The following is a 54,951-nucleotide window of genomic DNA, read 5'->3' on the forward strand; positions in this document are numbered from 1 at the left end:
GATGGTGTTTAAATCAGCCCTGCCACAGAAAGCTGTCGAGATCGACCGCAACGTCCGATGGTACACCTTCGGACGCCAGCTTGCTCGCCTGCTGCGGCAGCGCCGCCAGCAACTGTCCGCGCCCGTTGACGATGCGGTGCAGCGGCAACCCTGCGTCCAGGTGGCGTTTGATGTAGCCGGGCAGGGCGCGTATAAAACTGTCATCGACGCCCATGGCCATGGTGATATCGCGGTAGCGCACCACGCGCCCGCGTGGCACGGTGGCGACAAAGTTGCAGAATTTTTGCTGCACCGAGTCCGGCAGCGGCGCATAGCGCCCCGGGACGAGGGTGACCGTATCCCCGGTGCGCAGCGTGCCGCCATGGGCCACCACGCCGAGGATGCCGCGCCGCTCCACCACGGCCGCCAGGTTACCTACCAGCGGCGCGATGCGCTGGCACGGTTCGCAGTACATGGTGAGGCGGATTTCAGCATCGCCAATGACGATGGCGCTGCCGGGGCGGAAGTCTGCGGGCGCGGCGCCCGTGATCACCAGGTTTTCGTACAGCGCGCCCGGCGCCACCGCCAGCGCGTCGAGTTGCGCCGCCAGCGTGACCAGCACCTGGCGCGGGCTCAGTTTGTGGGCGTGGATGTCGCCGGCGATGCCCACGCCTGTGGTCAGCGTGATGGCGCTTTGCTCCACGACCGGCTGGTGGCGTGCGGGCTTGAGGAACAGGTGGGCGATGGTGATCGGCATGTGAAGTTTTCGCGGATACAAAAAAAGGTTACGCGCATGAAGCGGGTAACCTTGATCCGGTGTTGCTTGTCTTGCTGCTTGAATTCGGTGGTAGGCCGTGCGGGATTCGAACCTGCGACCAACGGATTAAAAGTCCGCTGCTCTACCAGCTGAGCTAACGACCCCCGAAAGAGGCCGTATTATATACAGCTCCCCAGCTGGTGCCAAGGGTTATTTTAAGGCGCTTGTTTTGCCGCGCCCCGGGACGTCAGCGCCGCCGTTGCCTTCAGCACCTCGTCCGCCGTCGTCGCCCCTTCGGCGATCTTGAGCGCGCCGGCGATGCGCAGCGGCTTCATGCCGTCGGCAACGGCCTGGCGCCTCAGTGCGTGGACGTCGGTTTCTTCGCGTATCTGTTCGCCGAATTGTTCGGTCACCGTCAGCAGTTCGTACAGGCCGGTGCGGCCACGGTAGCCGGTTTGCCGGCATTCGGCGCAGCCCACGGCGCGGTAGATGGCGGCCGGCTTGGGCATGTGCCAGGCGCCGCCCAGGCTGTGCCACAGGTCGTCGGCCAGTTCGCCGTCGGGCGCCTTGCAGTGGTCGCACAGCGTGCGCACCAGGCGCTGCGCCATGATGCCGATCAGCGTCGCTTCCAGCAGGTAGTAGGGCACGCCCAGTTCCAGCAGCCGCATCACGGCCGACGGCGCGTCGTTGGTGTGCAGCGTGGACAGCACCAGGTGGCCGGTCAGCGCGGCCTGGATCGCCATTTCGGCCGTGGCCAGGTCGCGGATCTCGCCGACCATGATGATGTCGGGGTCTTGCCGCATCAGCGCGCGCACGCCGTCGGCAAACGTCAGGTCGATGGCGGGATGCACCTGCATCTGGTTGAAGGCCGGTTCCACCATCTCGATCGGGTCTTCGACCGTGCACACGTTGACTTCGGACGTGGCCAGCGCCTTGAGCGTGGTGTACAGGGTGGTCGTCTTGCCCGAGCCGGTGGGGCCGGTCACCAGGATGATGCCGTGCGGACGGCGCGTGAGGCTGTCCCAGCGCGCGGCGTCGTCCACCGGGAAGCCCAGCTCCGGCAGGGTTTTCACCACCACGTCGGGATCGAAAATACGCATCACCAGTTTTTCGCCGAACGCGGTGGGCAACGTGGACAGGCGCAGCTCCACTTCCTGGCCGCCGGCGGTGCGGGTCTTGATGCGGCCGTCCTGCGGGCGGCGTTTTTCGATCACGTCCATGCGACCGAGCAGCTTGATGCGCGCGGTCATGGCGATCATCACCACCGCCGGCACCTGGTACACCTGGTGCAGCACGCCGTCGATGCGGAAACGGATCGACGCCATGTCGCGCTTGGGTTCGAGGTGAATGTCGGAGGCGCGCTGCTCGAACGCGTACTGCCACAGCCAGTCGACGATGTTGATCACGTGCTGGTCGTTGGCATCGACCTGTTTGCTGGCCTTGCCCAGTTCCACCAGTTGCTCGAAGTTGTTGCGCAGCGCCAGTTCGTTGCTGTTGCTCTTGTTGGCCTTCTTGATCGACTTGGCCAGGCTGAAGAACTGCGTGGTGTATTGGGCGATATCGAGCGGATTGGCGATCACGCGGCGGATCGCCCGGCGCGACAGCCGCGCGATTTCCGCTTCCCACTCGGTGGCGTTGGGGTCCGAGGTGGCCACCACCAGCATGTCCGGCGTCAGTTCGACGGGCAGGATGTGGAAGCGCGCTGCATAGCTGGCGGACATGACGTCGGCCACCTTGGTGAAATCGATCTTGAGCGGGTCGATGCGGATGAAGGGCAACTGGTGACGGTGCGCCATCCACTCGCACAGCGCGTCGAGCGTGAGCAGCTTGTGCGGCGGCTGGGCCGAGAGCAGCTTGCCATGCGCCACCGCGCACAGCGGGTGCATGGGACTGTTCTTCATGATGGCCTGGCTGTGGGCGTAGAGCGTATTGACCTCGCTCTTGCGCACCATGCCGTCGGCCAGCAGCCAGTTATAGATGTCTTGCAGATCGAGCGGTGCGGCCATGCGAAGCTCCCACTGTCTCGGCGCCGGACCGTTCCGGCGCCGCTGCTGCTTGTTGCTTGTTGCGCTACTTGGTCAGGCTGGCCGCAATGCCCTTGACCCACGACTTGGCCGGCAGCTTGGTGTCGGCCAGGATCTGCGCGGCGCGCGCGGTGAGCGCCTCGAGGTCGATGGCGCGCTGGCGCTTGAAGGCGATCGCCACGACGTTGCCATCATGGACCTCCGGCAGGCAAATCACTTGCGCGAACGCGAACTTGATGGCCTTGATGTTGCGCGCATAGCTCGGATGGTCGCCGAACAGGTTCACCGTCATGATGCCATCATCGGTCAGGCAGCGGTTGCACGCCTGGTAGAACTCGGCGCTGTCGAGCACCGGGCCGCGCGCGGTGGCGTCGTACAGGTCCACTTGCAGGGCGTCGATGGTGCCGGCGTTGGCCTCGTCGTTGACGAAATCGAGCGCATCCATTTCCAGCACGCGCAAGCGGGCGTCGTTCGGCGGCAGCTTGAACATCGACTCGCAAATGGCGATCACCGATGGATTGAGTTCCACCGCCGTAATCGTCGCATCCGGGAAAGTGGTATAGCTGAACTTGGTAAGGGTGGCCGTACCGAGGCCCAGTTGGGCCAGGTGGCGCGGCTGTTCCTGCCACAGCATGGCAGCCATCATCTGCTGCGCGTATTCGAGTTCGGGCCAGTTCGGCTTGCGGATACGCATCGCGCCTTGCACCCATTCCGTGCCGAAATGCAGATAACGCACGCCATCCTGCTCGGACAGCGTGACCGGCGCAAACTTGGGCTTGCGTGCCGGGCGGGAGGATTCTTCTTTTTCGATGGATTTACGTTTGATCAGCATTGGGCAGGTTGAAGGCGGGAATGAACCGGCATTATCCCGCGTGGGCAAGGCCAGCGGCAAGCCGTAAACGATAATGCCGGCCTCGCGGGCCGGCATTATCTCAGCATCGAACAACGCTTGGTGAACGATTAGCGCTGCATCGGCTCGATCGCCACGCGCAGGCGCAGGCGTTCGCCGGGATCGTACGACATGACGTCGGTATAGTTGCGGCCGCGATACTCGTAGGTGACCTGGTAGCCGGAAGTGCGCGATTCCCAATGATCGACCGTGCGGCACTGCTTGACTTGCTGTTCCTGGTAGCCACCGCTGTTGGGGACGTTCGAGTTCTCGGTACGGTCGCCGATCACGGCGCCAGCGATGGCGCCAGCAGCAGTGGCTGCCGAGCGGCCGCTGCCGCCGCCCACCTGGTTACCGGCCAGGCCGCCGATCAGGCCGCCAATGATGGCGCCGCCGACGCCGCGCTGTGGTGGCGGTTGCTGAACTTGCACATATTCGGTACGGCATTCCTGGCGCGGACGGTTGATTTGCTCGACCTGCGGCGTTACGCGCACCACGCGGCCGTAATCTTCGAAATCGGCAGCGCTGGCAACTTGTGCGAACGGCAGGGCGCTGACGCAAAGGGCTGCCGCGATCAATTTGGTGTGCAGGCTCATGTTTGATACCTCGTGTTGTTTGACTGTCGGGGGTGCGTGTCAGGTAGTCTGAGACGCGTGATTGTATGGTAGTCCGGTTGGCGCTTCAGGGCCAGTGGTCAACTGGTATCTGTGGCAACAAATTGTAACAGCGGGACAGAAACACCGCTGCAGGGGAATGGGCCGGGAATGTGCTCATTTCGTCTTAAAACCCCGTCAGAATGTTCCAGTTTTAACAAATATTGCGCAACGAATCAACTTCGTGTTGATCTGGGAGGAACAACACGTTACCCTAATAAGCGTATGGGATTCAAAAACATGCTGAATCGACCACGGTTGGCACCGACCTGCCGGCCGTGTTAAGTGGACAGGTGCTCAAATTATTTATTCATTAATTCACAAGATAGGCACTCTCGACAACAAAGTGGACACACCGTACATGCCTGGTCAGATCGAGGGAAACGAGACATTGTTGATGACCGTGCCGGCCAACCTGGTGCAGTCGATCCGCGCCTTCCGCGTGGTCGAATTGCAGGAGGAAGCGGCGCGCCTCGGCCATCACTTCCTGTATGCGCACCCGCTCGCCGGTGCCACCAAGCAGCAGGTGCTGGGCCTGATCGCCGAATCGTTCCAGTTTCCCAAGGGCATAGGCAAGAATTTCGACGGTCTGCGCGAAACGCTGACCACCACCATGGCCGCTGCCGGCCACCAGGAAGGTTTCCTGGTCGTGCTTGAACAATTGCCGAATGCCCAGAAATTTGACAAGGAAGCACGGGAAACCCTGCTTGACGTCTTCCGCGATGCTGCCGATTATTGGGCCGAAAAGCAGGTCCCGTTCCGCGTGTTCTACTCGTTCGAATAGGCCGCAAACCATCCCCAGCTGCCACTGATGCGCCGGGGCTGATCCCTGCTGCGCTGCAACATAATCGTCGTCAATCGCGGCATTTTCTGGTCCGCTTGGTGTGGACAAGGTACAATGTCGGCCTATGAAAAACATCGTCATCCTTATTTCAGGTCGCGGAAGCAACATGGAAGCGATCGTGCGTGCGGCCCAGGCCGAGCGTTGGCCGGCCCGCATTGCCGCCGTGATCAGCAACCGTGCCGACGCTGGCGGGCTCGAATTTGCCGCCGCGCATGGCATCGCTACTGCCGTGGTCTCGAACAAGGATTACGTCAGCCGCGAAGCGTTCGACGCCGCCCTGCAAACCGTCATCGATGGCTACGCGCCCGACCTGGTGGTGCTGGCCGGCTTCATGCGCATCCTGACGCCGGGCTTCGTGGACCATTACGCGGGCCGCATGCTCAATATCCACCCGTCGCTGCTGCCGCTGTTCCCGGGCCTGCACACCCATGCGCAGGCGCTGGCGGCTGGCGTGACCGAACACGGCGCGACCGTGCATTTTGTCACTGCCGAGCTCGATCATGGTCCGGCCGTCGCGCAAGCGCGGGTACCGGTATTGCCCGGCGATACGCCCGACACCCTGTCGGCGCGGGTGCTGGTACAGGAACACACGCTTTACCCGCAGGCCGTGCGCGATTTCGTGGATGGCAAGCTGACGATGGCGCAAGAACATACCCAGGTCCTCGAACACTGATCGCAGACCGCTGAAACACAGCAGAAATATTAACCAAGGATTTCCATGAGATTGCCTCCAGCGATACTCGCCAACGCCGAAGAAGTGTTGCGCGAGATTTTGCGCTTTGCCGCGCCAGCCGATACCACCCTGTCGCGCTATTTCAAAGACCACCCGCGCCTGGGCGGCCGCGAACGCGGCGCCGTTGCCGAGTGCGTGTACAACGTGCTGCGCAACAAATCGTTTTATACCGATTTCTCCGAAGCAGGCGGCGGCGCCACCATGCGTCGCCTGACCCTGCTGGGTATGGCCGATGCAGTCGGTGTCGAGTCGCTCGGTGGCCTGACCGACGATGAAGTGCAGTGGGTCGAGCGCATACTGCAAATCGACCGCAAGGTGATGCACAAGTCGAGCCGTTCGAACATGCCGAAGTGGCTGTTCGACAAGCTGGTCGCGCAAATGGGCGAAGAAGAAACTCTGTTGCTGGCTGATGGCATGAACCAGCCGGCGCCGCTGGACCTGCGCGTGAACGCCATCAAGGCCAATCGTGACGACGTCATCGCCACCCTGGCCGAGGCGCCGATCCGCGCCACGCCAACGCCGTTCGCGCCGCTGGGCCTGCGCGTGCTGCAAAAGCCGCAGCTGCAAAACCTGCCGCTGTTCAAGGACGGCCATATCGAAGTGCAAGATGAAGGCAGCCAGATCCTGTCGGCCGTGGTTGGCGCCAAGCGCGGCGAGATGGTGGTGGACTTTTGCGCCGGCGCCGGCGGCAAGACGCTGGCACTGGGCGCCACCATGCGCAATACCGGCCGCCTGTATGCGTTCGACGTCTCCGAAAAGCGCCTGGCCAAGCTCAAGCCGCGCCTGGCGCGCAGCGGCTTGTCCAATGTCCACCCGGTGCTGATCGCGCACGAGCGCGATGCCAAGATCAAGCGCCTGGCCGGCAAGATCGACCGCGTGCTGGTCGATGCCCCGTGCTCGGGTCTCGGTACCCTGCGACGCAATCCTGACGTCAAATGGCGCCAGCAGGAAAGCGCTGTCGCGGAAATGCAGACCAAGCAGGCAGCGATCCTGGACGGCGCCGCGCGCCTGCTCAAGGGCGGCGGTCGCCTGGTGTACGCCACCTGCAGCTTCCTCGACGAAGAGAACGACTTCATCGCCAACCAGTTCCTGGCAGCCCACCCGGACTTCGAACTGGTACCGATGAGCAAAGTGCTGGCCGAACAGAAGATCGACCTGGAAATGGGCGACTTCCTGAAACTGCTGCCGCACAAGCACCAGACCGATGGCTTCTTTGCTGCCGTGTTCGAGCGCAAGCCGATGGCCAAGAAAGCCGCACCGGTACAGGAAGAAGCAGAAGAAGAGTAACCGCAGTAACCAGCACGGCCGGGCAGGGCACAGTCCCTGTCCGGATCATTCCCGTACGACCTAAGAATTGACGATGACCCCACAACAGCCGCTCCTTAAACTGATCGACGATATCACTGGCGACTTCAAGAATATTTTGCTGGTGTGGCAACTGGGCGCCATCGTCGCTTCCATCGTGCTGGGCTGGACCTTGGCCACCATGCTGCGCACCCGTTTCGGTCGCAACGAAAGCCAGGGCAATATGGCACGCTTCGGTGTCGAAAGTTTTGGCAGGGTGATGGGGCCGCTGGCCATCATGTGCCTGTTGTGGCTGTCGCGCCTGGTGCTGCGCCAGTACATGCCCCATACCAACCTGGTCAACGTGGCGATGCCGATCTTCGGCGCGCTGGCGGCGATCCGGTTCACCTTCTACGTGCTGCGCCGCGTGTTCGCGCGCCACCGCGAGATCAGCCCCGGCATGGTCTCGTTCGAAAAGCTGTTCCAGTTGCTGGTGTGGGCCGCCTACGTGCTCTACATCACCGGCATGTGGGACGAGGTGTTCTATTTCCTCGACCACACGGTGCTGCCGCTCGGTAAGTACAAGGTCTCGATCGCCGATATCCTGCAAGCGGCCATCTCGGTGGTGGTGCTCCTGATGCTGGCGCTGTGGGCCGGCACCGCGCTCGAAGAATGGCTGATGAAAATGCAGGGCATGCACACCAACCTGCGGGTGGTGGTGTCGCGTACTGCGCGTGCCGTGCTGATCCTCGTTGCCGTGCTGCTGAGCTTGTCGCTGGTGGGGATCGATCTCACCGTGCTGTCGGTGTTTGGCGGCGCGCTCGGCGTCGGTCTCGGTCTCGGCCTGCAAAAGATTGCCAGCAACTACGTGTCCGGCTTCGTAATCCTGCTCGACCGCAGTCTTACCATCGGCGACATGATCACGGTGGACAAATACAGCGGCCGCGTTACGCAAATCAACACGCGCTACACGGTGTTGCAGGGCCTCGATGGCATGGAATCGATCGTGCCCAACGAGATGCTGGTGTCGGGCGCGGTGCAAAACTCGTCGCTGTCGAACAGCATGGTCAATATTTCCACCAAGGTGTCGGTGGCGTATGAGACCGATGTCGATATGGTGCTCAAGCTGCTTGAAGATGCGGCGCGTACCGTGCCGCGCGTGTTGCAGGACAAGGGGCCGTCGGCCACGCTGGTCGGCTTTGGCGTCGATGGACTCGACTTGCAACTGAGTTTCTGGATCAACGATCCGGAAAAAGGCCGCGGCGGCGTGACGTCCGACGTCAACCGCGCGATCTGGCGCGCGCTCAAGGATAACCACGTGCTGGTGCCGTTCCCGGCCCGCGAAATGCGCGTACCCGGCCAGCCACCCGAGCATGACACCCAGGGCTGAGCCAGCATTAAGCACGAGCGTGCTGAAAACTTAGGCATGGACCGCACGGGTCTATCGTCAAAAGGTCCTCAAATCATCGTACAATGGCGTGCTGTGCATAAGACAGATTGATTTTTTGCGCCTGTTGTAAAGAGCAATATTGGCGGATCCGCCTGGTTGCAACATGGGCCTTTTTTGGAGAATGAGCTTGAGTTTACATGCGGTACTGGATTTTCTTGCCAACGGCGTTACCCGCTTTAGTGCATGGGAAGTATTTTTTTACACGCTGATCGTGACCCATATCACGATTGCCGCCGTGACGATTTATCTGCACCGCCACCAGGCGCACCGTGCACTCGAGCTGCATGCGATCCCCAGCCATTTCTTCCGTTTCTGGCTGTGGCTCACCACGGGCCAGGTGACCAAGGAGTGGGCGTCGATCCACCGCAAGCACCACGCCAAGTGCGATACCGAAGAAGATCCGCACAGCCCGGTCACCCGTGGCATCAAAAAAGTATTCTGGGAAGGCGCCGAGCTGTATCGCGCCGAATCGAAAAACCTGGAAACCATGGAAAAGTACGGCCATGGCACGCCTGACGACTGGATCGAACGCAACCTGTATACGCGCTTTTCCGCCTCGGGCGTGATCGCGCTGTTCTTCATCAATTTCGCCCTGTTCGGCGTGATCGGTATCAGCGTGTGGGCTGTGCAGATGATGTGGATCCCTGTCACCGCCGCCGGCATCATCAACGGCATCGGCCACTACTGGGGCTACCGCAACTACGATTGCAGCGACGCTGCCACCAACATCATCCCGTTCGGCATCCTGATCGGTGGCGAAGAGTTGCACAACAATCACCACACGTTTGCCACGTCGGCCAAGCTGTCGTCGAAATGGTACGAGTTCGACATCGGCTGGGGCTATATCCGCGCGCTGGAAATCTTCGGCCTGGCCAAGGTCAAGCGCCGCGCGCCGGAACCCAAGTTTGCCAAGGGCAAAGTGGAAGCGGACTTCGATACCCTGGCATCCGTCATCGCCAACCGCTACGACGTGATGGCCAAGTACGCCAAGTCGGTCAAGTCGGCCTGGAACGAAGAGCGTGAGCACCTGAAGGAAAAAGCCAAGCTCGAATCGCGCTTCCTGAAATCGTCGCGCAAGCTGCTGCAACGCGAGCCGGGCAAGCTGGAAGCGCCACAGCAGGAGCAATTGATCGAGCTGTTCCAGCACAGCAAGGCGCTGGAAACCATGCACACCATGCGCGTGGAGCTGGGCGTGATCTGGGAACGTTCGCATTTTACCCGCGAGCAGCTGCTGCACAAGCTGCAAGACTGGTGCAACCGCGCCGAAGCGTCGGGCATCAAGTCGCTGCAAGAGTTCTCGCTGCGGTTACGCAGCTACGCTTAAGCTGTCGTTGTTGTCGCAAAGGCCCCGCACCATGCGGGGTTTTTTTTGTCCCGACACAATGCAGGGACGAAAAAAAACCACCCGGAGGTGGTTTTCAGGAAACGGCGATCGATTACTTGATCTTGGTTTCTTTGTAAGCGACGTGCTTGCGTGCTTTAGGATCGAACTTCATGATCTCCATTTTAGCAGGCATCGTGCGCTTGTTCTTGGTGGTGGTGTAGAAGTGACCAGTACCTGCGGTCGATTCCAGCTTGATTTTGTCGCGGCCAGTTTTTGCCATGGTAGCTCCCTAATTAGACTTTTTCGCCACGGGCACGCATGTCGGTCAGAACGGCATCGATGCCGACCTTGTCGATTACGCGCAGACCAGCGTTGGACAGACGCAGGGAGACCCAGCGGTTTTCAGATTCAACAAAAATACGACGGTTCTGCAGGTTAGGCAGGAAACGACGTTTGGTTTTGTTGTTTGCGTGGGAAACATTGTTGCCGACCATCGGCTTCTTCCCAGTAACTTGGCAAACACGTGCCATAACGCACTCCTTAAAAGACATTCCACAATTGGAAAAACAAGAGTATATCCAAAAAACTTAGGATATTCAATGACTTGTGAAAAACAATGGTGTCATGGATATCTCATTAAATTTAACAATTGCGCGTAAACCCTTGAGCCAGCAGGGGTAAACCTATAATTGTCCGTGCTCGGCGAACGAATGCACGTGCTGTCCCGCCACCACAAAATGATCGAGGATGCGGATATCGACCAGTGCCAGGGCTTGCACCAGCGACCTGGTCAGCCGCAAATCGGCCTCGCTGGGGTCTTCCGTGCCCGACGGATGGTTGTGGGCCAGCATGATGCTGGCGGCATTGCGCGCCAGCGCTTCCTTGACGACTTCGCGCGGATAGACGCTGGTATGGGTCAGCGTGCCCCGGAACAGTTCCTTCACATCGACCAGGCGGTTTTTAACATCGAGGAACAGCACGTAAAACGATTCGAAGGTGCGGCCGTTGAACAGCAGCCGCAGGTACTGTTTCACCGCCTGCGGTGAGCCGAGCGTGGTGGGGTGGCGCAGTTCCTCGAGCATGGCGCGCCGCGCCAGTTCCATCACCGCCTGCAACTGGGCGAACTTGGCCGGGCCCATGCCGTTGATTGCGGAAAACTCCAGCAGAGTGGCGCCAAACAACCGTTGCAGGGAACCGAAGTGCTGCATCGCGTGCTGGCCGAGCTGGACCGCATCGATGCCGCGCACGCCCACGCGCAGAAAGATCGCCAGCAATTCCGCATCGGACAGCGCACCGGCGCCATCGCGGATCAGGCGCTCGCGCGGGCGCTGGTGTTTGGGCCACTGGTTGATCGTCATCGGTTTCTCCACGCTGATGGTCTGGCCATTATGCGGAGCAGGTTCGGCCGCGAACGGGCGTACATCAAGCGTGTGGCGGTTATAACCGGTCCCGGTTAGGGGCAGACAGCGGATTGCCATGCACCGGTAGCGGGGCGTGACGCGAGGAAGCGTTCTTATCCCAATTTCGGGTACAGCAGCCGCTGGGCCGCATAAATACCGCGCCGGCCCGAGACTAGGTAGCTGATCGCGCAACCGCAGGCTGCGTACGCGGCAATATCAAAGCCGAACAGTTCGATGGCGAGGATGGTGGAGGCGAGTGGCGTGTTCGATGCGCCCGCGAACACGGCGGCCAGTCCCACCGCCGCCAGGAACGGCGGCGGCAGTTGCAGCAGCGGCGCCAGCACGTGGCCCAGCGTGGCGCCCACGAAGAACAGCGGCGTCACCTCGCCGCCCTTGAAGCCGCTGGCGATCGACCAGGCGGTCATGACCAGCTTGACCAGGAAATCCTGCGGCGCCACCTGGCCCGAGAAGGCTGCCTGCAGCACCGGCAAGCCCAGGCCCAGGTAGCGGTCGGCGCTGTTCACCGTCACGGCAAACAGTACGATGACCATGCCGCCGATGACCGGGCGCAGCAGGCTGTTGGCCACCCAGCGTTTGTACAAGGCCGAGAAACCATGGATGGCCATGCAAAAAGCCCGCGCCGCCAGTCCGAACGCCACGCCCGCCACGACAACCAGCAGCAGCGGCATCGCGCCCAGCGCCGGCATGGCGCCGGCCGCGTAATGCATGTGGTGCGCGCCCAGGCCCAGCGTGACAAAGTGCGCGATCACGGCCGACAGCAGGCAGGGCAGCAGGGCGCTGGCCGCCATGCCGGTCAGCGCCACCACTTCGATACCCCAGATGGCGCCAGCGATGGGCGTGCCGAACACGGACGCGAAGCCGGCCGCCATGCCTGCCGTGATGATCAGGGTGCGGGTGTGATTGCTGACCTTGAATAGTTTGCTCAACTGGTCGGATAAGGCGCCGCCCATCTGCACCGCCGTCCCCTCGCGTCCGACCGAGGCGCCGAACAGGTGCGAGGTCAGCGTGCCGAACAACACCAGCGGCGCCATGCGCAGCGGGATGGTGTTGGCGGGCGTGCGCGTTTCGTTGATCAGCAGGTTGATGCCGGCGTCGCTGCCGGCGTCATAACGCCGGTACATCCAGGCCACCAGCAGGCCGGCGACCGGCAGCAGCCAGATCAGCCAGCGGTATTGCCCACGCCAGTGCGTCACCGCATCGAGCGCCAGCAGAAAGGCGGCCGACGCCGCGCCAGCGAGCACGCCGATCAGGCACGACAGGGCGGCCCATTTGATGAGTTTGGGAAATATCGGATGTTTGAAGTGGTCCACCATGGGCTCGATTATAGTTTGCCGCTGAAATATCGAGCTCTGAGTCTGACGATCGGGCCGAATCAGGCAAGGTGGCTTACAATACAGCCTTTGTCAGCTTACCGAATTCACGTCATGTCTAACGAGCAACCTGTCGTCACCCCGTCGGCCTATCTCACCCTGCATTACCGCCTGGCCTCCGTGGATGGCAAAGATATCGTCACCACTTTCGGCGGCACGCCGGCCACGTTGATGCTCGGCCAGGGGCAACTGGCGCCGGTGCTCGAAGAACTGCTGCTCGGCATGCCCGAAGGCACCCACAAGACCTTCGAGCTGGAACCGGGCGTGGGCTTCGGTCCGCGCAACCCGGAGCTGATCCGTGAAGTGTCGCGCGCCACGCTCGACGCCAACTCGGCGCCCGATGCCGACTATAAAATCGGCGACCTGGTCGATTTCGCCGCGCCGGGCGGCGGCCGCTTTGCCGGCATCCTGCGCGAGCTCGGTGCAGAAACCTGTTTATTCGACTTCAACCATCCGCTGGCCGGCCAGCCGTTGAAATTTGAAGTCAACCTGATTTCAGTGTTGTGAGGACTAACCCATGAGCGATAAAGAACTCCTGTTGGCCCAGCCGCGCGGCTTTTGCGCCGGCGTTGACCGCGCCATTGAAATCGTCGAGCGCGCCCTGAACCAGTTCGGCGCGCCGATCTATGTGCGCCACGAAATCGTCCATAATGCCTATGTCGTGGCCGACCTGCGCGCCAAGGGGGCGATCTTTATCGAGGATCTCGACGATGTTCCGGCCGGCAATACGCTGGTATTCTCGGCGCACGGCGTTTCGCGCGCAGTGCGGGCCGAGGCCGAATCGCGCGGCCTGTCGATTTTCGACGCCACCTGCCCGCTGGTGACCAAGGTGCACGTGGAAGTGGCCAAGATGCGCAAGCAGGGCTGCGAGATCATCATGATCGGCCACCAGGGCCACCCGGAAGTGGAAGGCACCATGGGCCAGACCGACCAGGGCATGTACCTGGTGGAAACCGTGGACGATGTCGAACACCTGGTGGTGGCCAAGCCCGACCAACTGGCCTACGTGTCGCAGACCACGCTGTCGGTCGATGACACCATCGAAATCATCGCTGCCCTCAAGCGCAAGTTCCCGGCAATTATCGAGCCGAAGAAGGGCGATATCTGCTACGCCACCACCAACCGCCAGGAAGCCGTCAAGTTCATGGCGCCTCAGGTGGAACTGGTGATCGTGGTGGGCAGCCCCAACAGCTCGAACTCGAACCGCCTGCGCGAAGTGGCTGAAAAGATGGGCACGCCTGCCTACATGGTCGATAACGCCTCGCAAATCGATCCTGCCTGGCTCGACGGCAAAGTACGCGTGGGCGTGACCGCCGGCGCGTCGGCGCCCGAAGTGCTGGTCGAAGCCGTGATTTCGCGCCTCAAAGAGTGCGGCGTGCGCAGCGTGCGTCCGCTCGACGGCGTGGAAGAGTCGGTCACATTCCCTCTGCCCAAGGGCCTCGATGGTCCAAAACTTGCACCAATCGAGGGCGTCGCGTAAAGGCGATCGCGGCGGAATTTAATTCAGTTACTGCTCAGTTATTCCGCTGTTAGTTTTTCCAGAATCTCGCTATCATTGCCTCGCTCTTAAAAGCTTGTCGTTTCGTCTCCAGCGGTACTTGTGGTACGAAACTTGCATTATGAATGCGTAGCCAACTGCGGCACTACGGGAACTTGCTTTCCGGGTGCCGTTTTTGTTACGTGGTGCAGGCATAACATAGTAAAGGTTCTCAATGGATACCCTTATCCAACAAATTATCAACGGGCTGGTGCTCGGCAGCATGTACGCACTGGTCGCGCTCGGTTACACCATGGTGTACGGCGTGCTCAACCTCATTAACTTCGCCCACGGCGACGTCTTGATGATCGGCGCCATGACCGGGCTGACCATCCTCAACCTGCTCAACCAGTATGCGCCTGAAATGCCCGGCTATATCAAGCTGGCGATTGCCATCGGCGGCGCGATTCCGGTCTGCATGATCGTCAACGTGCTGATCGAGCGGGTCGCTTATCGCCGGCTGCGCAACGCGCCGCGCCTGGCGCCCTTGATCACCGCGATCGGCGTGTCGATCCTGCTGCAGACGATTGCCATGATGATCTGGACCCGCAACCCGCTGCCATTCCCGCAACTGCTGTCGCCCGAGCCGGTGCTGTTCGGCGGCGCCTTGATTTCGCAAACCCAGATCCTGCTGCTGGTGCTCGCTGCCGCATCGATGGTGGGCCTGGTGCTGCTGGTGGAAAAAACCAAGATGGGCCGCGCCATGCGCGCCACGGCCGAGAACCCGCGCGTGGCCGGCCTGATGGGTGTCGATTCCAATAAAGTGATCGTGCTGACGTTCGCGCTTGGTGCGGCGCTTGCTGCCGTGGCCGGCGTGATGTGGGGCGCCAACTATGCGTCGATCCAGTTTGCCATGGGCTTCCTGCCCGGCCTGAAAGCCTTCTGCGCGGCCGTGCTGGGCGGCATCGGCAACATCTACGGGGCCATGATCGGCGGCATCGTGCTGGGGCTGGTCGAAAGCCTGGGCGCAGGCTATATCGGCGACCTGACCGGCGGCTTCCTTGGCAGCCACTACCAGGACATCTTCGCCTTCGTGGTGCTGATCCTGGTGCTGACCGTGCGGCCGTCCGGCATCATGGGCGAGCGCGTGGCCGACCGCGCATAAGGAGACCGAGATGGCTATTTTTGACACGTCGCATAACCCGCGCAAGGCTTACGCCAGCATGGCCGTGCTGTTGATCGGCCTGCTGATCTTCCCGTTCTTTGCCGCCCAGTTCGGCAATTCGTGGGTGCGCATCATCGACATGGCGCTGTTGTACATCATGCTGGCGCTGGGCCTGAACATCGTGGTGGGCTTTGCCGGCTTGCTCGACCTCGGCTACATCGCGTTCTTCGCGGTGGGCGCGTACGTGACCGGCCTGCTGGCGTCGCCGCAGTTCGCCACCTTGCTCGAATCGATGATCTACGAGTATCCGGCCGTGGCCGATGCCCTGATTGCCGTGCTCGGGCCCGAGATCCAGCAGAACGGCATCCACCTGTCGGTGTGGGCCATCGTGCCGATCGCCGCCATCCTGGCCGGTTTCTTTGGCGCCTTGCTGGGCGCCCCCACGCTCAAGCTGCGCGGCGATTACCTGGCCATCGTGACCCTGGGTTTTGGCGAGATCATCCGTATCTTCATGATGAACTTGAACGAGCCGATCAATTTCACCAACGGTCCGCAGGGCATCAACATGATCGACCCGATCCGCGTGTTCGGCGTCAACCTGGCCGGCGAGGCCGGCTCGCGCGCCACCGTCATGCTGGGCGACTTCGCCATGCCGTCGGTCAATGCCTACTATTATTTGTTCCTGTTCCTGTGCGTGGTGATCGTGTTCGTCACGGCGCGCCTGCAGCACTCGCGCCTGGGCCGCGCCTGGGTGGCGATCCGCGAGGATGAAATTGCCGCCAAGGCGATGGGTATCAATACCCGCAACGTCAAGCTGCTGGCATTCTCGATGGGCGCGTCGTTCGGCGGCGTGGCGGGCGCCATGTTTGCCGCGTTCCAGGGTTTTGTGTCGCCCGAGTCGTTCTCGCTGACCGAATCGATCGCCGTGCTGGCGATGGTGGTGTTGGGCGGCATCGGCCATATCCCCGGCGTGATCCTCGGCGGCGCGCTGCTGGCCTCGCTGCCGGAAGTGCTGCGCCACGTGGTGGAGCCGCTGCAACAGAAACTGTTCGGCCATGTCGTGATCGAAGCGGAAGTGCTGCGCCAGCTGCTGTACGGCCTGGCGCTGGTGCTGATGATGTTGTACCGCCCGGCCGGCCTGTGGCCGTCGCCCAAGCACGAAGACCGCCCCGACCACGATTCGGACACCAAAGATAAATCGTCCGACACGGTCGCGGCTTGAGGAGCGCAACGATGAACGCCACCATGAATGAACAGCCAACCATTTTGAACATCGCCGGCGTCAATAAACGTTTCGGCGGCTTGCAGGCGCTCACCGACGTGGGCATCACCATCAAGCAGGGTCAGATCTACGGCCTGATCGGTCCCAACGGCGCCGGCAAGACCACGTTCTTCAACGTGATAACCGGCCTGTACCAGCCGGACACAGGCACTTTCGAGCTGGCCGGCAAGCCGTATTCGCCGTCCGCCCCGCACGAGGTGGCCAAGGCCGGCATCGCCCGCACCTTCCAGAACATTCGTTTATTTGGCGAGATGACCGCGCTGGAAAACGTCATGGTCGGGCGCCACGTGCGCTCGAAGCAGGGCGTGTTCGGCGCCATCTTCCGCCACAACGCCGCGCGCGAGGAAGAAGCGTCGATCCGCACCCGCGCCCAGGAGCTGCTCGACTTCGTCGGCATCGGCAAGTTTGCCAACCGCACGTCGAAGTTCCTGTCGTACGGCGACCAGCGCCGCCTGGAAATTGCCCGCGCGCTGGCCACCGATCCGCAACTGCTGGCGCTCGACGAACCGGCGGCCGGCATGAACGCCACCGAAAAACTGGCGCTGCGCGAGCTGCTCATCAAGATCAAGCAACAAGGCAAGACCGTGCTGCTGATCGAGCACGACGTCAAGATGATGATGGCGCTGTGCGACCGGCTGATGGTGCTGGAGTACGGCAAGCCGATTGCCGAAGGCCTGCCGGCTGAAATACAAAGCAACAAGGCGGTGATCGACGCCTACCTCGGAGGATCACATTAATGAGTAGCAACGTACTGAAAATCTCCGGGCTCAAGGTCGCCTATGGCGGCATCAAGGCGGTCAAGGGCATTGACCTCGAAGTGAACCAGGGCGAACTGGTCGCGCTGATCGGCGCCAACGGCGCCGGCAAGACCACCACCCTGAAAGCCATCACCGGCACCCTCCCCGAGTGCAAGGTCGAAGGCACGATCACGTACCAGGGCGAGTCGATGAAGGGCACCAAGTCCTTCCACCTGGTGGAAAAGAAGCTGGCCATGGTGCCGGAAGGGCGCGGTGTGTTCACCCGCATGACCATCGAGGAAAACCTGATGATGGGCGCGTTTACGCGCAACGACAAAGCTGGCATTGAGGCGGACGTCGCCAAGTGGTTCGACGTGTTCCCGCGCCTGAAGGAACGCGCCCAGCAGCTGGCTGGCACCCTGTCCGGTGGCGAGCAGCAAATGCTGGCCATGGCGCGCGCGCTGATGTCGCACCCGAAACTGCTGCTGCTCGACGAGCCGTCGATGGGCCTGTCGCCGATCATGGTGGACAAGATCTTCGAGGTGATCCGCAACGTTTCGGCCGAGGGCATTACCGTGCTGCTGGTGGAGCAGAACGCCAAGCTGGCGCTGCAAGCGGCCCACCGCGGCTACGTGATGGACTCCGGCGTGATCACCATGACCGGCCAGGCCAGCGCCATGCTGGACGATCCGCGCGTGAAGGCTGCCTACCTGGGCGAGTAGGCGCCAGGCACATTAGGCGAAGCCAGCAAAGCCGGCCCGGCCAACTGGTCGCGCTGGTTGCGTTCGATGTGCTGCGTTGACGGTCCATGTGGCCGGTCGCCGCCCAGCCTGAAGGTACCCACCAGGTCACTCATGTGTAAAGCCTGGTGCTTGAGCTGACCGGCGGCAGCGGCCGTTTCCTCCACCATCGCCGCATTCTCCTGGGTCATGCGGTCGAGCTGGCCTACTGCAATAGTCACCTGTTCGATGCCATGGCTTTGCTCGGTGGCAGACAGGCTGATGTCGTTGATGATGCCCACCACGTGATCGACGCTTTGCACGATCTCCTCCATGGTGGCGCCGGCCTGGCGCGCCAGTTTGCCGCCGGCGGCCACATTCGCCATCGAGGCGTCGATCAGGATCTTGATTTCCCTGGCCGCAGCAGCGCTGCGGTGGGCCAGGGTGCGCACCTCGCTGGCCACCACCGCGAAGCCCTTGCCTTGCTCGCCTGCGCGCGCCGCTTCGACGGCGGCGTTGAGCGCCAGGATATTGGTCTGGAAGGCGATGGCGTCGATGGTGCCAAGGATCTGCGCGATCTGCTGCGAGCTGGTGTCGATTGCGCCCATGGTATCGACCACGCTGGCCACCACGCCAGCGCCTTTGCGCGCCACGCTTGATGCCGCCATCGACAGGTCGGCCGCCGTCTGTGCGGCCTGTGCAGTGCTCTTGACGGCCACCGTCAACTCTTCCATGGAGGCGGCGGTTTGCTCTAGGCTGCCGGCCTGTTCCTCGGTGCGGGCGCTCAGGTTGGCGTTGGCCGAGGCGATCTCGGCCGAGCCGTCGGCAATCAGGTGCGCCGCTGCGCGCACCTCGCCCACCAGGCGCGCCAGCGCGCGCCGCATTTGCGCCAGCGAGGCCATCACACTGCCATCCGGCATGCCGGCGGCGCCGTCCTCGTGGCTCAAGTCGCCACCGGCCACCTGTTGCGCTGCCGCGCCCAGCAGCGCCGGTTCGCTGCCGAGCGCGCGGTGCAGCGTGCGCGAGATCCAGAGCCCGGCCAGCACCGCCGACGCCAGCGCCAGCAGGCAAACCGCGACCTGGCGGTTGCGCTGCCGGTCGAAATCCGCCGCACCGGCGCGTTGGCGTACGACGGCGCGGGTGTCGGCATACCGCGCATACTCGGCGCTGGCCCGGCCCAGTTGCGCCAGCAGCGGTTGGCACTCGCGATTGAGCTTGTCGATGGCCTCGATACGCTGGCCGGCCAGGCCCATTGCGACGATGGCTTGCGCCACCGGCCCGTACTGCGCTTCCACTTGCACCAAAGTCGCGATCAAGGCAGCGGCGGGGCCGGTGATCTCGCGCGACTGCTGCGCGCTGCGCTGCAATTGCTCGAGATAGCCGCTCACTTCCAGGTGCGCTTGCTGGACGCGCTCCGCCTCGGCAGCCACTTGCCCGGCGTCCTCGAGCAACAGCATATTGCGTGCACCGATGGCACGCTGGTTCACGGCCTGCTGCAGTTTTGCGACCAGCACCGCGCGGGCGTTGGTCTCGGCCAGGTAACTGTTGAAGCGCTCATCGGCCTGCAGCAGCGAGGTCAGCGCCATGCCTGACACCAGCAGCACCATGCCGGCCAGCGCGGTAAAGGCGAGCGCCAGTTTTCCTTTGATTGTGCGAATGTGCATCATGATGTCGTGCTTTCCAAATGAGGGTGAGGGTGGAGCCGGGACACGACGGCAACCGGCCCGGGATCGAATTCCACCCGGTCCTTGCCGCCGAGCTTGGCGCGGTAGAGCGCTTCGTCAGCCAGGCGCATGCAGCGTGAAATATTTTCGTCCTCGAGCACGCAGGCGCCGATGCTCACGGTTACGCGGCGGCCTGCGATGGGCGTGGCGCGCACTGCCTGTAGCAGGCGTGCGGCGATGGCTTCGGCATCGCCGCGCCGGCCGCGCACCACGATGGCAAATTCTTCGCCGCCCAGGCGCCCGTGCGGCAGGCCGCCAGCCACGTCCCCGATGATGGCGCCCACCTGCCTGAGCACGGCGTCGCCCGTGTCGTGGCCGGCCTCGTCGTTGACGCGCTTGAAATCGTCGATATCGAGCATCAGCAGGTAACCGTCCAGCTGGCGGCGCTGGAGCGCCAGGGTGACTGCTTCCATGAACCAGCGGCGGTTGGGAATCGCGGTCAGGTGGTCCTTGTAGGCCATGTCCACCAGGCGCAGGGTGCATACCTGGTTCAGGTGCCGCAACCGGTGCAGGAACATGCTGATCAACAAACCGATCAGCATTGCCGAACCGATCAGCAATTGCGGCCACAGGCCATGGCCGTGGGCAAACACCGACGTGTGCAAGTCGATCGGGAGCACTTTCCACATCACCGCCATCAGCAGCAGGTACATGAGCGGTCCGCTGATGATGACCGCGACCGAGACAGCCATCAGCGCGCCGAGCGGCAGCGTCCAGTAGGGTGCACGCTCGGTCGCGACCAGGATCAGGCGAAAGCCGGCGCCGGCAAACAGCATCGATGAAAATCCGCCGATGTTGAGATGCACATGGTTTCGGCTGAGATGGCTGATCAGGATGCCCAACAGCAGGCCCAGCACGCAGGCGCTGAAGCTTGTTCCGATATCGAGCACGAAGGGTGGCGCCGCAGCATATGCCGCCAGCAATCCTGTCAGCGCGATCCATTGCAGCGACAGGCTGGGCGTTTTCAATTCCTGGAGAAAATACTGCTTGCGCGATAGTTCGTTCAAATTCAAATCGAGAATGCCGGAAATCTCGTTAATTCTGCGTGCAATGATCATGTGTGTCGCCTTCTCAATTGGTGCACTCATGAGGCTGGCGTTCAACCAGTGGTGGTAGTTTCCTTGTGGAAAATTTGAGCCGAGCATAGCGCGTCCGCAACAGCGCGGCCACTACACCATGGTTCTATTGATCGCCCGCTGGTGCGCCGGTATATTGATGTGTCAGGAAATGCAGAAAGCCACCATGCAGCGCGCAGTAAAGGGAATAAACATAGCAGCAGCATGGTACTGGCTGGCCGCGCTGATGGTCATGGCCATCCCGGCCGCAGCCGCAGCCCCCCACCAGCAAGCGTTTTACGACGTGGCCGACGCTGGCCAACTGGGGGTGATCCTGCGCTACGACCTGTTCGAAGACCGCTCGGCCAGGCAGACGATTGCGGACGTGCACAACCAGGCCGGCTGGCGCCATGCCAGTGGAAAATCGCCGCGCTTTGGCTTTACCGGTTCGGCGTGGTGGGTGCGGCTGGAACTGGGCAACTCGTCCACGCAGGAACAAAGCGTGGTGCTCGACCTGAAGACGCCCTTGCAGGATTACGTGGACTGGTATGTGTTCGACGCCGAGCTCGACCAGTTGAAGACCAGCGTTGCCAGCGGCGACCGGCGGCCGTTCGACTTTCGTTATCAGCGCAATCACACGCTGTCGTTGCCGCTGACCGTGCGTCCGGGCGAGCACCTGCAGGTGTACCTGCACATGGCTTCGCATGACGGCTTTCTCGAGTCGCCGCCGCTGTCCCTGCTGGCAGCGCAAGACTTCATGGCGTATCGTTCGCTGGAAAAATTCTACCTGGGCGCGTATTTCGGCTGCCTGCTGGCGTTTTGCCTGTGCAGCCTGTTCCTGTACGGGCTGACGCGGGAAAATACCTACCTGCTGTTTTCAGCCTTTTTGTTTCTCACCGTGTGCACCAACCTGGTGTACTACGGCGTCAGCGCCGAGCTGCTGCTGCGCACCTATCCCGAGGCCAACAACCTGGTATTGCTGACCTGCTTTTCCATGGGCGGCGGCTTTTTCTTTCTGTTCGCCCGCCAGTTCCTGCGGCTGGCGGCACACACGCCGTCCTTGCTGATCTGCCTTTACGACATCGTGATCTGCCTGTTGTTCGCTGCCGTGACGTGGATATTCATGGCCGGCTATGCGGTGGCCTACGCGGTCATCGGCCACTTGATGCTGATCGATATCGTGTTGCTGGCGATGCTGGCAATCCGCCTGTGCTGGCAGAAAAATATCGACGCGCTGTTTTTCTTTGTTGCCTTTTTTCCGATGGGCGTGTCGCTCAGCATGAAGCTGCTCAGCCTGAACAATGTGTTCACCGTCCAGTATCTTTTGGAGAAGAATTTCTACCTGGCGCAGACGACGATCTTTGCCGTGGTGGCGCTCGGCTTTTCCATTGCCCACTCGATGAAAACCTTGCGCCTGGCCATGCATAACGCCCGCTCGCGCGAGCTGGAAGCGGCCATCGCCCTCAAGGACAGCGAAGTGAAAATGTTCCACCTGGCGCGGGTGACCATGGCCGGGGAAATGACGGGCGCGGTGGCGCACGAGTTGAGCCAGCCGCTGAGTTCGATCCTCACCAACAGCCAGGCGGCGGAAATGATGATCAAGAGCCACCGGCTCGACCCTGCCGCCCACCTGGCGATCGTGCTCGACATCATCCACCAGGCCCAGATGGCCACCGCCGTAATCGTCCGCGTCCGCCGTTTGTTGTTCCCTGGCACCCAGGCCGCAGACAAGGTGTATGTGTCCAGGGTGTATGCCACGGTGCAAACGCTGCTGCGCCACGACTTTACGCAAAAGCAGATCGTGGTGCACGAGCAATGCGAGCCCGGCCTGTATATCCGGGGTGACGCCATCCAGTTGCAGCAGGTGCTCGTCAACCTGCTGATGAACGCGGTCGATGCCGTCAAGGACTTGCCGCCGGCACGGCGCACCATCACCTTGTCGGCACGCCGCGCCGGCGCGCGGTTTGCCTTGTTGTCGGTGGCCGATACCGGCTGCGGTTTCCCCACCAGTTGCCAGGCCGAGATTTTTGCGGCGTTCTTCACCACCAAGGAGGGCGGACTGGGACTGGGCCTCAATATTTGCAAAAAAATCGTCAATGCCCACGGCGGCGAGATCACGGCCCAGCCGCTCGTTCCTGTCGGCTCTCTTGTAGAATTCACCATGCCCCTCGATGACCCCCGCTAAGCCCCCCTGCGTGTTCCTGATCGACGACGATCCCTTCATCCTGCGCTCGGTGGAGCGCCTGTTTTTCGCCACGTCGTATGTAATCGAACCTTATGGCTCGGCGCGACTGTTCCTCGAACATGCCGACCTCGGACGCCATGGCTGCATCATCCTCGACATCTCCATGCCGGACATGCCGGGACCGGCATTGCAGGAACACCTACTGCGCTGCCGCTCACTGCTGCCGATCATTTTCCTGACCGGCAACGGCGACGTCGCCAATAGCGTACGCGCCATGAAGCTGGGCGCCTGCGACTTTCTGACCAAGCCGGTAGAGGCGGATGTCTTGCTCGATTCGGTAGAGCTCGCCTTGGCATTGAACCGCAAGCGCCTCGATGAGCGCGACCTGGTTGAAGCGATCCAGGCGCGGTTGAGCCAGTTGACCCGGCGTGAACGCCAGGTGCTGGACCTGGTGGTAGCCGGCCGGCTCAACAAGCAGATCGCAGCGGAGCTGGGCACGGTCGAACACACGATCAAGCTGCATCGCGCCAGCGTGATGCGCAAGATGGCGGCCGACTCGATTTCCGACCTGGTGACTGCCGTCAATACCTTGCGGCTGCTGCGGCCCGAAGCGGAATAAAAAAAAGCCCCGGAGTCCGGGGCTTTCAAGGTCGTCCGCGAGCGGACGAGGAGGAGGTTGCTACTGATCAGGCACGTACCGGCGCGGCTTTGGCGGCAGCGGCGGTGAACTGGCTGACGGCCTGGTTCAGGTTGGTTTCGATCGACTCGGCGGCTTGCTTGGCGGTACGGGTCATTTGCTCGTAACCGGCATTGGCGTTGCCGATGGCCGATTTGAACAGGGCGATCGCGTTTTCGCTGCCGGCCGGGGCGTTCTTGCTCACTTCTTCCACCAGCGAAATGACTTTGCGGTTGGTTTCGGCGATTTGCGTTTCGGCAGCTTTGCTGAACTCGGCGCCGGTGCTCGAAGCGATGGTGGCCAGGTGACGGCTGTAAGCCAGGGTTTTTTCAGCATTCGGCTGGGCTTGAGCAGAAGCCAGCGCGAAGAATTCTTGCGGGTCTTTGGCCGACAGCAGTTGCTTGGCGGTGTTCGACGATTCTTCCAGCGAAGCTTTGGCGGCGGTCAGGTTCAGGTCAACCAGTTTTTCGACGCCTTCGAATGCTTTGTTGGTCAGTGCCGAGAAGATGGCGAACTGGGCTTCGAAGTTGGCTTTGGTCGCATTGGAAAATTGCTCAGGGATCGAAAACATTTAACTCTCCAGAAAATAGGGCTTGAATGAGGTTTCTTACTGTTTTTACTGTCGGTGCGAAACGACCAGAACAGACCAGAATGCAGTCATCCACGTTTCAGACCGAATCACAAATTGTGCAACGCAACAAGACCGATTTTACGGCCTTCAAAAATTAAGTCAAGCGATTTTTTGTGCGTTGCATCAAGGCATGAGTGTTAGTTTCAGGTAAGCAAAGCGACTGCCGGTTATTTGTTTCCTTGCAAGTAAATATCCATGCGGAACCGCGCCATGACTGGCCTCCGGCGGCTCTTCCCCATGAGGCTGCCTCTCCCGTGCTAGACTCGACGAGCACCTGTTCGGCATAGCCGATATCCTATTAGACTGATAGTAACTTGACATGCCTGACCCGTCCGCCGCCGTCACCGCTCCCCGCACCGCTTCTTTTCTGTCGCCAATTCCGTTGTTTTTCGTGTTTTTGTGGAGCAGCGGTTTCATCGTTGCCAAGTTCGGCCTGCCTTACGCGCCGCCGCTGACCTTTATCGTCCTGCGTTTTCTGGGCGTGCTGGCTATCCTGGCGCCACTGGTATTGCTGTTGCGTGCGCCCTGGCCGCACGGCAAGGTACTGCACATTGCGCTAGCCGGCGTGTTGCTGCACGCCGGCTACCTGGGCGGCGTGTGGTGCGCGATCAAGCTGGGCATGCCGGCCGGTCTGTCGGCCCTGATCGTGGGCATGCAGCCGATCCTGACCGCGTTTGCCGCGCCGCTGATCGGCGAAACCGTGCGGCCGCGCCAGTGGCTGGGACTATTGTTCGGCATTGGCGGGGTGGCGCTGGTGGTTGCAGCCAAGATCGAGCTGGTCGGCCTGTCGTTTGCGGCGATTGCCCTGTGCGTGCTGGCGCTGGTATCGATTACCGCCGGCACCTTGTACCAGAAACGTTATTGCCCACAATTCGACTTGCGCACCGGCACGGTGATCCAGTTTACGGCGTCCACCATGGTGATCTTGCCGCTGGCTATCATTTTTGAAGGGATGGGGCCGGACTTTGCTGCGGTGCAGTGGACGCCGCACTTTATCGGCGCGCTGGCCTGGGCGGTGCTGGCGGTGTCGATCGGCGCGATCTTCCTGCTGTTCGCGCTGATCCGCCGCAGCGACGCCACTCAAGTGACCAGCTTGCTTTATCTGACGCCGCCGACCACCGCGCTGATGGCGTGGCTGATGTTCGGCGAAGCGTTCAACGCCCTCGGCATGGCTGGCATGGCGCTGGCCGTCGCCGGGGTATTCTTTGTTGTCAGTAAATCGAAATAAGGAAAAACCAGTGATGACTCCCGAACAACAGGCGGTGGACGCCGCCATCACGTCGCGCCGCTCGATCCGCGCCTACCTGCCGCAAGCGGTCGCGCGCGAAGACATCGCCCACATCCTGCAGGTGGCGGGCAGGGCGCCGTCGGGCACCAATACCCAGCCGTGGAAAGTGTATGTGCTCGAAGGCGAGGCCAAGCGGTCACTGTCGGATGCCATCCTGGCCCTGCATAACGACCCGGCGCAGGCGCGCCAGCACACCGAGGAATACGCCTACTATCCAACTGAGTGGAAGTCGCCGTTCATCGACCGCCGCCGCAAGGTGGGCTGGGACCTGTACGCGCTGCTGGGCCTCACGCGCGACAACAAGGCCGGCATGGCCGCCCAACACGGCAAGAATTACGACTTTTTCGGCGCGCCGGTGGGACTGATCTTTACCATCGACCGGGTGATGGCGCAGGGTTCGTGGCTCGACTACGGCATGTTCCTGCAAAGCGTGATGGTCGCTGCGCGCGGCCGTGGGCTAGATACCTGTCCACAGGCCGCGTTTACCCAGTATCATCGGGTGATTGCCGCCCAGTTGGCGCTGCCCGACCATGAAATGGTGGTCTGCGGCATGGCCCTTGGCTATGCCGATGTGAGCAAGGTCGAGAACACCTTGGTCACCGAGCGCATGGCGCTCGACGAATTTGTTAAATTTATTTCGTGATATCTGTTTGAACACGCGTTGCGATTCGCATATGGCGGATCCGCAACCAATCTGGTCAGCAGGGAGAATTTTGCTTGCGCTGGCGCAGCATTTTGCTACACTGCAACGATCAATTTGTGACTTTTGTTTGTTCTTCCTGGGGAAATGAATGTATAAACTAGCGCTCAGTGCCGTCATTTCGCTGATGTTTGCCTCCGCCGGCCTGACCACGGCCAGCATCGCTCACGCAGAAACTGCCACGCCCAAGAAGGCACAAGTCAAAAAAACCAAGGCGCGCCAGACCGTGCGCCTGTCCGCGCCCCGGGTGGAAGGCCGCGTGGTCAAGCGTATTACACGCGTCAATGGCCGCAAGAAAGTCAGCTACCAGCGCCTGATCACGGCCGCCCCGGCGTTTGCCACCATGGGCGACCTGGCCGGCCTGTCCGCCACCCGCGATCCGCTCGACCTGAAATCGAACGTGGCGCTGGTGCTCGACCAGGCCAATTCGGAAGTGCTGTTTGAAAAGAATTCCAACATCGCTTTGCCGATCGCCTCGATCACCAAGATGATGACCGGTCTGGTCGTGGTGGAAGCGAACCAGGACATGGATGAAGTGCTGACCGTGACCGACGACGACGTCGATCGCGCCAAGTTCAGCAGCTCGCGCCTGCGCGTGGGCGCCCAGCTGACGCGCGCCAACATGCTGCATATCGCCTTGATGAGTTCGGAAAACCGCGCTGCGTCGGCACTGGGCCGCAACTATCCGGGTGGCAAGCCTGCGTTTGTCGAAGCCATGAACGCCAAGGCGCGCGAACTGGGCATGAGCGACACCCATTACGTCGATTCGAGCGGCCTGTCGAAAATGAATGTGGCCAGCGCGCGCGACCTGGCCAAGCTGGCGATTGCCGCTTATGAACACCCGATGCTGCGCCAGTTCTCCACCGACACCAACGCCATCGTCGAAGCGAATGGCCGTCCGATGCAATTCGGCACGACCAACCGCCTGGTGGCCAGCCCGGACTGGTCGATCGGTTTGCAGAAAACCGGTTTTATCAACGAAGCGGGCCGTTGCCTGCTGATGCAGGCGGTGATCGAAGGCCGTTCCGTGATCATGGTGTTCCTCGATTCCAAGGGCACGCAGTCGCGGGTGGCCGATGCCGGCCGTATCCGCAAGTGGATCGAAGCACTGAAGCCGGCCGCGCTGAACATCGGCGCCGGCGCCGCGCCGGTTTATTCCACCGGCATGTAACCGAGGGTGGCGGAGATCTGGTTGGCGGTAACGACCAGGTCTTCCAGCCAGTCTTCCTGCAAGCGATCGGCCGGCGCCGAGATCGACAGCCCGGCAATCAGTTTGCCGCTATCGTCGCGGATGCCGGCGGCCATGCAGCGCACGCCCAGTTCCAGTTCTTCATTGTCGCGCGCATAGCCGCGCGACTTCACCAGGCTCAGCTCGCGCTCGAGCTTGGACAAATCCGTGATCGAATTCTTGTTGTGGCCGGCCAGCCCGGTGCGCGTGGCATACGCGCGGATGGCCTTGGGCTCATCGACCGATAAAAACAGCTTGCCGGTGGAGGTGAGGTGCAGCGGCCCGCGGCCACCGATGGCGCGCACCACCTGCATGCCCGAGCGCTCCGAGAACGCGCGGTCGATATAGACGATCTCGTCGCCCTGGCGTACCGACAGGTTGATGGTTTGCTGGGTTTTCTTGTGCAGCGCGCGCATGAAGTCCAGCGCCGCTTCGCGTACCGACAGCCGGCTCTTGACGACGTTGCCCAGCTCCAGCAGGCGCATGCCGAGCCGGTAAGTGCCCGGTTCGATGCGGTCAACGAACCGCGTGACCACCATGTCGTTGAGGATGCGGTGCGCGGTGGAAGGGTGCAACCCCGAGACCTTGGACAATTCCTTGAGGCTGACCGGATCCGGGTAGCGCGCCAGCGCGTCGAGCAACGCCATCATGCGGTCGATGACCTGGATCGTGGTCTTTTGCTCTGTCGGTGTCTCTGCTTTCATCATATGGTTGGTGCAATGCAGTAAAGTGATATTACTTTATACCATAATGTGAAAAAACGCAGCACTTGATGCATAATCTTATCTTTTTACACAGACCCCCAACATGGAACCAGTGAGCGAGTTCAAGAGCAAAAGCGGCCTGAAACGGATATTTTCGGCATTTTTCTACTCGATGGATGGCCTCAAGTCCGCCTGGCGCCATGAACACGCGTTTCGCCAGGAGCTGGTGCTGTTCGTCGTCGCCGCCGCCATCGCGCTGGCGCTGCGCATTTCGGCGTTTGAAAAACTGGTGCTGATCGCGGTGATGGTGCTGATCCTGATCGTGGAACTGATCAATTCGGCGATCGAAGCGGTGGTGGACCGGATTTCGCTCGAGCGCCATCCGCTGTCGAAAAACGCCAAGGATTTCGGTAGCGCAGCCGTATTGCTGGCTTGCCTGCTGGCGGCAGCGACCTGGGGCGTGGTGCTGTTCAATAGATTTTACTGAGCAGGAATCTTGCTGAAAAGTTCTATATAAGATTGCGGTATATTGAACTGCTAAAAGCTTAGTTCTCATTTATAAAGGACAGCAGTAATCTGGGGCCTTCACAACCAGGGGATCACGATGCTGTCCAAAAAAATTATTGCCGCTGCCATCCTGGCCGCGACCACTGTTGTTACCGCCGCGCCATCGTTCGCTGCAGATATTTCTTTGCTGAACGTATCGTACGATCCCACGCGTGAGCTGTATGCCGACGTGAACGCCGCCTTTGCCAAGGACTGGAAAGCCAAGACTGGCGACAACGTCAAGATCAAGCAATCGCACGGCGGCTCGGGCAAGCAGGGCCGCGCCGTGATCGACGGCCTGGAAGCGGACGTGGTGTCGCTGGCGCTGGCCTACGACATCGACGCCATCGCCGAGAAAAAACTGCTGGCGCCGGACTGGCAGAAAAAGCTGCCCCACAACAGCACCCCGTACACCTCCACCATCGTGTTCCTGGTCCGCAAGGGCAATCCTAAAGGCATCAAGGACTGGAACGACCTGGTCAAACCAGGGGTGGCCGTCATCACCCCGAATCCGAAAACCTCGGGCGGCGCCCGCTGGAACCACCTGGCCGCCTACGGCTACGCGCTGCGCCAGCCCGGCGGCACCGAAGCGTCCGCTAAAGATTTCCTCGGCAAGCTGTATAAAAACGTGCCGGTGCTGGACTCGGGCGCCCGTGGCGCTACCACCACTTTCGTTGAACGCGGCATCGGCGACGTGCTGATCGCGTGGGAAAACGAAGCGCTACTGGCGATCAAGGAACTGGGTCCGACCAAGTTCGACATCATCGCCCCATCGGTCTCGATCCTGGCCGAGCCGCCAGTGGCCGTGGTTGACAAGGTCGTGGACAAGCGCGGTACCCGCAAGGTGGCCGAGGCTTACCTGAACTTCCTGTACACCGATGCAGCGCAGGAAATCATCGCCAAGAACTATTACCGCCCCGCAGTGGAGAAGGAAGCGAAGAAATACGCCAGCCAGTTCCCGGCCGTCAAGCTGTTCACCATCGCCGATGTCGCCGGCGACTGGACCCGTGCCCAGAAGGTACACTTCTCGGATGGCGGCGTGTTCGACCAGATTTATCAGCCTAAATAAGCAACCGAGGTAATCAATCATCATGGTCCACGCGCTTGCCGAATTCCGTGTCCTGATCGCGCCCGGTCTGCATAACAGCGGACCGGACCACTGGCAAAGCCGGTGGCAGCGTTTGTTCCCGGCCTTCGAGCGCGTGGAGCAGGATGACTGGGATGTGCCCGACCTGGCGCGGTGGTCGGCGCGCGTGGACCAGCTGCGCCAGCAGGGCAGCGATACCCGGCCCACGCTGATCGTGGCGCACAGCTTCGGCAGCCTGGCCACCGTGCACAGCCTGGCGCGCGATCCGTCCAACGTGGCGGGCGTGCTGCTGGTGGCGCCGGCCGATCCGGAAAAATTCGACGTGGTGGACCAGTTGCCGCTGGAACCACTGGCGCGACCTTCCGTCATGGTCGGCAGCACCAACGATCCCTGGATGGCGGCGCCGCGCGCGGCCTGCTGGGCAGAGCGCTGGCAGAGCCGGTTCGTCAACGGCGGACCGCTCGGCCATATCAACGCCGAGTCCGGCCTGGGCGACTGGCCCGAAGGACTGGAAATGTTGTATTTTTTGGCAGAACAAGCGCACAATACGCAATCCCGGACCCACTGATCCACCGATCGGGTCCTCTTTCAGGAGACCACTATGACTTTACGACTGGGCGACGTCGCCCCTGATTTTGAACAGGATTCCTCGATTGGCAAGCTCAAGTTCCACGAGTGGGCGGGCGATTCCTGGGTGGTGCTGTTCTCGCACCCGGCCGACTTCACCCCGGTGTGCACCACCGAGCTTGGCCTGACCGCCAAGCTGAAACCGGAATTCGACAAGCGCAACGTCAAGGCGATCGCATTGTCGGTCGATCCGGCTGAAAAACACGCGGCCTGGATCAGCGACATCGAGCAGACGCAAGACACCGTGGTCGGCTTCCCGATCATTGCCGACGAAGACCGCTCGGTGTCGTCGCTGTACGACATGATCCACCCGAATGCTTCGACCACCGCCACCGTGCGCACGCTGTTCGTGATCGACCCGGCCAAGAAAGTGCGCCTGTCGCTGACCTACCCGATGAGCACCGGCCGCAACTTCGACGAAGTGCTGCGCGTGATCGACGCCCTGCAACTGACCGACGGCTACACCGTGGCCACGCCCGGCAACTGGAAAGACGGCGACGACGTCATCATCCCGCTGACCGTGCAAGATCCGGAAGTGCTGAAGCAAAAGTATCCAAAAGGCTTTACGGCTGCGCGCCCTTATCTGCGCGTGACACCGCAGCCGAACAAGTAATGCATATCGGCGCGCACCAAGTACAGTAAGCGCATAAGCAAATAACGATGCTGTTGTTTGATAATTTCCCCGAAGTAGGTACTCTGCGGCCTACTTTGGGGATTTTTGCATGGATGTATCTTTCGTTGTATCGGGTTTTGCGGTTGGCCTGCTGGTCGGCATGACCGGCGTTGGTGGCGGTTCATTGATGACGCCGCTGTTGACCCTGCTGTTTGGCGTGTCGCCGGCCGTGGCCGTGGGCACCGACCTCGCTTTTGCCTCGATCACCAAGGGTGTGGGCACGTTCACCCACCGCCTGCGCGGCACCGTGCACTGGGATATCGTGCGCCGCCTGTGCATCGGCGCCTTGCCGGCCGCGCTGCTGGCCAGTCTCTCGCTCAAGTATTTCGGCACCCTCAACCAGGACATCGGCCAGCTGATCCGTTACATGATCGGCGGCTCGGTGCTGCTCACCGTGGTTGCCTTGCTGTTCAAGCGCAAGATGCTCGAGTGGATCACCGCGCATCCGGAACGCCAGCTGCAAGGCCGCTCGCTGGCGCTTGCGACCATCGTGTCCGGCGCCGTGCTGGGGGTGCTGGTCACCATTTCCTCGATCGGCGCCGGCGCCATTGGCGCAACCGTGCTGGTGCTGCTGTACCCGCGCCTGACCGCTGCCGAAGTGGCCGGGACCGACATTGCCTACGCGGTGCCGTTGACGGCGATTGCGGCCATCGGTCACTGGTGGCTCGGGTCCATCGACTGGAATCTGCTGCTGGCGCTGCTGGTCGGTTCGCTCCCGGGCATCACGCTTGGTTCCTACGTGGCGCGCGCGGTGCCCGAGAAGCTGCTGCGCGGCTTGCTGGCGGTGATCCTGGTAACGGTGGCCTTCAAACTGATTTTTAAAAGCTAGGAATGCTGGACTCGTTATAGCTGATTGATCTAACTAAATAAAAATTGCTTCGTTTGTAGAATGAAGCACAAGTGAGACTATGCAGCCCTTATAGAAGTTTATGTAATAAGGGAGCGTACATGTCAGCAGTCTTAGCAGCGCCCGCCACGGCACCCGTTGCCGCACGGGGCGCGCCTTTCCGCGTGATGCCCGGTTTCCGGCTCTCGCTCGGGTTCACCATCTTTTACCTGGCGTTGATCGTCCTGATCCCGCTGTCGGCGATTTTCCTCAAGACCTTTACCATGACCTGGGAAGGCTTTATTGCCGCTGTCACATCCGACCGCGTGATGGCCTCGTATCGCCTGACGTTTGGCGCCTCGCTGATCGGCGCCTTCATCAACGTCATCTTTGGCGGCATCGTGGCCTGGGTGCTGGTGCGCTACGAGTTTCCGGGCAAGCGCATCGTCGATGCGCTGGTGGACCTGCCGTTCGCGCTGCCCACCGCCGTGGCCGGTATCACGCTGACCGCGCTGTACTCGGCCAACGGCTGGTTCGGCCAGTTCATCGAAGGCGTGCTCGGCATCAAGGTGGCGTTTACGCCGCTGGGCGTGGTGGTGGCGCTGACCTTTATCGGCTTGCCGTTCGTGGTGCGCACCGTGCAACCGGTGCTCGAGGACGCCGAACGCGAGCTGGAAGAGGCCGCCGCCAGCCTGGGCGCCAATGCGTTCCAGACCTTCAGCCGCGTGGTGTTCCCGACGATTTTGCCATCGCTGATGACCGGTTTCGCGCTGGCGTTTGCGCGCGCCACCGGCGAGTTCGGTTCGGTGATTTTCATCGCCGGTAATATGCCGATGGTGTCGGAAATCACGCCGCTGTTCATCATCACCAAGCTCGAGCAGTACGACTACGCCGGCGCGACCGCAATCGCGGTGGTGATGCTGGTGGTGTCGTTCCTCATGCTGTTGGCGATCAATCTCTTGCAAGCCTGGGCTCGCGGAAAGTCGGGTAAATAATGAGCGGTGTTAATACTCCTGCGCGTCGCGGCGAACTGCCGTCGGCCCCGCAAATCCTCGAGCCGCGCTGGGTGCGCAATGCGCTGATCGCGGTCGCGCTGCTGTTCCTGACCGTGTTCCTGTTCGTGCCGCTGGTTGCCGTGTTTGCCGAAGCGTTGCGCAAGGGTTGGGAAGCGTACGTGGCCGCCATCGTCGAGGAAGACGCGATCTCGGCCATCAAACTGACCCTGATCACGGCCGCGATTGCCGTGCCGCTGAACCTGGTATTCGGTATTGCGGCGTCGTGGTGTATCGCCAAGTTCGAGTTCCGTGGCAAAAGCTTTTTGCTCACGCTGATCGACTTGCCGTTCTCGGTGTCGCCGGTAATTTCGGGCCTGATTTACGTGCTGCTGTTCGGCGCCCAGGGCTGGTTCGGCGAGTGGCTGTACAAGCACGACATCAAGATCCTGTTCGCGGTGCCGGGCATCGTGCTGGCGACCATTTTCGTGACGTTCCCGTTCGTGGCGCGCGAGCTGATCCCGCTGATGCAGGCGCAGGGTAGCGAGGAAGAAGAAGCGGCCATCGTCCTGGGCGCCTCGGGCTGGAATACCTTCCGCCGCGTGACGCTGCCCAACATCAAGTGGGGCCTGCTGTACGGCGTGATCTTGTGTAATGCCCGCGCGATGGGCGAGTTTGGCGCGGTGTCGGTGGTGTCCGGCCACATCCGTGGCGAGACCAACACCATGCCGCTGCAAGTGGAAATTCTCTACAACGAATACAACTTTGCCGCAGCCTTTGCCGTGGCGTCCCTGCTGGCCTTGCTGGCCCTGGTGACGCTGGCCCTGAAATCCTTTATCTCCTGGCGCCTGAACGAATCGCGCGTCGAAGATGCCCGTATCAAGGAGCAGTAACATGTCGATCGAAGTTAAAAACATCAACAAGCGTTTCGGCGATTTCGTCGCCCTCAACAATGTTTCGCTCGACTTCCCGCAAGGCGAACTGACCGCGCTGCTGGGACCGTCCGGCTGCGGCAAGACCACCTTGTTGCGCATCATCGCCGGCCTCGAACATCCCGATTCGGGCCAGGTGCTGCTGGATAACGACGACGCCTCGCACCGCCATGTGCGCGAGCGCCAGGTGGGCTTCGTGTTCCAGCACTATGCGCTGTTCAAGCACATGACCGTGTTCGAGAACGTCGCCTTCGGCCTGCGTGTCAAACCGCGCGCCGAGCGGCCGTCCGAAGACCAGATCCGCCGTAAAGTAAAAGACTTGCTGGAGCTGGTGCAACTGGACTGGCTGGCCGACCGCTATCCGCCGCAACTGTCGGGCGGCCAACGCCAGCGTATCGCCCTGGCGCGCGCGCTGGCGGTGGAACCGCGCGTGCTGCTGCTCGACGAGCCGTTCGGCGCCTTGGACGCCAAGGTGCGCAAGGAACTGCGCCGCTGGCTGCGCCGCCTTCACGACGACCTGCACGTGACCAGTATTTTCGTCACCCACGACCAGGAAGAAGCGCTGGAAGTGGCCGACCAGGTCGTGCTGATGAACAAGGGTAACGTTGAGCAGATCGGCGCGCCGGACCAGGTGTACAACCATCCCGCGTCGCCGTTCGTGTACGGCTTCCTTGGCAATGTGAACATGTTCCATGGCCGCGTGCAGGACGGCATCCTGGCCAGCGGCGACGCCAGCTTCCAGGTGCCGGGCCAGCAAAATGGCGAAGGCAAGAACGGCAAGGGCACGGCGTATGTGCGCCCGCACGACCTGGAAATCGACCGCTACACGCCGGGCGCCGAAGGCATCGTGGTCAAGCTGCGCCGCGCGCACGCGATCGGCCCGCTGGCCCAGCTCGACCTCGAACGCGGCGACACGTCCGAGCTGATCGAGGCGGTGATGTCGAACGAACGTTTCACCAATTTGCAGCTCAAAGAAGGCGAGACCCTGGTCGTGCGGCCGAAGCGGCTGCATGTGTTTGTCGATGCAGGAGCGCCGTTATGAACTTCCAGCAATTGCGCTCGATCCGCGAAGCGGCCCGGCGCGGCTATAACCTGACCGAAGTGGCCAACGCGCTGTTCACGTCGCAACCGGGCGTGAGCCGCCAGATCCGCGAGCTCGAGGACGAGTTGGGCGTGGTGATTTTCGAACGCAACGGCAAGCGCCTGACCGGCATGACGGAGCCGGGCAAGGGCATCCTGAAAATCATCGACCGCCTGCTGATCGAGGCCGAAAACCTGCAGCAGGCCAGCCTCGAATACACGGGCCAGCAAAGCGGCACCCTGAGCGTGGCAGCTACCCACACCCAGGCCCGCTATGCGTTGCCGAAGGTGGTGCAGGGCTTCCGCGCCGCGTACCCGGACGTGCGCATCGCCTTGCAGCAGAGCGCGCCCGAGCACATTGCCGAATGGATTTTGTCGGGCAAGACCGATATCGGCATCGCCACCGAGGGCCTGTCGCAGTTCCCTGACCTGGTATCGTTCCCGTGCTACCGCTGGAGCCACATCATCGTGGTGCCGGACGGCCACCCGCTGCTGTCGCGCAGTCCGATCCGGCTCGAAGACCTGGCGGAATTCCCGCTGATTACGTATGACGTGGGCTTTACCGGCCGCGGCCATATCGACGCGGCCTTCAACCAGGCCGGCCTCAAGCCCGACATCATGTTGACGGCGATGGATTCGGACGTGATCAAGCAGTACGTGTCGCTGGGGCTGGGCGTGGGCATCGTGGCGTCGATGGCGTTCGACCACGGCCGTGACAAGGGCATGCGCGCGGTGGAAGCGTCGCACCTGTTCGCGTCGAACACGACGCGCCTCGCGGTGCGCCGTGGCGCTTACCTGCGCTCGTATGCGTACGACTTCATCCTGCAATTTGCGCCGGATCTGAAGCGGTCCGATATCGAGACCGCGTTGAATGGTGGCGGCGACTAGCCACCACCGGTAGTGCTTATTGGGAGTGCTTACTGCGGTGATTACTGGCCGGGGTTGGTGATGCGGGCGTGAATCGCATTCACCGCCTCGACCACCTCCGGCGACAGTTTTACTTCAAACGCATCGATATTTTCCTTCAACTGCGCCAGCGTGGTGGCGCCAATGATGGTCGAAGCCACGAACCAGCGCGAGTAGCACCACGCCAGCGCCAGCTGCGTCGGCGTCATGCCATTCTCGCGGGCGAGTTTGGTGTACTGCGCCACGGCCTCCAGCACCGATGGCCGCAGGTAGCGCGGGCTCCAGCTTGGCGGGAAGATGGTCAGGCGGCCGTGCGCCTTCGGATCGTCGTGGTACTTGCCCGTCAACTGGCCGAACGCCAGCGGGCTGTATGCCAGCAATCCCACGTTTTCACGGAAGCAGGTCTCGTCCAGCAGGCTGGTCTCGTAGTGGCGCGCGGTGAGGTTGTACAGGTTCTGGATCGACGCGATGCGCGGCAGGCCTTTCTCGGAGTGCTTGATGAACTCGCTCACACCCCAGCTCGATTCGTTCGACACGCCGATCGCCCCGATCTTGCCTTCTTTAATCAAATCGCCCAATGCCGCCAGCGTGTCTTCGATGGCCACGCAGTCGCGCTCGTTGTCGGGATTGAACACGGTGCTGCCGAAGATCGGCGTGTTGCGGCTGGGCCAGTGCAATTGGTATAAATCGATATGGTCGGTTTGCAGCCGCTGCAAGCTGGTCTCGACCGCTGCGCGCAGGCTGGCCGCGTCCAGGTTCTGCTTGCCGTCGCGTACCCAGGTCAGGTTGGGATTGGGCCCGGCCGCCTTGGTGGCCAGCACGACCTGGTCGCGCAAGCCGCTTTTCTTGAGCCAGGTGCCGATGTAGCGCTCGGTGGAACCTTGCGTCTCGGCGCGCGGCATCACCGGGTACATCTCGGCGGTATCGATGAAATTAATGCCGCGCTCGAAGGCGTAGTCGAGCTGGCTGTGCGCCTCGGCTTCGGTATTCTGCTCCCCGAAGGTCATGGTGCCGAGGCAGATTTTCGAGACGTTCAGGCCGCTCGCGCCCAGTGCTGTTTTTTCCATGTCGTTTCCTTTATTTGCCACGCACAGCGTCGGCGCAGTCGCGCACCAGGGCCGGGCCGGCATAAATCAAGCCGCTGTACAGTTGCACCAGTTGCGCGCCGCAGTCCATTTTTACTTTCGCGTCCGCCCCGCGCATGATGCCGCCCACGCCGATGATCGGCAGCGCGTCGCCCAGTTCCGCCTTGAGCAGCTTGATGACAGTGTTCGACAGCGCGAACACGGGCGCGCCCGACAGGCCGCCGGCTTCGGCGCCGTGCCGCATGCCGGTCACCGCGTCGCGGCTCAGGGTGGTGTTGGTAGCGATCACGCCATCGATCCGGTGGCGCACCAGCGCGTCGGCAATGTTCTTGACCTGGTCGCCGTCCATGTCCGGTGCGATTTTCAGGGCCAGCGGCACGTAGCGCTTGTGCTGGTCAGCCAGGCGCAACTGGGCCTCTTTCAAGGTGCCCAGCAGGCCGTCGAGCTCGGAGCCGCCTTGCAGCTGACGCAGGTTCTTGGTGTTGGGCGACGAGATGTTGACGGTGACATAGCTGGCGTACGGATAAACTTTTTGCAGGCAGTGCAGATAGTCGTCGGTGGCGCGTTCGATCGGGGTGTCGGCGTTCTTGCCGATATTGAGGCCCAGCACGCCGGCCTTGTCCTGGTAAAAGCGCGACGACTGCACATTGGCCACGAAGGCATCGACACCGCCGTTATTAAACCCCATGCGGTTGATGATGCCGTGCGCCTCGGGCAGGCGGAACATGCGCGGCTTGGGATTGCCGGCCTGCGCACGCGGCGTGACGGTGCCCACTTCGATCGAACCGAAACCGAGGTCGGCCAGCGCGTCGATATAGGCGCCGTCCTTGTCGAGGCCAGCCGCCAGGCCCACCGGGTTCTTGAACGTGATGCCCATCACCGTGCGCGGATCGGCCGCCGGTTGTTTGACCAGCTTGGTCAGGCCAAGCGCGGCAGCGCGCTTGAGCGCGGGCAGGGTGGTGTGGTGGGCTTGCTCGGCGTCCATGGAGAACAGCAGCGGACGGGCCAGGGAGTACAGGAAGTTTTGGGACATGAGGGCGCTCTGGATGTTGTTCGCCCGTATTTTATCAGTCGCCCAGTACACTCCACACGCCTTTGATGCGCGCTTCCAGCGGTTTGAAGTTGGTTTTATAGGACATTTTCTGGCTTTCCTTGATCCAATAGCCAAGATATACGTAGGGCAGCTTCAATTCGCGCGCCTGCGAGATTTGCCAAAGGATGTTGAACGTGCCGTACGACGCGCCTTCGACGTCGGGATCGAAAAACGTGTACACCGACGACAGGCCATCGGACAGCACGTCGATGATGCTGACCATGCGCAGCACGCCGCCCGGTTCGCGAAACTCCACCAGCCGCGTGTTGACCCGGCTTTGCAGCAGGAACTGGGCATACTGGTCGCGGCTGTCCTGGTCCATGCCGCCACCGGCATGGCGCTTGCTCTGGTAGCGCAGGTACAAATCGTAATGTTCGTCGGAGAAGGACAGCGTGGCCACGCCCGCGATCAGGTCGCCATGGCGTGCCCACGCACGGCGCTGGCCTCGGCTGGGCAGGAATTGATCGACCACCACCCGCACCGGGATGCAGGCCTGGCAACCGTCGCAATACGGGCGGTAAGTAAAGATGCCGCTGCGCCGGAAGCCGTTCTTGACCAGTTCCGAATACACATCGGCATTGATCAGGTGCGACGGGGTGGCGACTTGCGAGCGTGCCTGGCGCCCGTCGAGATACGAGCACGGGTAGGGCGCGGTGGTATAAAACTGCAGCGTCGCAAAAGGCAGTTCGTTCAGGTGCGTCATGCCGGTCCTAGTTCGGTGCCCCATACTTGGTGTATGACCGGGCGGTTGTTCTTTTGACCAATAATAGCGTTAATCAAGGAACCGTGTCGCAGGATTTTGCTCCAGCTTAACGGCGCGGAGCCAGCGGCGCAATCGGTTCCCAGTCCTTGATTTGAGGTAAGCCAATATTGTTGCGCAAGTGTACTAAAAAGCGCTCACGCGGAATCGGTGCGGCGCCCAGCGAGGCCAGGTGGTTAGTTTCCTGTTGGCAATCAATCATCTGGACGCCATGGTCTTGCAAGAACCGCACCAGGTAAGCCAGGGCGATCTTGGAGCCGTCCGTCACGCGGGCAAACATCGATTCGCCATAGAACATGCGCCCGATCGAGACGCCGTACGCGCCCCCGACCAGTTCGCCATCAAGCCATACCTCGGCGCTGTGTGCGTAGCCCAGCCGGTGCAAGCCGGTGTAGCCGGCAATGATGTCTTCCGAAATCCAGGTGCCGGGGCCGTCGCGGCGCGGTGCGGCGCACGCGCGCATGACCTGCTCGAATGCACTATCGAAGCGCACCTGCCACCGTCCGCCGTCCGGGTTGGTGCGTTCACGCTCCACTTTGCGCAAGGTCTTGCGCAGGCTGTCGCTGACCCGGAACTGGTCGGTCATCAAGACCATGCGCGGATCGGTGCTCCACCACAGGATGGGCTGGCCTTCGGAAAACCACGGGAAGATGCCGTGCCGGTAAGCCGTCAACAGCCGCTGCGGCGACAGGTCGGCGCCGGCGGCCAGCAGCCCCGGCGCCTCGCGGGTGAGCGCGGTCGAGACATCGGGGAAGGGGGTATCGGTGTCGAGCCAAGGGATCACGTGGCATCGTCCGAACGCATGGCCCGGTGGATATCGTGTTCATGGAAACCGTAGTCGTCCCGGGTACCCGCTTCGCGCATGCGGGCACGGTCGGCAAAGAACAGTTCGAGCGTGGCGCGGATGGTGGGGAAGGCCAGGTCGTCCCACGGAATCTCCGCCTCGCTGAACAATTGCACGTCCAGGCTTTCGATGCCGGGCGCAAAATCGAGGTCGAGCAGGGTGGCCAGGTAAAACATGTGCACCTGCTGTACGCGCACCACGTTCAGCATCGAAAACAGCTTGCCGAGTGCGATGTGGGCGCCGGCTTCCTCCTCGGTTTCGCGGATCGCCGCCTGGGCCGTGGTTTCGCCGTTTTCCATGAAGCCGGCAGGCAGGGTCCAGTAGCCATGACGCGGTTCGATCGCGCGCTTGCACAACAGCACCTTGAGTTCGCCGTCGCGCTCCCAGACCGGGATCGAACCCAGCACCATTTTCGGATTTTGATAGTGGATCGTGCCGCAGTTGGTGCAGACAAAACGGGGGCGGTTATCGCCAGCGGGGATCGTCAGGGTGACGGCGGCGGCGCATTCGGAACAATATTTCATAGGCAGATGCTGACTGGTCGGGATGGTTTGTTCATTTGCCTACTTTACACCGATTGCGGCACGCGGACATGCCCGTTGAAAGGGGCTCTGCGGATTTATTCGGCCTATCGGCAATCATTTCGGGATTAATATTGCCTAATCCCCTGAACTGCCCTATAATACATCCATACAGACGCGGGGTGGAGCAGTCTGGCAGCTCGTCGGGCTCATAACCCGAAGGTCACAGGTTCAAATCCTGTCCCCGCAACCAAATACTAAAAACGCTGATTTCGAAAGAAGTCAGCGTTTTTTTCATTTGCGCCGTGATTTTTTACTCATCGCTGACGGGCGGATGCAAACTCGCCCACAAGTGCGCCGCCGCCATGGTCCGGTGCGGGGCATAGCGTGCCAACAGTTGTTCGGTGCGCGCCATGGCGGGCTTGGCGTCTTCGCCGAGCAGCGCCTGCAGAGCGGCGCGGATGGCGACGTCCCCGTGCAGCGAACAGTCGGCATGGCCGTAGCCGCGCAGCAGGCCGTAATTGACGGTCCACGGGCCGATACCCTTGATCGCCAGCAGCGCCGCCGAAATCTGTTCGATGCTGTTGGTGGGCGAAGGCTCGAGATCGAGCGCGCCGCTGTGCACCAGTTGCGCCAGCCGCAGCAAGGTCTCCGCTTTGGCACGCGAAAATTTGCGGGCCAGCAGTGCGTCGAGTTCCAGCACCGCCACGTCCCCTGGTCCCGGGTAACACCACAAGCCGCTGCTGTGGCGGCGCCCGGCCAGCTCGATCAGGGTGCGGCGCAGCGCGATGGCGAACGACAGGTTGATCTGCTGGCCGATCACGGCCCAGGTCAACGCCTCGAACACGGTGGCCGACTGCACGATCAGCAGGCCCGGTTGCGCGCGCACCAGCGCCCCCAGCAGCGGATCGTCGGCAGCAAATGCGCAAAACGGCGCCGGATCGATGCGCAGGCCGAGGATGTTGAGCGCGGCGTCATGCGCTTGCACTTCCAGGCGGCGGCGCGTGGCAGCGGACATCTTGCCGTCGGCGTGCACCGTGCAGGTCGCGCGTCCTGGCAGGCTGGCGCTGCCGTATCGATCAACGGCCAGGCCCTCGAAGGCCACGTCCAGCAGCACCGGCACGCCGCCCAGCATCACGCCCTTGCGCAGCCGGGTTTCACTGACCTGCTCGGCCACCGCCTCGGTATCGCGGCGGTGGAAGGCCAGCACGTCGTGCAGGCGATAGCCGGGCGCCAGCTCGAACGTGAAGGTGGGGCCGGCCATCAGGCGCGGGCCTTGCGCAGCGCGCCGAATTTCGGACGGAAGCCCGTCACCAGTGCAGTGCCCACGACCACGATGCCGGCGCCGGCGACCGTGTACCAATGGATCGTTTCGTCGGCGAACAGCACGCCCCACAGGATGCCGAACAGGGGACTGAGGAACGTCACGGTCAGCGCCGACGACGGCCCCACGTCCTGGATCAGGCGGAAGTAGATCAGGTAGGCCACGCCGCTGCACAGCACCCCCAGCGCGATCACCGCGCCCATCACGCCGATGGTGGGCGTGGCCGGCGCCGGGAAGAACGGCACCACCGGCAGCACCAGCAGCACCGAGGCCCACATCGAACCGTGGGCGTTGGCGAACGGTTCCACGCCTTGCGCACTGGCCGCGCTGCTCGTGTAGTTACTGGCCACGCCATACATGAACGAGGCGCACAGCACGGCCACGATGGCGATGCCGGCGCCGGGCTTGGACGTCACGTGGTCGAAGCCGACCAGCAGCGCCACCCCGCACGCCCCTAACAGCAGGCCGATCGCCACCTTGGGCGTGATCGGGTGACGCGACCACACCGCTGCGATCAAGGTGCCCCACAGCGGCGTGCTGGCGTTGAGCACCGCCATCAGCGACACCGACAGCGTGCGCGCGGCAAACGCGAACAGGAGAAACGGCAGCGCGGAATTGACCAGGCCCAGGATCAGGTAGTGTTTCCAGTGCTGGCGCAGGGCCAGCGGCTTTTTCAGCACCAGCGCCATCACGGCCAGGAACAGCGCGGCAAACAGCACGCGGTATTCGATCAGCACCGGCGCACCGAGCACGGGCGCGGCGATGCGCATGAAGAGGAAAGAGCCGCCCCAGATGGCGGCGAGGAAAATCAGGCGGAGGAGGTTGGCTGTGCTCATGGTGCCATTGTCCCGCAGCGCGCAGGGGAATACCAGCCGGTTCTTGCTTTTATCCTGCACGGCTTGGCGCGGTGGCCGAACCCGGAAGGGACCCGGCGTCCCCGCCCGGCCCCCTTTGGGCTTTCAGACTAAACAGCGCCGGTCTCCACCACGCACACATCGGCACCCGGCGCAGTGGGTGCCGCCGCGTGCGGCACCAGCATCCCTGTCGGCACGCCGTTCTTGGTCGCGGTCAGTTCGGCCAGGATCGAGATGGCGATTTCCGACGGCGTCTTGCTGCCGATGTAGAGGCCGATCGGCCCGTGCAGCCGTGCCAGTTGGGCCGGCGTCAGGTCGAATTGCAGCAGCCGCTCGCGGCGCTTGCTGTTGTTCAGGCGCGAGCCGATCGCGCCGACATAAAACGCGTCGGACTTCAGCGCTTCCATCAGCGCCAGGTCGTCGAGCTTGGGATCGTGGGTGAGCGCGACCACAGCGCTGCGATGGTCGAGCCGCATGGCGGTGACCGTATCGTCGGGCATGTCGTGCACCAGCTGCACGCCGTCCACGTGCCAGCCGGCGCGGTATTCCTCGCGCGGGTCGCACACGATCACGTGATAGTCCATGGCGGTGGCGATCTGCGCCAGGAAGCGCGACAACTGGCCGGCGCCGATGATCAGCAACCGCCAGCGCGGACCGTGCAGCGTGACCATGGCGCGGTCGCTGACCTGCATCTGCGCGCCGGGCGGCGCCACCGACAGTTCCACCGCACCGGTGTGCAGGTCGAGCCGGCGCTGCACCAGTTCGTGGCGTTCGAGCCGTTCGAGCAGCTCGGCGATGCGGCTGTGCTGTGCCAGCGGTTCGATTGCCAGTTCGATGGTGCCGCCGCAGGGCAGGCCGAAACGGTGCGCCTCGTCGGCGGTGATGCCGTAGCTGACGATTTCGGGCGCCGTGCGGCTGATGCCATGATCGCGCACGCGTGCGATCAGGTCGTCCTCGATACAGCCGCCCGAGACCGAGCCGATCACGGTGCCATCGTCGCAGATGGCCAGGGTGGCGCCGATCGGACGCGGGCTGCTGCCCCAGGTCTTGATGACGGTGATGAGTTCACAGCGGCGCCCGGAGGCGATCCACGCGGCGCTGGTTTTGAGTACTTCGAGATCGATGCTGTCCATGGTTGGAATATACTATGCCTCTCCGAACCGTGCAGGCACGCCATGACCGAACCGAATCATTACGAAGACAGGGAGGACGACTACGACGATGAAGACGCTCCGAAATTCGGCCGCCTGCTGCTGGTGCTGGTCGGCGTGGTGCTGCTGTGCGGCGCGCTCACGTGGCTGATGGCCACCGTGTTCCCGGACTTCCCGAATTTCACCTGACGATGTTAGATCGACTGGCAAAGCTTACAGAGCAAGGCGCAGCGACGAAGACGGTACGAGCGTACGGCGAGGAGCTGCAACGCAGCTCTGGAGGCTTTGCCAGGCGATCTACGGCTTGCAGACGATGGCCAGTGCATTGTCATACGGGCTGTCAGGGACGATATCTTCCGCCGTGAATTTCTCGTACTTGTAGGTTTCCAGCGCCTCGCCTTTGCCCATGGCTTCCGGGTAAAACACCTGCGAGAGCAGGACAGTGGTGCGGTCTTCGCAAGAATACAGGTGCAGCGCCTTCACCGATTTGTACGGCTTGCCTTCGGGCGAATTCTGCGCGCGCGCGAACGAGTGCAGCGACCACACCTTGCGCGTTTTTTCCTTCTTGATCACGCTGGCGCGGTCGATGTAATAGACATTGCCGGCGCCGCCCGAGGCGCCGCCCACCTTGGCCCATTGCGCGGCCTGGGCGCCGCCCGCTGCCGCAAACAACAGGCACACCACGACCGACAGGGTGGACTTGTTCATCGATGACTCCTACGGCACCAGCGGTTTGTTGGAAGACTGCTTGCTGCGGATTTCGGCGACGGTCTTGTCGATCACCGACAGGCGATAGTTCACCGAAGGGTGATTGGCGGTGTAGCCGTTGAGGACCGTGGCCGGATACTGCGTGGTCAGGCGCTGCCAGAAGGCGCGGGCGCCGGCCGTGCTGTAGCCGGCGCGTGCCACCATGTAGAGCGACAGGCGGTCGGCGGCGCCATCGAGCTCCTGCGGCATCGGCTTCACGCCGGCGCTGCCGATCAGCATGGAGGTGTCGGGACGAATGGTGACCAGGTTGTCGATGATGCTGGCCACCGTGTAGGCCGAACGCGTGGTGGCGGCATGGCCGAGGATGTTGTGGGCCATGTCCTTGGCCAGCACGTAGGCAATCGCTTCGTCGGACTGGGCGAAATTGACCATGCCGCGCGTGATCAGCACGCGCTGGCCGTCGGCGTAGGCGTTGATGTTGTCGACATTGCCGATGTCGATTTTAAAGGCGCAGGCGCGCGTGACGGGCACCTTGAGCGGCACGTTGACGTTCTTGCGCTCGACCATCAGGTTCAGGGTTTTGTTGCTGGACGCGAGCGGGCCTAGAATGCCGGCCGCTTGCGTTTCGGCGTTGGCGCCACGCGGCAGTTCCTTGCCTTCGGCGGCCAGCAGGATGTCGCCTTGTTTGAGGCCGGCCTTGGCGGCGCCGCTGCCGGCGAGCACGCTGGCCACTTCCAGGCGGTCGCCATAGTTGAGCACTGCGGTGGCGGCGTCGACGTATTCGCCCGAGTAAGAGTAGCGGTTCTTGGCGGTAAAGCCCAGCAGGTTGCGCGCCTGCGAGCGGCACAGGTCGGCGTTATTGATCAGGAGCGGGGCGGCAATGCGGTACAGGCGGTCTTGCAGCGCCACCATCTGGCCCAGTTCTTCGCGGGCCGCCGCCATCTTGGCGGTGACCACCGGCTGGTCCTGGTCGATGGTGCGGACCACGGCAGGCTCGGACGCGCCGTCCGTGGGGCGCACCGTGTAGGTGGTGCAGGCGGTGAGCAGGCTGGCTGCCGCGACCAGAGACCATGAAGCGAGTGTTGTCGAAGTGTGCTGCCGAACCATCCGGATGTCTCCTGCTCGTTATTGTACGCCCGTGCTGCCGAAGCCTCCGGCGCCACGTTCGGTGCTGTCAAATTCATCCACCACGTTGAAGCCCACTTGCAGCACCGGCACGATAATCAGTTGCGCCAGCCGTTCCATCGGGTTCAGGGTGAAGGTGCTATGGCCGCGATTCCAGGTCGAAATCATCAGTTGGCCCTGGTAATCGGAGTCGATCAAGCCTACCAGATTCCCGAGCACGATGCCGTTCTTGTGTCCCATGCCGCTGCGCGGCAGGATCATGGCGGCGTAGCCGGGATTGGCCACGTGGATCGCCAGCCCGGTGGGAATCAGGACGGTCTGGCCGGCTTCGATGACCATCGGCGCATCGATGCAGGCGCGCAGGTCGAGACCGGCGGAGCCCGGGGTGGCGTAGGCCGGCAACTGGTCTTTCATGCGCGGGTCGAGGATTTTGACGTCGATAGTGTTCATGTTATTTGTCGAAGAGCGAATGCTGGGTAATGCGTTTGGAAATTTCGGAAATCAGCTGGCGCGCCAGCGTGAGCTTGTCGGCGCGCGGCAGGATGGTGTGGCCGTTTTCGTCGAACAGGATGATGGTGTTGTCGTCCTGGCCGAAGGTGTGGTGGCCGATATTACCGACCAGCAGTGGAATACCCTTTTTCTCACGCTTGTCGGCGCCGAACTGGATCAGGTTTTCCGACTCGGCGGCAAAGCCCACGCAATACGGATGGCCGGCCAGCGACGTGCGCGCTGCCACCGTGGCCAGGATGTCCGGGTTCTGCTCGAATTTCAGGTCGGGCACCGAGCCGTCCGGGTTCTTTTTCAGTTTCTGTTCGCTGGCATTCGAGATGCGCCAGTCGGCCACCGCCGCCACCGCGATGAAGATGTGCTGGTGATCGACATTGGCCAGCACCGCGTCGTGCATCTGCATCGCGCTTTGCACATTGATGCGCTGCACGCCGAACGGCGCCGGCAGCGCCGTGGGGCCGGACACCAGCACCACTTCGGCGCCGGCTTCGCGCGCAGCGCGCGCCACCGCATAACCCATCTTGCCCGACGACAGATTGGTGATGCCGCGCACCGGGTCGATGGCCTCAAACGTCGGCCCGGCCGTGATCAGGATGCGCTTACCAGCCAGTACTTTCGGCTGGAACGAGGCGATCAATTCTTCCAGCAGTTGCGCCGGTTCGAGCATGCGGCCCATGCCCACTTCGCCGCAGGCCTGGTCGCCCGCTGCGGGGCCGAAGATGACGATGCCGTCGTCTTCGAGCTGGCGGGCGTTGCGGCCGGTGGCGGGGTTCTGCCACATTTCCACGTTCATGGCCGGCGCGACCAGGAGCGGCACGTGGCGCGGGCGCGCCAGGCACATGGTCGAGAGCAGGTCGTCGCACACGCCGTGCGCCAGCTTGGCCATGAAGTCGGCCGAGCATGGCGCGATCATGATCGCGTCCGCGTGGCGCGTGACGTCGATGTGGGCCATGTTGTTGTCCACGCGCGGGTCCCACTGGCTCGAATACACCTTGTTACCGGATAGCGCCTGCATGGTCACGGCCGTGATGAAGTGTTCGGCGGCGTCGGTCATGACCACCTGCACCGAGGCGCCGGCGCGGGTCAGCGCGCGGCACAATTCCGCCGCCTTGTAGCACGCCACGCCGCCGGACAGGCCCAGCACGATTTTCTTGCCGCTTAATTCCATGATGCTCTCCGCTTTATTTGTTTACCCGGCGCAGCTCATCGAGGATGAACAGCGCGGCGCCGACGCAGATCGCCGCATCGGCGACATTGAACGCCGGGAAGTGGCCCAGGCCCTCCCAGTGGAAATCGAGGAAGTCCACGACATGGCCGTACACCACGCGGTCGATCACGTTGCCGAGCGCGCCGCCGAGCACCAGCGTCAGCGCCCACGAGAACATGCGCTGGCCGCCGTGCTTTTTCAGCAGGTAGATGATGTACGCCGCCGCCGCCAGGCCGATCGCGGTAAAGAAGTGGCGCTGCCAGCCGCCGGCGTCGTGCAGGAAGCTGAAGGCAGCACCCTTGTTATACGCCAGCACCAGGTTGAAGAACGACGTGATGAACTTCTCTTCACCGAGCGCGAACGTGCGGGTGATGGTGATCTTGGTCAGCTGGTCGATCAGGATGATGATGAAGGCGATGCCCAGCCACGGCGTCAGGCTGGCCGAGGATTTGGAAGAGATGATTTTTTTGGTGGCCATTATGATTCAGCGAGAAATACGGTGTCAGGAGTATCCAAAGGTGCCGATGTCGTCATCCCGCTTCGGCGGACCGCCGCGTACGCGGGGATCCATGCTGATGACGTATCACGCTCAGCATGGATTCCCGCCTGCGCGGGAATGACGGATTATGCGTTAGCGACTAAGCGGCTAGCTTTGGCGCGCACACAGTTTAAGCGAACTTGCGCTGTTCGCCCGCACCGAACAAGTTGCTGTAGCAGCGGCCGCACAGGGTAGGGTGGTCGGCGTGGGCGCCCACGTCGGCGCGGTAGTGCCAGCAGCGCTCGCACTTTTCAGCCGTCGATGCGGCAACTGCCACCACTTCTTCCGCTTCGGTCGATACTTCCGCCACCTCGGCGGCCGACGTGATGAACACGAATTTCAGATCGTCGTCCAGGCTGGCCAGCAACTTGTACTTGTCGCCCGATGCCTTGATCGACAGTTCCGCCTGCAGCGACGAGCCGATCGCGCCCGACGTGCGCAGGTCTTCGAGCTGCTTGGTCACGTCTGCGCGCACCGTGCGCAGCGCCGTGTACTTGGCCAGCAGCGCGCCGGCGTCGGCCTGCTGCGGCAACTGCCACCAGGTTTGCGTGAAGATGGTCTCGTCGCTGGCGGCGTATGCTTCCTCGCCGGCGAAGATGGCCCAGGCTTCTTCCGCCGTGAACGACAGCGCCGGGGACATTACGCGCAGCAGGCTTTGCGTGATGTGCCACAGCGCGGTCTGCGCCGAGCGGCGTGCCGGCGAATCGATGGCCGAGGTGTACAGGCGGTCCTTGAGGATGTCGAGGTAGAAGCCGCCCAGGTCTTCCGAGCAGTAGTTCTGCAGCTTCGAGTACACCGGCTGGAATTCGTAGCGGGTGTAGTGCTGGGCGATTTCTTCCTGCAGCGCGGCCATGTTGGCGATCGCGTAGCGGTCGATTTCCAGCATCTGCTCCAGCGGTACCGCGTGCTGCGCCTGGTTGAAGTCGGACGTGTTGGCCAGCAGGAAGCGCAGCGTATTGCGGATGCGGCGATATGCCTCGGTCACGCGCTTGAGGATCTCGTCGGAGATCGACAGCTCGCCGGTGTAGTCGGTGGACGCGATCCACAGGCGCAGGATGTCGGCGCCCAGGGTGTCGGAGATCTTTTGCGGCGCCAGCGTGTTGCCGAGCGACTTCGACATCTTCTTGCCTTCGCCATCGACCGTGAAGCCGTGGGTCAGCAGCGCCTTGTACGGCGGTTTGCCGTCCAGCATGGACGCGGTCAGCAGCGACGAGTGGAACCAGCCGCGGTGCTGGTCCGAGCCTTCCAGGTACAGGTCGGCCGGGAAGGCCAGTTGCTCCTTGTGCGAGCCGCGCAGCACGGTCTGGTGGGTGACGCCGGAATCGAACCACACGTCCAGCGTGTCCTTGTTCTTTTCGTAGCTGGCTGCTTCGTCGCCGATCAGTTCCTTCAGGTCGAGCGCCAGCCAGGCGTCGATGCCGCCCTGCTCGATGCGCTGGGCGACTTGTTCGATCAGTTCCGGCGTGCGCGGATGCAGTGCGCCGGTTTCCTTGTGGACGACGAAGGCCATCGGCACGCCCCACTGGCGCTGGCGCGACAGGGTCCAGTCCGGACGGTTGGCGATCATGCCGTGCAGGCGCGCTTTGCCCCAGTCCGGGAAGAATTCGGTTTGTTCGATGCCGGCCAGCGCGGTCTCGCGCAGGGTGGCGCCGCCGTCGGCAGGCGTGACGTCCATGCCCGCAAACCACTGCGACGTGGCGCGGTAGATGATCGGGGTTTTATGGCGCCAGCAGTGCATATAGCTGTGGGCGAACATCTTGAGTTCGAACAGCGCGCCCGCGTCGCGCAGCGCGTCGCAGATCGGTTTCGAGGCTTCCCAGATGGTCAGGCCGCCGAACAGCGGCAGCGTGGACGCGAATTTGCCGTCGCCCATCACAGGCGTCAACATCTGCTCGTCCTTCAGGCCATGCGCGCGGCACGAGATAAAGTCGTCGAGGCCATAGGCCGGCGCCGAGTGCACCACGCCGGTACCGCTCTCGGTGGTCACGTAGTCGGCCAGGTACACGGGCGACAGGCGGTCGAAGAACGGATCGGCTGCGTGCAGCGGATGGCGGAAGCTGATGTTTTCCAGCGCCGCGCCGAGCGTGGTGGCAATCGTGGTGCCTTCGAGCTTGAAGCGCGCCAGCGACGATTCCACCAGGTCCTGCGCCAGGATCAAGAGCAGCGGCTGGCCGTCACGCTCGCTTTGTACCAGCGCGTAGGTCACTTCCGGGTTGACGTTCAACGCCTGGTTGGACGGGATGGTCCACGGGGTGGTGGTCCAGATGACGATGAAGCCGTTTTCGGTCGGCAGCTGCGGCAGGTTGAAGGCCGCTGCCAGCGCGTCGAACTGGGCGAACTTGAAGCCGACGTCGATCGCCGGATCGCGCTTTTCCTGGTATTCCACTTCCGCCTCGGCCAGCGCCGACTGGCAGTCGAAGCACCAGTTCACCGGTTTCAGGCCACGATAGACATAACCCTTTTCCAGCAGCTTGCCGAGCGCGCGCAGCTCGTCCGCCTCGTTCGAGTAGTTCATGGTGAGATATGGATTCTGCCATTCACCGAGCACGCCCAGGCGGATGAAGTCCTTGCGCTGGCGGTCCACCTGCTCGAGCGCGTAGGTGCGGGCCTTGGTCAGCACTTCGGCGGTCGGCAGGTTTTTGCCGTACAGCTTTTCGATCTGGATTTCGATCGGCATGCCGTGGCAGTCCCAGCCCGGCACATACGGTGCGTCGAATCCGGCCAGCGAGCGCGATTTGATCACCATGTCCTTGAGGATCTTGTTGACCGCGTGGCCCAGGTGGATGTCGCCGTTGGCGTATGGCGGGCCGTCGTGCAGGATGAACTTCGGCCGGCCAGCGGCAGCCTTGCGCACGCGCTCGTAGATCTTCTTGTCCTGCCATTGCTGCACCCACGTCGGCTCGCGCTTGGCCATGTCGCCGCGCATCGGGAACGGGGTTTCGGTCATGTTGACCGGGTATTTGCTCTCTGGCTTCTTGCTGTTTTTAGGATTGTCGGATTTTGGATTGGACATGGGATTTCTTCAATAGGATTTCGGGGAATTCGGGGTAGCCGGCGCGCGTAGCTGGTCGCGCGCTCAAATTCGGTCGGTGGCCGACGTTGCGCCATCTTTGACACCAGCGCGCTGCGCGAAGTACGCGCGGGCGATGTCGGCATCGCGGTCGATGGCGGCAGTGAGCGTGGGCAGGTCGATGTACTTTTCTTCGTCGCGGATCTTTTGCAGGAATTCCACCCGCACCTGCTTGCCGTAGCAATTCTGCGCAAAGTCGAAGATATGCACTTCCAGCAGCACGCGGCCGCTGTCATCCACGGTGGGACGCACACCGAGGCTGGCCACGGCCGGCAGCGGCTGGTCCGCCAGGCCATGCACCTGGACGATGAAGATGCCCATCAGGGCAGGGCGGTGCGGCACCCGCAGGTTCAAGGTGGGGAAGCCCAGCGTGCGGCCCAGCTTCTGGCCGTGGATCACGTGGCCGGACATGGCGTACGGGTGGCCCAGCAGCGCCTCGGCGCGGATAAAATCGCCTTCGGCCAGCGCGGTGCGCACGGCCGACGACGAGATGCGGGTGGAGCCGTTCATCACGGTGGGCAGGGTTTCGACGTGGAAGCCGTAACGCTCGCCGGCTTCCTGCAGCATCTGCACATTGCCGGCGCGGCGCGCGCCGTAGCAAAAGTCGTCGCCGACCATCAGCCACTTGACGTGCAAGCCTTCGACCAGCACTTTCTCGGTAAATTCCTGCGGGGTAAGGGCGGCAAACGAGGACGAAAAGTGTTCGACGATCACGCGGTCGATGCCATTGTCGGACAGCGATTGCAGCTTGTCGCGCAGGTTGGCGATGCGCGCCGGCGCGCGCGACAGGTCGCCCGATTTTTGCGCGAAGAATTCGCGCGGGTGCGGCTCGAACGTCATCACGGCCGCCTCGAGCCCGAGATCGCCGGCAGCTTCGCGCACGCGGGCCAGCAACGCCTGGTGGCCCAGGTGGACACCGTCGAAATTGCCGATCGTGAGCGCACACGGCGCACGCGATGCCGCGTTGGGAAGACCTCGAAATACCTTCATGGGATTGTGCTGGAAACTAACGCTAAATGAAAGATTATACGTGAGCGGGGGAGAGGGTGGAAAAGATGAAAAAAAAGCGCTGTTTGCCGGAGCAAACAGCGCTTTTTTGTATGTAAAGGAACCTCTAAAACCGTAGCGAGCGGCCGGATATCGTCTTGAGTAGCGCAAGCGTACTTCGGTACGCTGCGCTTTGCTCCGGCGACAGGCGGCCGCGCAGTAGGTTTTAGAGTTCCTTTATGCGTGGTTCAGGCTGATGGTCCAGTAACGGGCCAGGTCGGCGGTGCCGTCCGTGCCTTTAACCGTCTTGAAGGTGGACAGCGCAGCAGCTTTCTTGCCGGCGATCGACTGGGCGATACCGTAGTGCAGCTTGATGGCTTCCGGATTGCGGCCCGTGCCCAGCTTGACAGCTTGATCCATCAGCGCCAGGCCCTTGTCGGCTTTACCGGACGATACCAGGGCGTAACCGAGGTTGGCCAGCGCGTCGGCATCCTTGGCCTTGGTCGCTTCGGCTTCGGCCGCAGCCAGCTTGCCGTCGAACTCAGCCTGGGTTTTGGTCGCTAGGTCTTTCAGGCGCTGGTGGCGCGGCGCGTCGGAACCGGTGCCCAGGGCGCCTTTCTTGTAGCCTTCGTTGATGATTTTCAGTGCTTCAGCTGGATTGCCGGTTTGCAGCGACAGCTGGCTCATTTCCATGTATTCGGAAGGCTTGGTCAGCAGGCCGTTGGCCAGGCGCAGGCGCAGCACGTCGAGCGACAGCGTGGACGAGTAGCCAGGCTTGGTCTGCACGCGTTGCAGCAGATCGGCCCAGGTTTGTGGCTTCGGATAGCTGGCAGCCATGCGTTCCAGGGTCTGGACGTAGCCGGTTTTGTCGTTCTGCTTGAGCTGGATGTTGGCCAGCATGCCCAGTTGGGCTTCGTTCAGGGTCTTCTGCGACGACAGTTCCTTGGCTGCTTCAGCGTACTTGCCGCTGATGTAGTAGGTCTGGATCAGCAGTTCTTTCATGGCGCCGTCGCTCGGATTATCCTTGAGCGCGCGCTGGATCCAGGTAATCGCTTTCGGATAGTCCTTGATGCGGTAGTAGATACCGGCCAGGGCCTGGGTGAATTTTGGTTGTTCGGCAGCGGACAGCTTGCCGGAGTTGATCACGCTTTCGAACGCCTTGGCGGCGGTGTCGAAGTCGCCTGCGGCCGACGCGGCGGAGGCGCGCGTGCGTTCGATCAGGTACGTGTCGTTGGCGGATTTATTACCGACCGAGTCGGTTTCACGCAATTTTGCGAGTGCTTCCTTGTTCTTTCCTGCCGCAGCCAGTTTCTGTGCTTCCTGCAATGGTTTGCCGATTTCAGCGCGCACTGTTTCGGCTGCGAAGGCAACCGACGAAAAACCTGCCAGGGGAGCTGCTGCAGTAAAACCAATAGCGGCCATTACCAGGCCGAGATGAGCGAGACGAAACTTGGTCATGGGTAAGTTTTCTTTCTTCAAAATGCGAAATAGGCAGGAATGGTCCTGCCTATCGTTGAACATAGAACTAATTATTGGAACTGCTCGTTGCCAACCAGGCCAATCTTGGTCACACCGAGACGCTGAGCCGAAGCCATGACTTGTGCCACGACTTTGTACTCAACCAGCTTGTTCGGACGCAGATGCACTTCCGGCTGGTCAGCTTGCGCTGCGACATCGGCCAGTTTCGCTTCCAGGGTACCGCGGTCAGGAATGACGTTGTTATCCCACAGAATCGTACCGTCGAAATCGACGTCAATCGTGATGACCACTGGTTCCTTGGTCGATGGCGGCGGCGTACCGACCGGCATGTTCAAGTTGACCGAGTGGTTGGCTTTCGGAATCGTAATGATCAGCATGATAATCAGCACCAACATCACATCGATGAGGGGCGTCATATTCATTTCCATCATTGGTTCCGGATCCGCGCCTGCGGATGGGGAGCCGACATTCATACTCATGATGTTTCCTTTTTAGAAGGGCAGGCCTGGAGACCAGGCCTGCGGTGCACGGGTGGGTTTAACCCCGGTCAGGCGGTTCGGTGATGAAACCGACCTTCTGAATACCAGCGCGCTGGGTCGTGTAGATTACTTTGCCGATCGCTTCGTAGCGTGTTTCTTGGTCGCCACGAACGTGAACTTCCGGCTGCGGCAATTTCACGGCCTCCACCTTCAGAAAATCGAACAACTCATTCGTGTCCCGCATTTTCTTCTGATTCCAGTAGATGTCGCCATCCTTGCTTACCACAATGTTGACATCTTCCGGTTTGGTCTGAATAACCTGGTTGTTTTCTTCTGGCAGCTTGATCTTGATCAGCTTCAGAACAACCGGGCTCGTGATCAGGAAGATAATCAGCAGAACCAACATGATGTCCACGAGGGGCGTCGTGTTGATTTCTGACATGACTTGATCTTCGTCTCCGCTATCGGAGCCTACGGACATCGACATGATTAATTACCCAATCTTTTTAGCGGCCATACGGGCAGCGTCGGAGGTGGACATTGCGCCCGAGATCAGCACGGAGTGAACGTCAGCCGAGAACGAACGGACATCTTCCATCGCGGTTTTGTTACGACGTACCAGCCAGTTGTAACCCAGAACAGCAGGAACCGCCACGAACAGACCGAAAGCGGTCATGATCAGTGCTTCACCAACTGGACCTGCAACCTTGTCGATCGATGCGTTACCCGACATGCCGATGGCGATCAGTGCATTGTAAATACCCCAAACGGTACCGAACAGACCGATGAACGGTGCGGTCGAACCAACGGTTGCCAGGAACGACAGACCGTCTTGCAGACGCGATTGAACTTTGTCAACAGCGCGCTGGATCGACATGGTCACCCAGGTCGACAGGTCGATTTGTTCCAGCAGGGCGCCGTCGTGGTGCACGGTAGCCTTGGTGCCGGTTTCAGCGATGAAGCGGAATGGCGAGCCTTCTTTCAGCGAAGCCGAACCTGCAGCGATCGACGAAGCTTTCCAGAACTTGGCGCTGGTTTCTTTCGATTGCTTGAAGATCTTCTGTTGGTCGATCAGCTTGACGATGATGATGTACCACGAACCCATCGACATGATGGTCAGGATAATCAGGGTAGCGCGCGATACGAAGCCGCCGTCCCAAACTGCCTTGAAGCCGTATGGGTTCTCAACTTCTTCGTGGCCAGCGGCGGCGCCGTGGGCTGGAGCTGCGTCTGCTGCTGGAGCTGCTGCGT

57 protein-coding genes and 2 tRNA genes (1 of these 59 only partly in view) are annotated in these 54,951 nt (G+C 62.0%); 27 read left to right on the plus strand and 32 right to left on the minus strand.

Annotation, left to right across the window (positions count from 1 at the left end; all coding sequences use genetic code 11):
• Nucleotides 1–13: 13 nt before the first annotated feature.
• From SR858_RS04470 to SR858_RS04490, 5 genes are all read right to left on the minus strand, one after another.
• Nucleotides 14–736, minus strand: a complete 723-nt coding sequence (locus SR858_RS04470; RefSeq protein WP_019922937.1) for an MOSC domain-containing protein — start codon at nucleotides 734–736, stop codon at nucleotides 14–16.
• 88 nt (nucleotides 737–824) lie between these two features.
• Nucleotides 825–900 (minus strand) — tRNA-Lys (locus tag SR858_RS04475).
• Nucleotides 901–951: 51 nt separating this feature from the next.
• On the minus strand, nucleotides 952–2,742 hold the full coding sequence (locus tag SR858_RS04480) for a GspE/PulE family protein (protein WP_019922936.1): 1,791 nt from the start codon (nucleotides 2,740–2,742) through the stop codon (nucleotides 952–954).
• A 64-nt stretch (nucleotides 2,743–2,806) separates the two neighbouring features.
• Complete coding sequence (locus SR858_RS04485) at nucleotides 2,807–3,592, minus strand: spermine/spermidine synthase domain-containing protein (RefSeq protein WP_019922935.1); 786 nt, start codon at nucleotides 3,590–3,592, stop codon at nucleotides 2,807–2,809.
• A 128-nt stretch (nucleotides 3,593–3,720) separates the two neighbouring features.
• Nucleotides 3,721–4,245, minus strand: a complete 525-nt coding sequence (locus SR858_RS04490; protein WP_019922934.1) for a glycine zipper 2TM domain-containing protein — start codon at nucleotides 4,243–4,245, stop codon at nucleotides 3,721–3,723.
• 454 nt (nucleotides 4,246–4,699) lie between these two features.
• Here SR858_RS04490 and SR858_RS04495 point away from each other — a divergent pair, with 454 nt between their 5' ends.
• The 5 genes from SR858_RS04495 to SR858_RS04515 all read left to right on the plus strand — a co-directional run bounded on the left by SR858_RS04495 (nucleotide 4,700) and on the right by SR858_RS04515 (nucleotide 9,937).
• On the plus strand, nucleotides 4,700–5,086 hold the full coding sequence (locus SR858_RS04495; protein ID WP_019922933.1) for a barstar family protein: 387 nt from the start codon (nucleotides 4,700–4,702) through the stop codon (nucleotides 5,084–5,086).
• 124 nt (nucleotides 5,087–5,210) lie between these two features.
• Complete coding sequence (purN, locus tag SR858_RS04500) at nucleotides 5,211–5,819, plus strand: phosphoribosylglycinamide formyltransferase (RefSeq protein ID WP_026637481.1); 609 nt, start codon at nucleotides 5,211–5,213, stop codon at nucleotides 5,817–5,819.
• Between the two features lie 45 nt (nucleotides 5,820–5,864).
• A complete protein-coding gene (locus tag SR858_RS04505; protein ID WP_026637480.1) occupies nucleotides 5,865–7,166 on the plus strand; it encodes an RsmB/NOP family class I SAM-dependent RNA methyltransferase in 1,302 nt (433 codons plus the stop codon).
• A 73-nt stretch (nucleotides 7,167–7,239) separates the two neighbouring features.
• Complete coding sequence (locus SR858_RS04510; RefSeq protein ID WP_019922930.1) at nucleotides 7,240–8,553, plus strand: mechanosensitive ion channel family protein; 1,314 nt, start codon at nucleotides 7,240–7,242, stop codon at nucleotides 8,551–8,553.
• Nucleotides 8,554–8,734: 181 nt separating this feature from the next.
• Nucleotides 8,735–9,937 carry a DesA family fatty acid desaturase gene (locus SR858_RS04515; RefSeq protein WP_019922929.1) on the plus strand — a complete coding sequence of 401 codons (1,203 nt, stop codon included), beginning with the start codon at nucleotides 8,735–8,737 and terminating at the stop codon, nucleotides 9,935–9,937.
• A gap of 112 nt (nucleotides 9,938–10,049) precedes the next feature.
• Here the strand turns inward: SR858_RS04515 and rpmG are convergent, their stop codons facing one another.
• The 4 genes from rpmG to SR858_RS04535 form a co-directional block, all read right to left on the minus strand.
• Nucleotides 10,050–10,217: a 50S ribosomal protein L33 gene (rpmG, locus tag SR858_RS04520; RefSeq protein ID WP_019922928.1), complete on the minus strand. Its 168-nt coding sequence runs from the start codon at nucleotides 10,215–10,217 to the stop codon at nucleotides 10,050–10,052.
• A 13-nt stretch (nucleotides 10,218–10,230) separates the two neighbouring features.
• Entirely contained in the window at nucleotides 10,231–10,467 is a 237-nt protein-coding gene (gene rpmB / locus SR858_RS04525) for a 50S ribosomal protein L28 (RefSeq protein ID WP_026637479.1), read from the minus strand.
• 153 nt (nucleotides 10,468–10,620) lie between these two features.
• On the minus strand, nucleotides 10,621–11,295 hold the full coding sequence (radC, locus tag SR858_RS04530) for a RadC family protein (protein ID WP_019922926.1): 675 nt from the start codon (nucleotides 11,293–11,295) through the stop codon (nucleotides 10,621–10,623).
• 155 nt (nucleotides 11,296–11,450) lie between these two features.
• Nucleotides 11,451–12,671 carry a chloride channel protein gene (locus SR858_RS04535; protein WP_019922925.1) on the minus strand — a complete coding sequence of 407 codons (1,221 nt, stop codon included), beginning with the start codon at nucleotides 12,669–12,671 and terminating at the stop codon, nucleotides 11,451–11,453.
• Nucleotides 12,672–12,782: 111 nt separating this feature from the next.
• Between SR858_RS04535 and SR858_RS04540 the strand changes: the two genes are divergently transcribed.
• From SR858_RS04540 to SR858_RS04565, 6 genes are all read left to right on the plus strand, one after another.
• Entirely contained in the window at nucleotides 12,783–13,235 is a 453-nt protein-coding gene (locus SR858_RS04540; RefSeq protein ID WP_019922924.1) for an FKBP-type peptidyl-prolyl cis-trans isomerase, read from the plus strand.
• Nucleotides 13,236–13,245: 10 nt separating this feature from the next.
• Complete coding sequence (gene ispH / locus SR858_RS04545; RefSeq protein WP_019922923.1) at nucleotides 13,246–14,208, plus strand: 4-hydroxy-3-methylbut-2-enyl diphosphate reductase; 963 nt, start codon at nucleotides 13,246–13,248, stop codon at nucleotides 14,206–14,208.
• 232 nt (nucleotides 14,209–14,440) lie between these two features.
• Complete coding sequence (locus SR858_RS04550) at nucleotides 14,441–15,370, plus strand: branched-chain amino acid ABC transporter permease (protein WP_019922922.1); 930 nt, start codon at nucleotides 14,441–14,443, stop codon at nucleotides 15,368–15,370.
• A 10-nt stretch (nucleotides 15,371–15,380) separates the two neighbouring features.
• Complete coding sequence (locus SR858_RS04555) at nucleotides 15,381–16,592, plus strand: ABC transporter permease subunit (protein ID WP_019922921.1); 1,212 nt, start codon at nucleotides 15,381–15,383, stop codon at nucleotides 16,590–16,592.
• A 23-nt stretch (nucleotides 16,593–16,615) separates the two neighbouring features.
• Nucleotides 16,616–17,389, plus strand: a complete 774-nt coding sequence (locus SR858_RS04560; protein WP_026637478.1) for an ABC transporter ATP-binding protein — start codon at nucleotides 16,616–16,618, stop codon at nucleotides 17,387–17,389.
• Nucleotides 17,389–18,111 (plus strand): ABC transporter ATP-binding protein, encoded by a 723-nt coding sequence (locus tag SR858_RS04565; RefSeq protein ID WP_019922919.1) that lies wholly within the window; start codon nucleotides 17,389–17,391, stop codon nucleotides 18,109–18,111. Before SR858_RS04560 ends, SR858_RS04565 begins: the two co-directional genes overlap by 1 nt.
• Here the strand turns inward: SR858_RS04565 and SR858_RS04570 are convergent.
• Both SR858_RS04570 and SR858_RS04575 read right to left on the minus strand, forming a co-directional pair.
• On the minus strand, nucleotides 18,096–19,775 hold the full coding sequence (locus SR858_RS04570) for a methyl-accepting chemotaxis protein (protein ID WP_019922918.1): 1,680 nt from the start codon (nucleotides 19,773–19,775) through the stop codon (nucleotides 18,096–18,098). The genes SR858_RS04565 and SR858_RS04570 overlap by 16 nt on opposite strands.
• Nucleotides 19,772–20,890: a GGDEF domain-containing protein gene (locus SR858_RS04575; RefSeq protein WP_019922917.1), complete on the minus strand. Its 1,119-nt coding sequence runs from the start codon at nucleotides 20,888–20,890 to the stop codon at nucleotides 19,772–19,774. Before SR858_RS04575 ends, SR858_RS04570 begins: the two co-directional genes overlap by 4 nt.
• 184 nt (nucleotides 20,891–21,074) lie before the next feature.
• Here SR858_RS04575 and SR858_RS04580 point away from each other — a divergent pair, with 184 nt between their 5' ends.
• Together SR858_RS04580 and SR858_RS04585 are read left to right on the plus strand one after the other, a co-directional pair.
• Nucleotides 21,075–23,072 carry a sensor histidine kinase gene (locus SR858_RS04580; RefSeq protein WP_322534470.1) on the plus strand — a complete coding sequence of 666 codons (1,998 nt, stop codon included), beginning with the start codon at nucleotides 21,075–21,077 and terminating at the stop codon, nucleotides 23,070–23,072.
• Nucleotides 23,059–23,691, plus strand: a complete 633-nt coding sequence (locus tag SR858_RS04585; protein ID WP_026637476.1) for a response regulator transcription factor — start codon at nucleotides 23,059–23,061, stop codon at nucleotides 23,689–23,691. The genes SR858_RS04580 and SR858_RS04585 overlap by 14 nt, the downstream gene beginning before the upstream one ends.
• Before the next feature lie 67 nt (nucleotides 23,692–23,758).
• Here the strand turns inward: SR858_RS04585 and SR858_RS04590 are convergent, their stop codons facing one another.
• On the minus strand, nucleotides 23,759–24,319 hold the full coding sequence (locus SR858_RS04590; RefSeq protein ID WP_019922915.1) for a phasin family protein: 561 nt from the start codon (nucleotides 24,317–24,319) through the stop codon (nucleotides 23,759–23,761).
• A gap of 379 nt (nucleotides 24,320–24,698) precedes the next feature.
• On the opposite strand from SR858_RS04590, the gene SR858_RS04595 reads away from it, so the two are divergent.
• The 3 genes from SR858_RS04595 to pbpG all read left to right on the plus strand — a co-directional run bounded on the left by SR858_RS04595 (nucleotide 24,699) and on the right by pbpG (nucleotide 27,538).
• Nucleotides 24,699–25,607 carry a DMT family transporter gene (locus SR858_RS04595; RefSeq protein ID WP_026637475.1) on the plus strand — a complete coding sequence of 303 codons (909 nt, stop codon included), beginning with the start codon at nucleotides 24,699–24,701 and terminating at the stop codon, nucleotides 25,605–25,607.
• 13 nt (nucleotides 25,608–25,620) lie between these two features.
• Nucleotides 25,621–26,310, plus strand: coding sequence for a nitroreductase (locus tag SR858_RS04600; protein WP_019922913.1), 690 nt, complete (start codon nucleotides 25,621–25,623; stop codon nucleotides 26,308–26,310).
• Nucleotides 26,311–26,458: 148 nt separating this feature from the next.
• On the plus strand, nucleotides 26,459–27,538 hold the full coding sequence (gene pbpG, locus SR858_RS04605) for a D-alanyl-D-alanine endopeptidase (RefSeq protein ID WP_019922912.1): 1,080 nt from the start codon (nucleotides 26,459–26,461) through the stop codon (nucleotides 27,536–27,538).
• Here pbpG and SR858_RS04610 read toward each other — a convergent pair.
• Nucleotides 27,520–28,299, minus strand: coding sequence for an IclR family transcriptional regulator (locus SR858_RS04610; protein WP_026637474.1), 780 nt, complete (start codon nucleotides 28,297–28,299; stop codon nucleotides 27,520–27,522). The two genes, pbpG and SR858_RS04610, sit on opposite strands and share 19 nt — an antisense overlap.
• A 103-nt stretch (nucleotides 28,300–28,402) precedes the next feature.
• On the opposite strand from SR858_RS04610, the gene SR858_RS04615 reads away from it, so the two are divergent.
• From SR858_RS04615 to SR858_RS04655, 9 genes are all read left to right on the plus strand, one after another.
• The gene (locus SR858_RS04615) at nucleotides 28,403–28,786 is read left to right on the plus strand and encodes a diacylglycerol kinase (protein ID WP_019922910.1); all 384 of its coding nucleotides are present in this window, start codon (nucleotides 28,403–28,405) and stop codon (nucleotides 28,784–28,786) included.
• A 117-nt stretch (nucleotides 28,787–28,903) separates the two neighbouring features.
• Nucleotides 28,904–29,914: a sulfate ABC transporter substrate-binding protein gene (locus tag SR858_RS04620; RefSeq protein ID WP_019922909.1), complete on the plus strand. Its 1,011-nt coding sequence runs from the start codon at nucleotides 28,904–28,906 to the stop codon at nucleotides 29,912–29,914.
• Nucleotides 29,915–29,936: 22 nt separating this feature from the next.
• On the plus strand, nucleotides 29,937–30,500 hold the full coding sequence (locus SR858_RS04625) for an RBBP9/YdeN family alpha/beta hydrolase (RefSeq protein ID WP_019922908.1): 564 nt from the start codon (nucleotides 29,937–29,939) through the stop codon (nucleotides 30,498–30,500).
• Between the two features lie 33 nt (nucleotides 30,501–30,533).
• A complete protein-coding gene (locus tag SR858_RS04630; RefSeq protein ID WP_019922907.1) occupies nucleotides 30,534–31,172 on the plus strand; it encodes a peroxiredoxin in 639 nt (212 codons plus the stop codon).
• 109 nt (nucleotides 31,173–31,281) lie between these two features.
• Nucleotides 31,282–32,061 (plus strand): sulfite exporter TauE/SafE family protein, encoded by a 780-nt coding sequence (locus SR858_RS04635; RefSeq protein WP_019922906.1) that lies wholly within the window; start codon nucleotides 31,282–31,284, stop codon nucleotides 32,059–32,061.
• 119 nt (nucleotides 32,062–32,180) lie between these two features.
• Entirely contained in the window at nucleotides 32,181–33,053 is an 873-nt protein-coding gene (cysT, locus tag SR858_RS04640) for a sulfate ABC transporter permease subunit CysT (protein ID WP_026637473.1), read from the plus strand.
• Nucleotides 33,053–33,943, plus strand: a complete 891-nt coding sequence (gene cysW, locus SR858_RS04645; RefSeq protein ID WP_019922904.1) for a sulfate ABC transporter permease subunit CysW — start codon at nucleotides 33,053–33,055, stop codon at nucleotides 33,941–33,943. Before cysT ends, cysW begins: the two co-directional genes overlap by 1 nt.
• A gap of 1 nt (nucleotide 33,944) precedes the next feature.
• Nucleotides 33,945–35,024, plus strand: a complete 1,080-nt coding sequence (locus SR858_RS04650) for a sulfate/molybdate ABC transporter ATP-binding protein (RefSeq protein ID WP_019922903.1) — start codon at nucleotides 33,945–33,947, stop codon at nucleotides 35,022–35,024.
• Nucleotides 35,021–35,950, plus strand: a complete 930-nt coding sequence (locus SR858_RS04655; RefSeq protein ID WP_019922902.1) for a CysB family HTH-type transcriptional regulator — start codon at nucleotides 35,021–35,023, stop codon at nucleotides 35,948–35,950. Before SR858_RS04650 ends, SR858_RS04655 begins: the two co-directional genes overlap by 4 nt.
• Before the next feature lie 41 nt (nucleotides 35,951–35,991).
• On the opposite strand, the gene SR858_RS04660 is transcribed toward SR858_RS04655, so the two are convergent.
• From SR858_RS04660 to SR858_RS04680, 5 genes are all read right to left on the minus strand, one after another.
• Nucleotides 35,992–37,035 (minus strand): aldo/keto reductase, encoded by a 1,044-nt coding sequence (locus tag SR858_RS04660; protein WP_019922901.1) that lies wholly within the window; start codon nucleotides 37,033–37,035, stop codon nucleotides 35,992–35,994.
• 10 nt (nucleotides 37,036–37,045) lie between these two features.
• Nucleotides 37,046–38,086 carry a quinone-dependent dihydroorotate dehydrogenase gene (locus tag SR858_RS04665; RefSeq protein WP_019922900.1) on the minus strand — a complete coding sequence of 347 codons (1,041 nt, stop codon included), beginning with the start codon at nucleotides 38,084–38,086 and terminating at the stop codon, nucleotides 37,046–37,048.
• Between the two features lie 34 nt (nucleotides 38,087–38,120).
• Nucleotides 38,121–38,849, minus strand: coding sequence for an arginyltransferase (locus tag SR858_RS04670; RefSeq protein WP_019922899.1), 729 nt, complete (start codon nucleotides 38,847–38,849; stop codon nucleotides 38,121–38,123).
• 106 nt (nucleotides 38,850–38,955) lie between these two features.
• The gene (gene aat, locus SR858_RS04675) at nucleotides 38,956–39,690 is read right to left on the minus strand and encodes a leucyl/phenylalanyl-tRNA--protein transferase (RefSeq protein ID WP_019922898.1); all 735 of its coding nucleotides are present in this window, start codon (nucleotides 39,688–39,690) and stop codon (nucleotides 38,956–38,958) included.
• Nucleotides 39,687–40,274, minus strand: a complete 588-nt coding sequence (locus SR858_RS04680; protein ID WP_019922897.1) for an NUDIX hydrolase — start codon at nucleotides 40,272–40,274, stop codon at nucleotides 39,687–39,689. Before SR858_RS04680 ends, aat begins: the two co-directional genes overlap by 4 nt.
• Nucleotides 40,275–40,447: 173 nt before the next feature.
• On the opposite strand from SR858_RS04680, the gene SR858_RS04685 reads away from it, so the two are divergent.
• A tRNA-Met gene (locus tag SR858_RS04685) sits at nucleotides 40,448–40,524 on the plus strand.
• Nucleotides 40,525–40,584: 60 nt separating this feature from the next.
• Here SR858_RS04685 and SR858_RS04690 read toward each other — a convergent pair.
• The 3 genes from SR858_RS04690 to SR858_RS04700 form a co-directional block, all read right to left on the minus strand.
• Nucleotides 40,585–41,535 (minus strand): DNA-3-methyladenine glycosylase 2, encoded by a 951-nt coding sequence (locus tag SR858_RS04690; RefSeq protein WP_019922896.1) that lies wholly within the window; start codon nucleotides 41,533–41,535, stop codon nucleotides 40,585–40,587.
• Entirely contained in the window at nucleotides 41,535–42,431 is an 897-nt protein-coding gene (locus SR858_RS04695; RefSeq protein WP_026637472.1) for a DMT family transporter, read from the minus strand. Before SR858_RS04695 ends, SR858_RS04690 begins: the two co-directional genes overlap by 1 nt.
• Before the next feature lie 128 nt (nucleotides 42,432–42,559).
• Nucleotides 42,560–43,582 (minus strand): XdhC family protein, encoded by a 1,023-nt coding sequence (locus SR858_RS04700; RefSeq protein WP_019922894.1) that lies wholly within the window; start codon nucleotides 43,580–43,582, stop codon nucleotides 42,560–42,562.
• Between the two features lie 42 nt (nucleotides 43,583–43,624).
• On the opposite strand from SR858_RS04700, the gene SR858_RS04705 reads away from it, so the two are divergent.
• A complete protein-coding gene (locus SR858_RS04705; protein ID WP_019922893.1) occupies nucleotides 43,625–43,789 on the plus strand; it encodes a hypothetical protein in 165 nt (54 codons plus the stop codon).
• Between the two features lie 108 nt (nucleotides 43,790–43,897).
• Here SR858_RS04705 and SR858_RS04710 read toward each other — a convergent pair whose 3' ends face one another.
• The 11 genes from SR858_RS04710 to SR858_RS04760 all read right to left on the minus strand — a co-directional run.
• Nucleotides 43,898–44,308 (minus strand): surface-adhesin E family protein, encoded by a 411-nt coding sequence (locus SR858_RS04710; protein ID WP_019922892.1) that lies wholly within the window; start codon nucleotides 44,306–44,308, stop codon nucleotides 43,898–43,900.
• 9 nt (nucleotides 44,309–44,317) lie between these two features.
• Nucleotides 44,318–45,415, minus strand: coding sequence for a M48 family metallopeptidase (locus tag SR858_RS04715; protein WP_019922891.1), 1,098 nt, complete (start codon nucleotides 45,413–45,415; stop codon nucleotides 44,318–44,320).
• Nucleotides 45,416–45,433: 18 nt separating this feature from the next.
• Nucleotides 45,434–45,883, minus strand: coding sequence for a dUTP diphosphatase (dut, locus tag SR858_RS04720; protein WP_019922890.1), 450 nt, complete (start codon nucleotides 45,881–45,883; stop codon nucleotides 45,434–45,436).
• A 1-nt stretch (nucleotide 45,884) separates the two neighbouring features.
• Nucleotides 45,885–47,108 carry a bifunctional phosphopantothenoylcysteine decarboxylase/phosphopantothenate--cysteine ligase CoaBC gene (coaBC, locus tag SR858_RS04725; RefSeq protein WP_019922889.1) on the minus strand — a complete coding sequence of 408 codons (1,224 nt, stop codon included), beginning with the start codon at nucleotides 47,106–47,108 and terminating at the stop codon, nucleotides 45,885–45,887.
• A gap of 13 nt (nucleotides 47,109–47,121) precedes the next feature.
• Nucleotides 47,122–47,625: a signal peptidase II gene (gene lspA, locus SR858_RS04730; protein ID WP_019922888.1), complete on the minus strand. Its 504-nt coding sequence runs from the start codon at nucleotides 47,623–47,625 to the stop codon at nucleotides 47,122–47,124.
• Nucleotides 47,626–47,815: 190 nt separating this feature from the next.
• Complete coding sequence (gene ileS / locus SR858_RS04735; protein WP_019922887.1) at nucleotides 47,816–50,698, minus strand: isoleucine--tRNA ligase; 2,883 nt, start codon at nucleotides 50,696–50,698, stop codon at nucleotides 47,816–47,818.
• Between the two features lie 63 nt (nucleotides 50,699–50,761).
• The gene (locus tag SR858_RS04740) at nucleotides 50,762–51,745 is read right to left on the minus strand and encodes a bifunctional riboflavin kinase/FAD synthetase (RefSeq protein ID WP_019922886.1); all 984 of its coding nucleotides are present in this window, start codon (nucleotides 51,743–51,745) and stop codon (nucleotides 50,762–50,764) included.
• A gap of 234 nt (nucleotides 51,746–51,979) precedes the next feature.
• Nucleotides 51,980–53,200 (minus strand): tetratricopeptide repeat protein, encoded by a 1,221-nt coding sequence (locus SR858_RS04745; RefSeq protein WP_193333384.1) that lies wholly within the window; start codon nucleotides 53,198–53,200, stop codon nucleotides 51,980–51,982.
• 71 nt (nucleotides 53,201–53,271) lie between these two features.
• On the minus strand, nucleotides 53,272–53,700 hold the full coding sequence (locus SR858_RS04750) for an ExbD/TolR family protein (RefSeq protein ID WP_026637470.1): 429 nt from the start codon (nucleotides 53,698–53,700) through the stop codon (nucleotides 53,272–53,274).
• A 58-nt stretch (nucleotides 53,701–53,758) separates the two neighbouring features.
• Complete coding sequence (locus SR858_RS04755) at nucleotides 53,759–54,187, minus strand: ExbD/TolR family protein (RefSeq protein WP_026637469.1); 429 nt, start codon at nucleotides 54,185–54,187, stop codon at nucleotides 53,759–53,761.
• 6 nt (nucleotides 54,188–54,193) lie between these two features.
• Nucleotides 54,194–54,951, minus strand: partial view of a MotA/TolQ/ExbB proton channel family protein gene (locus SR858_RS04760; RefSeq protein WP_152882032.1) — the 3' portion only. The gene runs 181 nt beyond the window's last position; the window shows 758 of its 939 coding nt (coding positions 182–939); its start codon lies off the right edge, out of view — the gene reads right to left on this strand; it ends in the stop codon at nucleotides 54,194–54,196.

The organism is Duganella zoogloeoides (assembly GCF_034479515.1).
Taxonomy (GTDB): domain Bacteria; phylum Pseudomonadota; class Gammaproteobacteria; order Burkholderiales; family Burkholderiaceae_D; genus Rugamonas; species Rugamonas zoogloeoides.

Bases quoted from the DNA above. Each gene is read 5' to 3' on its own strand.
- radC (WP_019922926.1), bottom strand. From the start codon at position 11,295: ATGACGATCAACCAGTGGCCCAAACACCAGCGCCCGCGCGAGCGCCTG.
- SR858_RS04710 (WP_019922892.1), bottom strand. From the start codon at position 44,308: ATGAACAAGTCCACCCTGTCGGTCGTGGTGTGCCTGTTGTTTGCGGCA.
- SR858_RS04690 (WP_019922896.1), bottom strand. From the start codon at position 41,535: ATGGCCGGCCCCACCTTCACGTTCGAGCTGGCGCCCGGCTATCGCCTG.
- SR858_RS04705 (WP_019922893.1), top strand. From the start codon at position 43,625: ATGACCGAACCGAATCATTACGAAGACAGGGAGGACGACTACGACGAT.
- SR858_RS04670 (WP_019922899.1), bottom strand. From the start codon at position 38,849: ATGACGCACCTGAACGAACTGCCTTTTGCGACGCTGCAGTTTTATACC.
- cysW (WP_019922904.1), top strand. From the start codon at position 33,053: ATGAGCGGTGTTAATACTCCTGCGCGTCGCGGCGAACTGCCGTCGGCC.
- SR858_RS04625 (WP_019922908.1), top strand. From the start codon at position 29,937: ATGGTCCACGCGCTTGCCGAATTCCGTGTCCTGATCGCGCCCGGTCTG.
- SR858_RS04505 (WP_026637480.1), top strand. From the start codon at position 5,865: ATGAGATTGCCTCCAGCGATACTCGCCAACGCCGAAGAAGTGTTGCGC.
- SR858_RS04620 (WP_019922909.1), top strand. From the start codon at position 28,904: ATGCTGTCCAAAAAAATTATTGCCGCTGCCATCCTGGCCGCGACCACT.
- SR858_RS04515 (WP_019922929.1), top strand. From the start codon at position 8,735: ATGAGCTTGAGTTTACATGCGGTACTGGATTTTCTTGCCAACGGCGTT.
- SR858_RS04485 (WP_019922935.1), bottom strand. From the start codon at position 3,592: ATGCTGATCAAACGTAAATCCATCGAAAAAGAAGAATCCTCCCGCCCG.
- SR858_RS04665 (WP_019922900.1), bottom strand. From the start codon at position 38,086: ATGTCCCAAAACTTCCTGTACTCCCTGGCCCGTCCGCTGCTGTTCTCC.
- SR858_RS04560 (WP_026637478.1), top strand. From the start codon at position 16,616: ATGAATGAACAGCCAACCATTTTGAACATCGCCGGCGTCAATAAACGT.
- coaBC (WP_019922889.1), bottom strand. From the start codon at position 47,108: ATGGAATTAAGCGGCAAGAAAATCGTGCTGGGCCTGTCCGGCGGCGTG.
- SR858_RS04700 (WP_019922894.1), bottom strand. From the start codon at position 43,582: ATGGACAGCATCGATCTCGAAGTACTCAAAACCAGCGCCGCGTGGATC.
- SR858_RS04655 (WP_019922902.1), top strand. From the start codon at position 35,021: ATGAACTTCCAGCAATTGCGCTCGATCCGCGAAGCGGCCCGGCGCGGC.
- rpmB (WP_026637479.1), bottom strand. From the start codon at position 10,467: ATGGCACGTGTTTGCCAAGTTACTGGGAAGAAGCCGATGGTCGGCAAC.
- SR858_RS04715 (WP_019922891.1), bottom strand. From the start codon at position 45,415: ATGGTTCGGCAGCACACTTCGACAACACTCGCTTCATGGTCTCTGGTC.
- SR858_RS04575 (WP_019922917.1), bottom strand. From the start codon at position 20,890: ATGATCATTGCACGCAGAATTAACGAGATTTCCGGCATTCTCGATTTG.
- SR858_RS04600 (WP_019922913.1), top strand. From the start codon at position 25,621: ATGACTCCCGAACAACAGGCGGTGGACGCCGCCATCACGTCGCGCCGC.
- SR858_RS04535 (WP_019922925.1), bottom strand. From the start codon at position 12,671: ATGGTGGACCACTTCAAACATCCGATATTTCCCAAACTCATCAAATGG.
- SR858_RS04540 (WP_019922924.1), top strand. From the start codon at position 12,783: ATGTCTAACGAGCAACCTGTCGTCACCCCGTCGGCCTATCTCACCCTG.
- SR858_RS04595 (WP_026637475.1), top strand. From the start codon at position 24,699: ATGCCTGACCCGTCCGCCGCCGTCACCGCTCCCCGCACCGCTTCTTTT.
- pbpG (WP_019922912.1), top strand. From the start codon at position 26,459: ATGTATAAACTAGCGCTCAGTGCCGTCATTTCGCTGATGTTTGCCTCC.
- SR858_RS04650 (WP_019922903.1), top strand. From the start codon at position 33,945: ATGTCGATCGAAGTTAAAAACATCAACAAGCGTTTCGGCGATTTCGTC.
- rpmG (WP_019922928.1), bottom strand. From the start codon at position 10,217: ATGGCAAAAACTGGCCGCGACAAAATCAAGCTGGAATCGACCGCAGGT.
- purN (WP_026637481.1), top strand. From the start codon at position 5,211: ATGAAAAACATCGTCATCCTTATTTCAGGTCGCGGAAGCAACATGGAA.
- SR858_RS04695 (WP_026637472.1), bottom strand. From the start codon at position 42,431: ATGAGCACAGCCAACCTCCTCCGCCTGATTTTCCTCGCCGCCATCTGG.
- ispH (WP_019922923.1), top strand. From the start codon at position 13,246: ATGAGCGATAAAGAACTCCTGTTGGCCCAGCCGCGCGGCTTTTGCGCC.
- SR858_RS04590 (WP_019922915.1), bottom strand. From the start codon at position 24,319: ATGTTTTCGATCCCTGAGCAATTTTCCAATGCGACCAAAGCCAACTTC.
- SR858_RS04610 (WP_026637474.1), bottom strand. From the start codon at position 28,299: ATGAAAGCAGAGACACCGACAGAGCAAAAGACCACGATCCAGGTCATC.
- SR858_RS04585 (WP_026637476.1), top strand. From the start codon at position 23,059: ATGACCCCCGCTAAGCCCCCCTGCGTGTTCCTGATCGACGACGATCCC.
- SR858_RS04660 (WP_019922901.1), bottom strand. From the start codon at position 37,035: ATGGAAAAAACAGCACTGGGCGCGAGCGGCCTGAACGTCTCGAAAATC.
- SR858_RS04570 (WP_019922918.1), bottom strand. From the start codon at position 19,775: ATGATGCACATTCGCACAATCAAAGGAAAACTGGCGCTCGCCTTTACC.
- SR858_RS04480 (WP_019922936.1), bottom strand. From the start codon at position 2,742: ATGGCCGCACCGCTCGATCTGCAAGACATCTATAACTGGCTGCTGGCC.
- SR858_RS04680 (WP_019922897.1), bottom strand. From the start codon at position 40,274: ATGAAATATTGTTCCGAATGCGCCGCCGCCGTCACCCTGACGATCCCC.
- SR858_RS04550 (WP_019922922.1), top strand. From the start codon at position 14,441: ATGGATACCCTTATCCAACAAATTATCAACGGGCTGGTGCTCGGCAGC.
- SR858_RS04740 (WP_019922886.1), bottom strand. From the start codon at position 51,745: ATGAAGGTATTTCGAGGTCTTCCCAACGCGGCATCGCGTGCGCCGTGT.
- ileS (WP_019922887.1), bottom strand. From the start codon at position 50,698: ATGTCCAATCCAAAATCCGACAATCCTAAAAACAGCAAGAAGCCAGAG.
- SR858_RS04470 (WP_019922937.1), bottom strand. From the start codon at position 736: ATGCCGATCACCATCGCCCACCTGTTCCTCAAGCCCGCACGCCACCAG.
- SR858_RS04745 (WP_193333384.1), bottom strand. From the start codon at position 53,200: ATGACCAAGTTTCGTCTCGCTCATCTCGGCCTGGTAATGGCCGCTATT.
- dut (WP_019922890.1), bottom strand. From the start codon at position 45,883: ATGAACACTATCGACGTCAAAATCCTCGACCCGCGCATGAAAGACCAG.
- SR858_RS04510 (WP_019922930.1), top strand. From the start codon at position 7,240: ATGACCCCACAACAGCCGCTCCTTAAACTGATCGACGATATCACTGGC.
- SR858_RS04635 (WP_019922906.1), top strand. From the start codon at position 31,282: ATGGATGTATCTTTCGTTGTATCGGGTTTTGCGGTTGGCCTGCTGGTC.
- cysT (WP_026637473.1), top strand. From the start codon at position 32,181: ATGTCAGCAGTCTTAGCAGCGCCCGCCACGGCACCCGTTGCCGCACGG.
- SR858_RS04565 (WP_019922919.1), top strand. From the start codon at position 17,389: ATGAGTAGCAACGTACTGAAAATCTCCGGGCTCAAGGTCGCCTATGGC.
- SR858_RS04580 (WP_322534470.1), top strand. From the start codon at position 21,075: ATGCAGCGCGCAGTAAAGGGAATAAACATAGCAGCAGCATGGTACTGG.
- SR858_RS04490 (WP_019922934.1), bottom strand. From the start codon at position 4,245: ATGAGCCTGCACACCAAATTGATCGCGGCAGCCCTTTGCGTCAGCGCC.
- lspA (WP_019922888.1), bottom strand. From the start codon at position 47,625: ATGGCCACCAAAAAAATCATCTCTTCCAAATCCTCGGCCAGCCTGACG.
- SR858_RS04615 (WP_019922910.1), top strand. From the start codon at position 28,403: ATGGAACCAGTGAGCGAGTTCAAGAGCAAAAGCGGCCTGAAACGGATA.
- SR858_RS04630 (WP_019922907.1), top strand. From the start codon at position 30,534: ATGACTTTACGACTGGGCGACGTCGCCCCTGATTTTGAACAGGATTCC.
- SR858_RS04555 (WP_019922921.1), top strand. From the start codon at position 15,381: ATGGCTATTTTTGACACGTCGCATAACCCGCGCAAGGCTTACGCCAGC.
- SR858_RS04495 (WP_019922933.1), top strand. From the start codon at position 4,700: ATGACCGTGCCGGCCAACCTGGTGCAGTCGATCCGCGCCTTCCGCGTG.
- SR858_RS04750 (WP_026637470.1), bottom strand. From the start codon at position 53,700: ATGAGTATGAATGTCGGCTCCCCATCCGCAGGCGCGGATCCGGAACCA.
- SR858_RS04755 (WP_026637469.1), bottom strand. From the start codon at position 54,187: ATGTCGATGTCCGTAGGCTCCGATAGCGGAGACGAAGATCAAGTCATG.